The organism is Centipeda flueggei ATCC 43531, from assembly GCF_000160695.1.
GTDB classification, from domain to species: domain Bacteria; phylum Bacillota; class Negativicutes; order Selenomonadales; family Selenomonadaceae; genus Centipeda; species Centipeda flueggei.
In genome coordinates, this window is sequence record NZ_GG694006.1 from 976,336 (window position 1) to 1,034,006 (window position 57,671).

Genomic DNA, 57,671 nt, shown 5'->3' on the forward strand with positions numbered 1-57,671 from the left:
GCGCACCATGCTGCATACGTGGGAGGAGCCATGTCTTGTGGGAGCGCACGGCGCAGGGGCGGTGTTCTTCTCCCACTGCACACTCCGCTGTGTCTACTGCCAGAACCACGAGATCAGCCACGAGGGACACGGCAGAGAGGTGACGGAGGAGGAGCTTGCGGCGGCATTCCTCGCGCTGCAGGCGCAGGGCGCCGCCACCCTCGATCTCGTGACGCCGACACACTACACGCCGCAGATTCTCGCTGCACTCGCGCGTGCACGATCGAACGGGCTGGCCATTCCTGTCGTCTGGAATACGGGCGGCTATGAGACGGAGGAAAACATCGCACGCCTTGCGGGAGCGGTGGACATCTACCTGCCCGACCTCAAGTACAATACGGAGGAGAGCGGACGGCTCTACTCTGCTGCTCCCGATTACGCAGCAGCCGCATTTGCCGCGCTTCGTGCCATGGCTGCACAGATCGGTGCACTGCAGTTTGCCGAGGACGGTCGTCTCCTGCGCGGCGTCCTCGTCCGCCATCTCGTTCTGCCGGGACACCGCCGCGAGAGCATTGCCCTCGTCCAGCGTCTCTGGGAGGAGTTCGGTGACCGCATACAGCTCAGTCTTATGCGGCAATATACCCCGCTCTATCGTGCGGCGGAGTTCCCGCCTCTCCATCGTCGGCTCACGACCTTCGAGTACGAGTCCGTTGTCGATGCCGCACGCGATCTTGGCATGACGCAGGTCTATGTACAGGGTGCGGAGGCGGTCGGCACGGAGTATGTGCCGGATTTTAGATAATGGAACAATGCGGCCTTGTGCCCCCACACACAGTGCGTATCGCCCTTCACCGCAGGCCGCGTACCATCATCGCCTTGCGGAGGAGATCGACGGGGAGCATCGTTGCGGCGAGGAGGAAGGCGAGCACCCAGCCGCCTGCATGGATGGGCGTGCAGCTGAACATTGCACCGATCCACGCGCCGACCTCATGCGGGAGAAGCGGTGCATTGATGATGGCCGCCATGATGAGGACGACGCCGCCCCAAACCCGCAGAAATCCCGGATTTGCCCCGAGATCGAGGAAGATGCCGAAGCCGCCCGACCGCACATTGAACCCGTTCATCAGCGAGGCCAGCACGAACAGCAGGAAGTACGCCGTGTACTGCTCCGCCTGCCCTGCAAAGCATGCGGCAAAAATTGGCTGTGTGAGGAAGGCAAAGCTGAGCAGCACCAGCCACGTCCCCATCCAGAGAATCTGTGCCGCCATCGCGGGGCTGATGATGCTCGCGTCGCGGCGGCGCGGCTTCTCGTGCATATAGCTCTCATGGGCGGGCTCGTTGCCGAGCATGATCGCCCCGAGGCTGTCCATGACGAGGTTAATGAAGAGCAGATGCGTCACCCGCAGCGGCTCCATGATGCCGAAGAACGGCGCGAGTGCGCTGACGACAACGGCGGCAATGTTGATGACGAGCTGAAAGCGGCAGAACTTCAGGATGTTGTTGTAGATCGTGCGTCCATAGAGGATCGCGTCCTTGATTGAGCGGAAATTATCGTCGAGGATAACGATGTCGCCCGCATCCCGCGCCGCCTCTGTGCCGCTCCCCATTGCAAAGCCGACATCGGCGCGCCGCAGGGCAGGCGAGTCATTGACCCCGTCTCCCGTCATGCCGACGACGAGATTCATCTGCTGTGCGAGGCGCACGATGCGCGACTTGTCTGTCGGCAGGGCACGCGCAATCACGCGCAGCTGCGGCAGGACGCGCTGCACGGCAGCATCGTCCATCTGCGCGAGGTCGCTGCTCGTCAAAACGAGCTCCCCGTCCGCACGCAGGAGACCTGCATCACGTGCGATCGCGACCGCTGTCTCGCGGCGATCGCCCGTCACCATGACGACCTGGATGCCCGCCGCCTGCACCTCGGCGATCGCCGCACGCGCCTCGGGGCGTACATCGTCGCGAATCGCGGCAAAGCCGATGAGCACGGTGTCCGCATTCACCTCATTCGTGCAGAATGCCGATGCAGAATACCCGAACGCAAGGACGCGCATGGCGCGCGCGGCGTAGGCGTTGATCGTCTCCGTCAGGGCGCCGGCATCGTAGGGTACGACATTTCCCGCCGCATTGAGTGCATACTGTGCGCGGGCAAGGAGCACCTCGGGGGCGCCCTTATAGACGACAACGCCGCGCGCGGGCAGCTCTGCCTGGCTGAATTTATTCACCGAGTTGAACGTCTGCCGCTGCCCCGTACGCGCGTTTTCATCCGCCTGCAGAGCACGATAGTATTTCTCCCCCAGGGCATACATGACCGCCTGATCGGTCGGATTCCCGCCGACGACAGTCCCGCTCTCATCGTACATGGAGGCAGTGTTTCTGCCGATGGCAAGCCGCAGCTGCTCCGCGAGCGCCGTCTCTCCCGCGAGGAAATCTGTGCCGTACACCGCACCGTCCGCCGTAAAAAACTCGACCACCGAGAGCCGCCCGCCCGTGATCGTCCCCGTCTTGTCGCTGAAGAGGATGTTCAGCGCACCCGCCGTCTCGATGCCGACGGCACGGCGCACGAGCACGCCGCGCGAGAGCATGCGGCTCGTATTCTGCATCAGGACAATGGAGATCATGAGCGGCAGCCCCTCGGGCACGGCACAGACGATGATGAGGATGGCGAGCGAGACCGCCTCGATCACGTCCACGAGGATCTGTCCCCAGCCGAGGAGAATATACGACTCGATGCCGCCTGCGCGCAGGGCGAAGAACATCATGTAGAGCGCGACGATCACGATGCCCGAGATATAGCCGAATGCCGAGATCTGATCGGCGAGCTTGGCGAGCTTGACCTGCAGTGGGGACGTGGGCTCACGCCCCTGCATCTCCGATGCCATCTGCCCCATCACGGTTGCCGTGCCGACACGGCACACCTTCAGTACGCCCTCGCCGTCAAAGACGACGCTCCCGCGAAAGAGCGTCGTGCCATCGACAAAGGTATCCCCCGTCGTCTTCTCCGGAAATGCGGCAGCCGCATCGGCGCACTTATGACACTCTTCCGTTTCGCCGTTCAGCGCCGCGTTGCTCACGCGCAGATCACCGGCAATAAGTACTCCGTCGGCGGGGATCTTGTCGCCCCCCTGCAGGATGACGAGATCGCCCACCACGATCTCATCCACGGGCAGGACATGGAGTCCGCCGTCGCGGCGCAGTTTTGCCCTGTCCTTTGTCGTACGCGCGCGCAGCGCATGGTATTCGCCGTCGCTCGTCAGGCTCGTTCGCGCGGTCACCGTCGCCACGATGAGCACTGTGACAATCGTACCGACCGGTTCATAGATCTCCGCATAGCCGACGAAGTACATCGCGACCATGAGTGCGACCATCACGAGCAGGATGCGGATCATCGGATCGAGGAATGTCTCCAAAAACGCCTGCCCGAAGGTCAGCCGCGCCGGCTCCGGCAGTACATTCGCCCCATGGATGCGGCGCGACGCCTCCGCCTCCGCCGTTGTCAGTCCTCTATGCGTCAACGCTGTCCTCCTCCCCGATGCAGCGCCGCCTCACAGCGGCAAACGATCATCTGCGCACGGCGCGTACGAAATACACGATAAGGTACGCACTGAGTACAAGTGCCAGTCCCTCGCCTGCCCATCCGCCGTAAATCGGCGCGATGAAGATCACAAGGCTCACCAATGCGACGCGTGCGGGCTCCTCCCACGATGCATTGGAGCGTTTCTGCACGGCGATCTCAGCGGCCGCCGCGATGCACCTCTGCCAGCGCGTCAGCCAGAGCACAATGCCCGTGACAATCATCGCCGCCGTCATGAGGATCAGCAGCCCCCAGAAAATCTTTACGGCAAAGAGCTCATGATTGTGGATGTGAATGTTCAAAAAGAACGGCGCCGCCTTCATCCACGCCGGCACGGGGACAGTGAACGGCGTGCCGCCGCCCGCCGGAAGATAGACCTGCTCGCCCAGCACAAAGTCCGTCGCGCGCACAGGCGGATCGGCGGTCTGAAAGACGTAGAAGGGATATGACGCTGTCGGCAGCTGCATGGAGATCACATCCCGCGCGGGACTGCTCTCCTCTGCGAGTGCCAGTGCATCTGCGGGACGGAGCGTCTCCGCCTGCTGCTCCTGCGCGGCAAAATGCTCCATCGCCGCAATATGCGCCGTGCGGTGATAATCCCGCATCCCGACCGAGTAGAGGACGATCACAATCCCGCTCACGCACATGACCGTCGCCCATGTTCCCGCGAAGATCGACGTGATCTTGTGCCAGTCCGACCAAAACACGCGGCCGGTCCTGCGCCGGTGTGTACCGAACGCCATGCTCTTCATCATCGGCAGATAGAGATAGATGCCCGTCACAATGGAGGCGACCGAGAGGGCGCACATCAGAGCGAGAAAGTCACGCCCGCCCTCCTCCAGCCCCATGCGGACATGAAGGATGTGCATCGTGTGCATAAAGGTCTGTACACCCTCAGAGCGATAGATGCGTTCCTTGCGGTCAAATGTCGTATGCGTACGCACATCGTACATGATCTGCTCGCCGCCCATGCGCATGTGGGAACGCCCTGCCGCGCCGCCGCGCTCCACGACGCGGAAATAGAGCGTCCCATCCGTGTCGTCCGGCGTCACTGCCAGGATATCCTTCGTCGGATACGCCGCACGCACCGCAGCCTCTCCTTCGGGCAGTGCCTGCCAGAGCTTCGCCATCGGCATGGGCTCCCCGCTCTGCGGCATATTCACCGTGTTCCACGCATTGATCTCCCCGCGAAAGAGGAGCGGCAGCCCCGTCAGCGTCAGCAGCAGCAAAAAGAGCGCACAAATCAGACTTACCCACTGGTGAACGGCATAGATTCTTCGCATCGTTTCCTCCTATTCCAATGGCTGCATTATAGCACATCTGTCGAAAAGGGACAGCAAAAAGGACGACCGCAGCCGTCCTTTTCCTCAGAATCCGATCGCGCGATCAGCCCTCTTCGACCTCGATCAGCGCATACTTTCCATCGTGACGCCCGTAGACAATGTTGACCTCCTCCGACTCCGCGTTGCGGAACACGAAGAAATGATGGTTGAGGAGATTCATCTGCATGATCGCCTCCTGCACATCCATCGGCTGGAGCGTGAAACGCTTCGTCTTGACAACGGGGTAGAGCTCATCCTCCTCCGGAATCGGCTGGGCAAACGTCTCGACCGCCTCTGCCTTGAACCCGCCCTGACGGAAACGCCGCGCAAGCTTCGTTTTCTGTTTGCGAATCTGACGCTCAAGCTTCTCGATGACCAGATCAATGGAGCTGTACATATCCTCTGAATGCTCCTCGCCGCGCAGCAGGATACCACGTGCGACGGGGGCAGTCACTTCCACCTTGTGATGCTTCCCTTCTACAGAGAGCAGAACCGCAATCTCACCGACATTATCGAAGTACTTCGTGATCTTGCCGACGCGCTTTTCCACATAGTCGCGCAGGGCGGGGGTAACCTCGACATTCTTTCCTCGAATCGTGAATGCAGCCATGAAACACAGCCCCTTTCTATCTACGGGAGCAGGAACTCCCTCTTTTACCTGTTTAGTTCGACATAAAGGAGAAAATACCTGCAAAAAAATCGCGCTCACTTCGTTAAATTCAGATTTTTCCCAGGATTTTTCTCATCCATCGTCAAAGGAAAAAGCCCGCTGTGTAAGCCGGGCTTTTCAGATCTTTTGTCTTATTCCTTTTTGACCACATTGTCCGCCTGCGGACCGCGTGCTCCCTCAACAATGTCGAACTCCACTTCCTGCCCTTCGCTCAGCGTCTTATATCCCTCACCCTGAATCGAAGAAAAGTGGACGAACACATCATCGCCGTCCTCGCGGGAGATAAATCCATATCCCTTGTCCGCACTGAACCATTTTACTTTTCCCGTCATGTCGGCTCTCCTTTCCATGATAGAATCATCGTGCAAAAAAGGCAGAATCCTTCCCCATTTACACATAACCTGTCTTTATTATAAAAGCCGCCGAAACATCTGTCAATCATTATCCAAAGTCACAGCGAAGAGCAATTATTCATACTCTTTGACATGCCGCAGATGCATAATCAAAAAAGCTGCTGTCTTTCCCTGTGAAAAACAACAGCTTTTCTATCGTTATGTTACAGATGGGGAAAAAACTCCGCCACACGCCGCAGCCGCTCCCGTTCCAGCTCCTCCCTGCGGTCAAAGAGTTCCCGATAGACATTCATGTATTCATCAAGATGCCCTGCGAGAAGCCGATGCTCTGCCACATAGCGGTAAGCATTCTCCGCGAGCGTGCGCCTGAGATCAGCGCGGCGGATCAGGAGGTCGAGCTTCTGTGCGAACTCCTTTGGACTGCGGTAGATCAGCCCCGTCTCTCCGTCGCGCACCGTCGCCGCGTAGACCGTCGGCGCGGCAAGCACCGCCGCACCGTTTCCTGCCGCCTCGATGAACTTGAGGTCGGACTTGGCGCGGTTGAACTCCGTATCATTAAGCGGCAGGAGAGCGATATCTGAGGAGCGGAGCGCCGCCATATAACGGTCATACGACACAAAAACATAGCCGGACTGTATGCCGCTGATGAATTGTTTTTCCTCCGTCTGCAGGGCCTCATAGAATCCATAATCTGATACCACCATGAATCGGAGTCGTTCTCCATGTTTATGGATGGCCTCATTGATCAACGGCATCAAGGGCTCCCAGTCCGCGCGGCGGTTCAGCGCCCCGAAGAAAATCGTTGTCTGCGGGGCGTTCTCATCATAGCTGCGTACGGGCGGCAGCTCCGCCAATTGGTTCTCAAAGAGATAGATATACGGATTGAACTGCCGCAGCTGATCCACCAAATACTTCGTGGAGGTTTGTATCGCAGAGACAGCACGGAATGAGAAAAAGTTCCGTGCGGCAAGATCCCCGATTGCCGACGGATGATCATCAACTTCCTGGAGAAAAATATTATGGCGTTCCCCCAACTTCTTCATAATGGCGCAGACAGCCGCATCTGGCCTCACATCGCCGCGTTCCAACACGATAAGTGTATCCCGACAATCCGCAAAATCATAGAAATCAAGTGCCGCATCGCCCTCCCGCACGGCTCCGCTCAGAAAAATATCGCCGCGCCGCTCCAACGCGCCAAGCGGTGCATCGAGGCGAATGCTCGTACATGCCTCGACACGATTCATGATCATCATGGGCAGTGGATACACATCCTGCTCGTATGACTTCCGCAGTTTTGCAGATACCGAAGGAAGCAGGGGAGCAATGATACTTTGCTCCTCCGCCATCCGTGCAAGAACAATCCGATAATCCTGCTCCTGCGTAATAAAGATGCGCTTATGCCAATATTCTTCGACCAGGCGGCGCCACTCCACGCGGCTGCGCACGATAACCTCTGCCTGTGCACCCTCCTGCCCCTCATGGCGGCGGTAGAGACTGAGAGGGCGCGCAAAGATGACTGCATCGCCGCGCTCCATGAGCTCCAGCCACATGGCACAGTCCGAAATGGTCTGATAGCCGCGCGCCTGTGCCCGCCAATAGTGGTGCGTGAGATCACTGCGCCGAAAGAGTACAGCAGATGGCTCACCGAGGAAATTCGAGCGGTCCATCAGCGTCGCCCGGCCGACTGCTGCACCGCGATAGCACTCGTACATCCCGTGTACCGGCACGTTCCCCTGCCATAGTCCGAGATAATTTCCGCCGCCGTCGACAACGCCGCGCAGCGACGTGACCAGAGTAATGCCCGGCTCACGCAGGAAGGCATCCATCATGCGCGTGATCTTGTCGGGCAGGAGGATGTCATCGTCCATGCACCACTGCAGATACTCCCCCTGTGCCAGGCGCTCGAATGGCATAAAATTCTCTGCCTTTGTCCGCGCCGCGCGATTGCGCACATAGCGGATGCGTACATCGTCCCCATAGGCCTGCATCAGCTCCGCCGTCCGCTCGTCCGTGCTGTTGTCGCAGACGATGATCTCGATGTTCGGATAGGTCTGTGCGCGGGCAGATTCGAGTGTCTCACGAAAATAATCGGGACGATTATAGGTCGGAATCATGATGCTGACAAGCGGTGCGTGCAGAGCCGCACTGCGGCAGGTCGCACGCACGAGGGCAGGATCCCACGCCTCACCGATGCCGTCGAGCGCTCTCTGCCAGAGCATCTCCGGCACACCGACATCCAGTCCCCATTGCTCCAAGAGCAGTGGACGCATGGCGGTCAGCGTCAGATCCCAGAGCTCACACTTTCCCGCTGCACGGTGCGCGGCATAGGCAGGCACACGCAGGAGTGTATATCCTGCGCAGCGCAGGCGGAACGAGAGATCAATATCGGCGCCGCTGCCCCCCTCAAATGCTTCATCAAATTTTCCGTGCCGGAAAAACGCCGCACGCCGCACAAGAAGTGCAAAGCCTTCAAGGAACGCACTCACCGTGGTTTCCTTGTGATGCTCACGCACCCACGCTTCCGGATCTGCGCCCTCTGCGGCGATGCTTTCGGCGTTGATATACTGCCATGAAAAGGTCGTGTGACCGCTATAGGGACCAACTGCAGCAACGCGCTCATCAAAGAAGAATACGCGCTCCATCGTCCCCAGACTTTCGGCAGTAAAGATCACGCCCTCCTGCAGAAAGAGCAGAAGATCGCCCGCAGCTGTCTCTGCGCCGCGATTGTTCCATGCAGCAGGATGCTCCTCCGCCACAGGGAGAATACGGCAGGGCAGGTCATGGAGCTCCGCCCGCACGGCGTCCTCCGCTCCCTGCGGAACCGGGATGATCACTTCTGCCGCAACATTCGCCGCAGACGCTGCCGCAAGGGCGGACTCTGCTGTCTCTCGCAGATATTCCCCCGCCTCCGTCAGCGTAAGAACAATGCTGAGCGTGCTCATGCTTTCAGCGTGCGCAGGAGCATGAAGTCCGTCTGCCCCATCTTTGCCGCGACCTGAAGAGCCTTTTCCCGCTCGCCAATCTCATGCAGGAGGAGTGCCATATTGCGCAGTGTCATATCACAGCCGGGATCAAGCTCAAGTGCCGCCGTCAGAAGTTCCCGTGCGCCCGCATAGTCATCCTGCACGTATGCCGCACCGGCAAAGGCATTGAGTGCCGCCGTCTTCTCGGCTGGGCGGATGGGCTGCGCCATGATCTGCGCTGCCTGTGCCTTTGCATCACCGGAGGGCCGAGATGCCGGCGCAGCAGGAACGGAGCCCGGCAAGGCACTGTTCATCGGTGCCGTCGGCGCAGCGGCAGACGCTGTCGGAGCAGCGGCAAGTCCCAAGAGCGCCGCGAGATGCGGATACTCTGCACGCGTTCTATCCTGCGTGAGGCGCGCATCGAGTCCCGCACGCCGCTCGATCTCTGCGCGCTGTGCGTCCGTAAGCACTGCCTGATGCAGGGAAAGGATATTCTCGTAGAGCTTCAGCGCATCATCCGTCCGCTTCTCCCGCTGGCAGATCCGCGCGAGCAGAATGCGGACATCGACATCGTCCGCATTGATGGAGAGTGCATTCGAGATCCAGTCTGCCGCACGCTTGTAATCTCCCATCTCGAAGTAGGCATGTGCCACGTCTCCATAGCACTCCTTCGGCGGCTCTCCCTGAGCAAGGGCATCGGCAAAGGCATTGATCGCCTCTGCGTACTTCTCCTTCTTTACATACGCATGAATCTGCTCTGCCGTAATGATTTTCTTCTCTGCCATCGTCATCGTCCCTTTCATCTGCCGTTTCTCTTCCCGCCGCGCACGTTTTCGGCGTGCACGCTCTGCGCGGTTTCTCTTACGTTTTTTCATGAAGACACCGCTCCCATATCATCTCATACGCGTCCTCCATCGCGCGGACATAGCCCATGCCGTTCATCAGCGGAGAAGCGCGCATCATCCGCGGAATCGCCGTCTGCAGGGCACCGAGCAGCGTCCTGTCACGCGCCAGCAAAACGGCTCGTTCGATATACTCCTCCGTACTGCCCGCAATTAACTCGGAAAGCCCTGCATTGTGCAGGAGACTCACGCCGAACCGTGCGCCATGGCGCGTCCCTGCCCGCACAACGACAGGAAGCCCCATACAAAGAGCCTCACACGTCGTCCCGCCGCCCTGATACGGAAACGTGTCCAGAATCACATCTGCATCCAGATAGTCCGCAAGGTAGTCCTTTGACCCCGGCCGCAGCTCAAGCCGCGCCGGATCAATGCCCGCCTGCACGGCGCGCTTCTTCATCCGCGTCAGCGTTTCCTTCAGCGGATGCACATTCTTCAGCAGGAGCCGCGCCATGGGAACAGCGCGCAGGATCTCCCCCCATGCCGTCAGCATCGCATCCGTGATCTTTGCGAAGTTGTTGAAACTGGCAAAGACGACGTTCTCATGCGGGGTGCGCTGCAGGTGCTCATAGGGACGGAACCGCTCCGACGGGGTAAAGCACAGATGTGTCTGCGGTAGACGCAGAATCTGCTCTGTGAAATGCACTTCTTCCCCCGGAGGATCACAGAATGGATCACCCAGGAAGTAATCCATCGCAGAGAGGCCCGTCGTATTGAAGTACCCGATGCCTGAGAGCTGTACGGGGGCAGGCTTATGCGCCGCAATCATCAGCGTCTTCCCGCCTGCCGAATGTCCCGCGAGGTCAAAGAGGATGTCGATCTCATCCGCATGAATACGTGCCGCCGCCTCCTGCGGACAGCACTTGGAGAGATCTGTGTAACCATCCACCATGCCGGCGACCCAATCTGTCGTCTCACATTGGAGCGTTCCTATGTCGTAGAGACGAACCTCATATCGACTGCGGTTATAGGCAGAAAAAAGCTGTATCGCAAAGTTCAGAACAATATGGTCGGTCAGATTCGGTGAGAGATACCCAATTCTCAGTTTTCCGTGTTTGCGTACCGTGTGGGAAAACAGCGGCAGAGATCCGAGCATTTTCGCATAGGCGGCATGAGCATCACACATCATCTCATCCGTGACTCCATCCGCATAGTGGAGATACATGAGATAGTTGCTCAGTGCAGCAAGGCGATCGGCATAATGCTCGCGCGGCAGTTCCCACGCCAGCCGCAGATGCGGCAGAGCCGCAGGAAGATCCGCCAGCCAGTAGAGTGCCTGTCCCATGAGGTCATGCAGTTCCCACCGGCGTTCCGCCGGGAACAAACGCTCCTGCTCCATCTCTCGCAGGAGGTTCAGCCCCTTCCCTAGATGACCGGCACCTAACTCCCGTTTTACACGACGATATGCCTGCTGAAAGGCCTTTGTTTTCGCTCTCCCACTTTGCCCAGATGGCACGATAGCATTCCTCCATTTCACGGATATACCCCGCCTGATCCATGACGGGCGATGCCTTCATCCGATCGCGAAGCTCACGATGCAGGGCATCGAGGAGGTCGAGATTCCCCGCCAGAGCCACGGCTGTCTCGACATAGTCCGAGAGGCTGGTCGATGCGAGATCGGAGAGTCCAATGTTTGCCAGAATACTGTACGTGAAACGCGTACTGTGTCGCTCCGTATAATAGGATATGACAGGGACGCCCATGTAGAGCGCATCGCAGGTCGTCCCGCCGCCCGGCCACGGAAAGGTGTCGAGCGCAATATCCACATCGAGATAGCGATTCATATAATCCCGTGAGGCCTGCTCAAACTGCACACGGTTCATATCAAAGCCAAGCTGCTGCAGTCGCTCGTACGCCGACTGCACCACCCCCGGTCTCGAATAGGCATTGTTTTTGAGGAGAAGCCGCGCCTGCGGCACACGTTCCATAATCTCCTGCCACGCACGCAGCACGGGATCACGGAATTTTTGATACTGGTTGAAGGATGCAAACTGGATATAGCCGCGCCCCCGTGCCGGCGTCCCCGTCGATGCAGGGAGGTGCGTATACCCATTATAGCAGAACTGACTCGTCAGGCGCAGAAGTTTTTCCACATAGAACGCCTCGCTGCCGCTTCCCTCGGGGTCGCAGCAGTGATCCGTCACGAAGTAGTCCACCGTCCGGAGCCCCGTCGTTGCCATGTAGCCAAGCCCCGAGAGCTGGACAGGTGCCGGCTTCCAGGCGAGAGCAGCAAGCCCTGTGCCCGCCGTATGTCCCGCCAGATCGAATAGGATATCCACCTCATCCGCATGGATCTCCTGCGCAATCCGCTCCATATCCCGCTCATGCGCTGAAAGATCACGCCACCGCGTCACGAGTGTCTTAAAGAAGTCTGTATACTGATCCGACTTCCCAAGACTGTATACGTAAACGTCAAACGCACTTGCATCATATCCGGCAAGAAACGGCCATACAAAGTACTGCATGACATGCTGACGAAAGTCCCCGGAGATATAGCCGATGCGAATCTTATCCTTTTTTCGCCGTTCCTGATGCGTGCAGGGCCGCACATCAGCAAAGAGTGCACCATAGCCTAGGCTCTTCTCATAGACCTCCTGCGCACTGACATCGGCCGCATTGAGCTTCAGAAGTCCGGCACCATAGTAAACGCGTTGGAGAAACGGATCTGCCGCCTCACGCGCATAGGCAATCGCACACTGCGATGCCAGTTCCGCATCACTGTCCGCAGGCGCATGATCTGCATATGCCTTCAGCAGCGCTGCCCGAACCTCCGCTACAACGGAGAGGCCTTCTTCGATACGCTTAAGCCCATGCTGTACACGTTCAAACACGCCATTCTGTGTTCCCGGCACAATCCCCGAAACCGAGAGGTAGAGCCGCGCCCCCTCACGATCCGCGGGAAGCCCCTGTGCAGACATTGCCCACCGTGCCGCCAGCGGGGCAGCACCGCCGAAGTGATAGCCCCATGCAAGGCTCATGCACTGCTCCGCAGAGAGTGCATCATGCCCATCCAGTTGATGTGCAGCAGTGAGAACCGCATTCCAGTCTTGACGGGAGGCGGCACGGGCAAGTTCATCACTCAGCGCAGCGGAAGAGCGCCCGTCTCCCTGTGCAAGGACGCGCTCGTAGGCACGCTCAAGTACAAATTGAAGCATCCCCGCATCGCAAAAATCAATCAGCCGCCAGCGCAGCAGTCCATGACACGCTGACAATCGTTCACGGTCAGCGCACAGAGCCAGGCACGCAGCTGCCGCTTCTTGTACGTCGCATCGTGGGGGAAGCTCCAGTTGACAGAGCAGATGTTTCGCATAGCGGTCCCGCACTAGATGTTCGGCGGTAATCAAGGGAATTCCATGCTCTGCTGCATGGCAGACATCGATGAGATCGACCGACATGCCAAGCACGACATCCAGTGTATCGTATGAGAGATCATCCACGAAGTCAAGGGACGACCCCGCACTGCCGCGCGCAGCAATCTGCTCGATATCCTCTGCGCTCAGCCCCCCCGCAATGGATGCGGGCAAAACGAGATGTACATCGCCGATCGCGGGCAGCAGGCACGACAGGAGTTCCAAGAAATGGGAGGATTCGCCTGCCGTCATCCTGCCGCACATGCCGATGGCCGGAATGCCCGCATCGAGCAGCGGTGCACGATAGGTATATGCCGCATCCTGCTCGATCTGCGTATAGCAGTAGGGGAAGACCTCCTGCCCATCGACCATCGGAAGGCGCATGGCAAGCCCCTCGGGAACATGCTCTGCGAGCGACACGATATGCTCTGCCGGTCTCTGCCGCATCACCGCAGCATGATGCTCGCTGACCGCATCAAGCGAGAGATCGACGAGCAGGTCGAGATGATCACGGCGAATGAGCTCTGCTGCTCCTTCAGGCGTACACGTACCGACCTCACGTACCGTCGCCTTCTCAGCAAAACGTGACGAATCGCCGCCGATCTCTGTATGATAGGCATAAATTTCATAGCGAAAGGCATCATACGCCATAAAGAACATGGGCAGCAATTCGCGCAGGCGGCCTTGTCCGAGATCCGCAGAAAGATAGCCCAGCCGAATCTTCTGCACCTTGCGGCGTTTTGCCGCATGTGCCTTCTGCTTTTTCTTCTTTTTCATCATAGCCCCTGTCCGACATTTCTCAATGCCATGATATAAGCCTCTTCCAGCGCACGCATATAATCCGCCTGATCCATGAGCGGAGATGTCTCCATCTTCCTGCGCAGCGTGCAGTGTATCCCGTCCAAACGATCCAGATCCTCCGCCAGTGAGACGGCACAGGAGATGTATGCCGAGGCAGATGCGACCGCCAGCTCCTCCGCACCGACGAGGTGCAGCATCGCATAGGAAAAGCGCGTGCTGCGCCGCGTACCGTACATCGTTACCACGGGTACGCCCATATAGAGCGCATCGCAGGTCGTCCCGCCGCCCGTCCACGGATAGGTATCGAGCGCAATATCCACATCAAGATAGCGCTCCATATAGTCCGTCGTCGCAGGTTCCAGCAGGATGCGGTCAAGATCAAATCCCAGCCGTGCAAGGCGTTCCTCTGCCGCTCTCCGCATCGCAGCGGCAAAAAACACCTGCGACTTCAGCAGCAGTTTGGACTGCGGTACGCGTTCCAAAATCTCCCGCCATACACAGAGCATCTCGTCGGTCCACTTGCGGTACTGGTTGAACACCCCAAAGAGGATCGCTCCACGCTGACGCGCGGGCGTCCCCGTCGGCACGGGCAGCTCCGCGCGCGGCACATAGACGAATTGGCTCGGCAGGCGGATCAGCTGCTCTGTGAAATACCGTTCCCGCTCACCATCAAGGGGATCGCACAGCGCATCCGTGAGAAAGTAATCGACGGCAGAGAGCCCTGATGTCGCCATATAGCCGAGCCCCATCATCTGCACGGGGGCGGGGCGTCGTGCGAGCACGGGCAAGGCGCCGCCCGCCGCGTGTCCCGCCAGATCGACGAGAATATCCACCTCATCCGCATGGATCTGTTCAGCGATCTCCTCCGCCGTGCGTCCGCCCATCTCCCGCCACTGATCCGCATGAGGACGCAGCGCCGCCGTCACCTCATCCGGCTGCTCCGCCGTGCTGTATACATAGACCGCAAAGCGCGTGCGGTCATACATCGTCAGAAAGGGCTGTACGAAATGCTGCAGAACATTGCGGCGAAAATCCGGTGAAATATAGCCCACGCGAATCTTTTGATGTGCGTATGGGGTTCGGCAGTCATACTGCGGCACATGGGCGAAGAGATCACCGTAGGCACAATGCGCCCGAAAGAGTTCCTTCTCGTCCACATCCTGTGCATTCTGCGCCAAGAGGAAGGAACTATACAGAGAAGGATCCGACGGCTCCTCCTCGTAGGCGCAGCGATAGAACTCCGCCGCCCGCACATCCCCCATCCGATAGGCGACGGCAGCACGCAGCCGCATGAACTCATGGCGCAGTGCACTGCGCCCCGTGCTCAGATACTCCTCCGCAAGAGCCATCGCGCGCGGCAGATCTCCCTGCCGCTCCACAGCATAGGTATAGAGATAGCACAGCATATCGTCCTGCCCGCCCGCAGCAATGGCGCGTTCCGCGATCTCCTGTGCCGCAGCATACTGCTCCGCGCCGAGCAGAGCAAACATACGGCCGCGCAGGGCCTTACTGTCCTTATACATACTATCGTCATGATGGTCGATGGACTTTAGCTGCTCACTGTGCCGGCCATACGCCGCCCATACTTCTTCGTAAGCGGCTCCGACTGCCGCTCCATACCCTGCGGCATCCATCACAGGCGACTGCGCCAGCATCTGACGCAGCCCCGTGTGCAGTGCATCCAGCATCGATGCATCCCCTGCAAGAGAGACGGCCAAGGCGATGTACTCCTCTTCCGTATGAGCGATCAGTGCCTCTGCCCCGATGTTCGTGAGGAGCGATGCACCAAAGCGGCTGCCAAGTGTCTCTCCTGAAAGCGTCACGACGGGCACCCCCATATAGAGCGCATCACAGGTCGTCCCGCCGCCGGGATAGGGGAAGGGATCCAGTGCAATATCCATACGATTGTATGCGGCGAGATAGTCCGGAGAATTCCCCTCTGTATCCACGCGGCTGAGTGAGATGCCTGCCGCCGCAATCCGCGTCAGCATCTCTGCGCGTGCATCCTCTTCGGAAAAAACCGCCGCTTTGAGAAAGAGGCGGCTCTCCGGCACACGGCGCAGGATCTCTGCCCATACGCGCAGGACATGGTCATTGATCTTGGTAAAGTTATTAAAGCTGCCGAACACAATACTGCGCCCTGCCGTCGGAGCGTGGGCGGGGGCAGGGGCAGGTTGGAGCGGCTGCCAGCAGAAATGCGTCGCAGGGAGGACGAGCAGTTCCTCGGTAAAGCCCTGCTCCGCATCCCCTGCGGCAAGAATGGGATCGGCAAGGAAGTAATCCACGGTTCTGAGACCTGTGGAGGCGAAATAGCCGATGCCCGAAATCTGGACGGGCGCGGGACGATAGGCGAGAATCGGCAGGGTGCTGCCTGCCGTATGCCCTGCGAGATCCACGAGAATATCGATGCCGTCACGATAAATCGCGTATGCCGCCTCCTCAGGCGTGATGCGTGAGAGATTGCGGAACCCCTGCACCGAACGCTTGACCTGCTCCGTATAGTCATCCTCCGTGCCGAGCGCATAGGCCGTCACCGTAAAGCGCGCAGGGTCGAGCGCCGTCATCAGCGCATACGAAAACGAGAGCACCACATGCTCTCTGACATCGGGAGAGAGATAACCGATGCGGAGCCGCTGCCCTCGTCGGTGTGCACAGTGATCGAACGTCCGGATCTGCGCAAAGAGCGCCCCGTACTCCTCTGCCGCCCGCTTCTCCTCGGCAGGTGCCGCAGGAAGATAGTGGCGGTTAAAGAGCACATTGCTCGCATTGAGCGCACGCAGCGTGAGATCTGGCGCAGCATCGCGCGCACGCGCATAGAACTCCACCGCCTTTTCCGCAGCCCCAAGAAAGCGGGCACACTGCCCCGCGAGATTATAGACCTTCTCCGCGACCTCCGCAGACATGGGCGCGCCGAAAAGAGGGGTCAGGACACGCAGTGCCGCCCTGCGCTCTCCCATAAGGAGGTGGATGCGTGCACGCAGGAAGATCGTATAGGGATCATGCGGCGCACGCACCCTGCACTCCTGCCATGCCTTCAGGGCCCCCTTCGCATCCCTCTCCTCAATGCAGAGCGCCGTCAAGAGACTTGCCGCTTCCGCCGGCTCATAGCGACGCAGCTTCTCGATGCTGCGCCGCGCTTCTCTCACGGCTCCGCGCTCAAGCGCCGCAAAGATACGGTCACGCAGTGCCTCAAGCTTCTGCCCGTTCATTGCCGCACCTCCGCCAGCCGCGCAATTCTCCGCAGCATCTGCTGTGCTTCGGGTGCTGCGAGAACCTCGGTACAGGAACGCGGCAGGAGGACGGAAAGAGCCCCCTGCTGCTCTGCAGAAAATCCTGTTCCACAGGCTGCACCGACGGCAGCAGCACACTCCATTTCCTCGATGAGCGATGCCGCCGCCGCATTCGCATCCCCCGCGAGCAGAAAACGGCGGCGCGGCGGAAACTTCACGGCACTGCGCCGATCATAGTAAAGTGCCGCGAGGGGAAAATCTGCTCCGGCAAGTACCGAGGCAAGAAAGGCCGCGTCTGCCTCGCGGTCATACATGCCGTTCAAAATCTCAATCAGCGCAGCATCGTCTGCTCCGACCGCCGCCATGATCCGCAGAAACGCCGCAAGGAGCGGTGCATGGCGCGGATTCAGGCGAAGTGCATGCTCCGCCGATAGGATTGCCTCCTCCTTCGCATTACGCAGCAGTGCTGCCTCACCAAGGCGCATATACGCCGTTGGAAGAAGCACGGCGGAGAAGTCCCCTTCACGGTAGTATTCCTCATGCAGGCGGATCCCCTCCGCGTAGGCGGCACACGCCGTCATAATATACGACTGATCCCACGCATACGTCCCGTAGATCAGCGGATAGTCCGCTTTCTCCGGAAGTGCCGCGCGCGCCGCATCATACCCCTCTCGAATCTCCGCATCCGATGCCCCCATCAGAATAAGAGACTGCAGGAGAACCGCATGGGGGCGATTCTCCGAACCGACCGGCCGGTCTGCACTGTCCCGTGCGAGCCGTGCATAGTGTGCTGCCTGCGGATAGTCCTCAAGCGTATAATAGCAGTCCATCAGATGGTATTCGTCGAGTTTCGCGTACTCTCCGCGTGCACGGCGCGCAAGGAGGAGCTCCAGATCACGCTGCGACTTGCCCTTGATGATGCGCGGCGAGTAGCCCGTGTGATAAAGCGTCAGTCCGGGCGCGATCATCATCTGCCGCGCCGTATCGCCGCTGAGATTCTCTATGTGTTCATGAATGCTGCCCACAAAGCGGATGTGCGGTGCGCGGCGGAAGATGCGCTGCACCTCAGCACTTGTCCCGAGAAGCGCCCCCGTATCCACGTCGATATTGACGAGATGCACGATGAAGCCGTCAAGATACGGATGTGCGTCGTACTCCTCAAGCAGAGGGCGCACGCGCGGATTGCTCTCCTCCGTAAAGTACTCATCGGCATCGGGGAAGACGATCCAGTCGCCCGTCGCCGCATCGAGCGCAAAATTTTTCGCTGCGGAAAAATCGTTGATCCAGTCGAAATGGAGCACCCGTGCACCGCCTGCACGTGCGACCTCCACACTGCGATCCGTCGAGCCCGTATCGACGACAATCATCTCGTCGGCAAAACTGCGCATCGAGGTGAGCCAGCGCGGAAGGTTCTCCGCCTCATTCTTGACAATGACACACGCTGAGATTTTCATCCGATCCACTCCATCAATTCCCTCGCCTTGCGATGTGCAGGAGCCGTCGTCAGCGCCTGCATGAGATACTCACGTCCTGCGTCCGCATCGCCCATGCGCATGGCACAGAGCCCTGCCCCGTAGAGTGCCTCCGCGCCGCCCTGCTGCGCGCAGAGTTCCCATGCAGTACGCGCCTCCGCATCGCGTCCCGCCGTCATATAGGCATCGGCAGCGGCGTACAGCTCCTCGGCACCGTATGATGCCGCAGCGCGCAAAAAACGTTCGGCCTGATCCGTATCCGCATAGCGTACAAACGCCTCGCGCACGAGATGCAGCCCCTCCGTACTCTGCGGGCGCGGGACGGCATCCGGCTCATCATAATGCCGCCAGAACTCCTGTATCGCACGCGGCAGAAGGCTGCGCAGCCGTTCATAGAGGCGCAGACGCCCTGCGTGCGTGGATTGTTCGAGACGGAGCAATACCTCGGGCATCTCCCGTACGTCTCCCGCAAGCGCTCCAACAATATGCTGCCCCAGTTCCACGGGCGCATCCGAACGCATCCACTGATAGGGCAGAGGCTCTGGAAACTCCGTGCCCGTCTCCTGCTGATACGCATCACGTGCCGCCTCACCCAAATGCAGCCAGCCGTAACTGTCAGCAAAACGGATAAGATAAGAAAGGACTTCGCGATCCCTGCCGAGCCGCTCCCGCAGTGCTGTGAGCAGCGCGCCCGTATCCATACCGCGATGCAGTTCCATAAAGGCATCCAGGGTCTCCTCACGCGCCGTCCCAAGAGAGAATGCACGTGAAAGTTCTTCCGCTGCTGCCGCACGTTCCCCTGCGGCGGCAAGAAGACGCGCACGCGCTGCGGATACCGTCCCTGCCCATGCAGAAAATGCCGACGCCTCGCCTTCTGTCTCCTCGGGCTGGTCATAGAGCTCCATCGCACGCGTCAGTTCCGATAATGCCGCCTCTCCGGCAGCATCCAAAAGCAGTCCAAGCCGCCCATGAAAATCCGGCAGGTGCGGGAAGGCCTCACATGCTGTGCGTGCCGCTGCGATCTGCTCGGCAAGCGGCGTGTTTTCCTTCTCCATCACATCAAGCAGAAGGTGATGCAGATGACTCTGTGCACCAACCGATATGACATGATCTTCCCGTGCGGCACGTGCATAGAGCAGTGCCGCCGCATACTGTCCGAGGCCATAGTAAGTATCGGCAAGGTAACGATAATCCCCGGGGCGGATTCCCTCCTCGCTGATGCGCCGCTCCATCAAGGCAAGATTGCGCACGTGCTTCGCGTACATCCGCCCTGTCGAGTACCCCACATGACGGATGGAAAGGGCGGCGATTTCATGATAGATCTGTGGCTCACCGTTCTTCTTCCGCAGTGCCTCATGCACCCTTCCCTCGTAGAAAAGCCCACGGCCCATCCGCAGGAGGCGGATGTGCGGCGCACGCCCGATCTCATGGTCATCATCATCCTCATCCACATGCACAATCGGCAGAAGGACAGCATCTTTATGCGGCATCACGACATCCATCATGGCAAGATAGGACCGCAGTTCCGACGGATCGAAGAAACTCTCATCCGCATCGAGCACCGCGGCCCAGTCAGCATCCACGTGCGCAAGAGAAGCATTTCGTGCGGCGGCAAAATCGTCCTGCCACGTGAAATCATAAACTCTTGCCCCTGCACGTTCCGCCAGTGCCCGCATGCCGTCTGTCGACCCGGTATCAATCACGATGCATTCATCTGCATAGGCCGCGGCATTTTCAAGCCAGCGCTCCATATCCTGACGGTCATTGCGTGCAAAGACGCATGCTGCAATGCGGATCTCATGTGTGTGGGCATCGATACGCTGCCAGATCTCCGCACGGCGCTGCAGCTCCGCTCTCATCTCATCCGTAAAAAGGGACTGCTCCGTTCCCGTGGGGGACGCCAGCTCCAGTGCTGGTGCAGCTGCCTCAACTGCCGCGCCGTAACGATGAAATGCAGCAAGAGCCTCCGCATACTCCGCATGCATCTCGGGCAGCTCCGGGAATGCCTTCACTGCCTTCTCTGCAATATCGAGGTAGTTATCCCGCCGCATTGGCTGCATCCCATAGATACGCAGCAGAATACGCCAGCAGCGGCTCGCATAGACGACACTGCGCCGTCCGAGTGCCACATCTTTGCGTGCGTAGTACTCCGCATGATGAACATCACCCAGATTGTCATAAGTCTCCGCGAGATAGCCCCAAATCCGCTCCGGCTCCTTTGTCTCAGCGAGCTCTGCCAGCAGAATGCGCAGATTGCGTTCTCCTTTCTCACGTGTAAGCACGGCAGAGTACCCCGTGTGCACGAGAGTCAAAAGATTCGGAGCGACCGTATTTGCCTTCGGTGCTGCACCATCCGCATCACGCAGCTCTTCATGAATGTGCCCGATGTAGTGTCGCCCTGCACGGCGGCGGAAAATCCGCGGCGCATAAGAGTCAAGCAGTGTTTCACCCGTCATCTCATCAATATTGTGCCAGGGAACGAGAAGCACCTCACCGTCATCCGCGTCAGCCATCTCGATCGCCGTGCGAAGATTCCCCCGCGTCTCCGCGGAGAAATATTCATCTGCATCGATGAATATGACCCAATCGCCCGTCACGTGGGAAAGTGCCGCGTTGCGCGCCGCAGCAAAGTCATCTGTCCATGCTGCTTCGTACACAGCCGCTCCATAGGATTTCGCTGCAGCTACGGTATCATCGCGCGACCCCGTATCGACAACAATAAGCTCATCCACGGCAGCCTTCAGGCTCTCGATTGATTTTTTCAGATGTACGGCATCATCGCGCACAATATAGCAGGCACTGATGCGAATATCCTCTCCGATTTCATCAGAAGTTCCCTGCATATATGCCCTTTCTCTCTCCTGCCATGACTTTGCTTGTACTTCATCCCCCAGATGCATATAGATCTGAGCGAGACGCGCCGCCACTCGCGCGGCCACCATGGAGTTAAAGAAGCTCGAATCGTGAAGTTCTGAAAAACCATGATCAAATTTATCCAGTGCTGTCATCAGGCTCTCTGCTGCCTCAGGATATCGTGACAGTCCGCAGAGGATCATCCCGCGCTGCGCATAAAAATCGGGAAGATCCGGATACTTCGCAAGAGCCTCGTCGGCAAGAGCAAGCATTTGCAAATCAGAATAGTGCAGTGCACGCATCGACTCAAGCATCTGATGATAGATCTTGCTCCCTGCGCCAACAAGGATGACATCGCTTTCCAGCACCCTGTGCGACAGGGAAAGAACACGCGGATAATCCTGCAGTCCGAAATAGCAGTCCGCAAGATAAGCATCGTGCATCGTCGTATGCCCATGCCGCGCCGCATCCTCCTCCAGCATGGCAATATTGCGTTTTATCTTCTCCGGTCCGCGTTCTGAAAGATATCCCGTATGCCCAAGAGAAAGCTCCTCGTCTGCATAGACGAGAATTTGCTCCTCCCCGTCGTCACGCAGCGGCTGTTCATGAATCATTCCCTCGTAGTGCATCCCCGGCATTCGAAAAATACGCGGGGATCTCTCGTAATGTGCATCTTGTCCAGAAGCACTCCAATAACTGTATAGACCGACCATGGCGATATCCCACTGTGTATAACCATGAACAATCTCTGTGATCGCCGAACGTACATTACGCGGATGAAGAAAATATTCATCTGCGTCCAAAAAAATAACGATATTTCCCGTTACATGCTGCAGCGCCTCATTGCGGGCAAGCGAGAAATCGTTCTGCCATGCGAAGTCATGGACTTCGGCCGAAAACTCTGCGCACACATCCCGCACCACAGGACTCCCGGCTGTCGATACAACGATGATTTCATCTGCCGCAGCTCGTACAGAGGCAAGAGAGCGACGCAGTTCCTCCGCCTCGTCCTTGACAATATAGCACGCAGATACCCTCATGCAGCCCCCCCTCTCTTTGCTCTCATTATAAGCGATAGAAACGTTTTTGGCAAAAAAAGAACCCCTCCCCGAGGGGAGGGATTCCTGAATTCCGTATAAATCGCCGCAGCGAATTAGCGGAGGAGCGAAAGGACAGCGGAGCTGTTCTGGTTCGCCTGTGCGAGCATCGACTGAGCAGCCTGAAGAAGAACATTGTTCTTCGTGTACTCCGTCATCTCCTTTGCCATATCCGCATCGCGAATCGTGGACTCGGAGTTCTGGACGTTCTCGGAAGCCGTCGTGAGGTTGGAGCTCGTGTAACGGAGACGTGTCTGAACAGCACCGATGTTGGCCTGCTCGTCGAGCGCCTTCTGGAGAGCAGAGTCGATCGAGTTGATCGCAGCGTTTGCCTTCTCCTGGGTCTGGACGCTGATGACGGAACCATCCGTGCCCTTCATGCCGAGTGCGAGCGAACGCATATCCGTCATGCTGACCTTGATCGCCTGGTTGGCTCTCACACCCGTCTGGAGAACGAGAGCGTTGTCCTCGGACTTGTTCTCTGCACGGATGCGCTCGTTGAACGCATCGAGTGCCGTGTTCGCCGTCTTGCGGAGAGCACCCGTGTTGTCCGTGATGCCGATCGTGAACGCCGAGATCTGGAACGTCGTACCAGCACCAGCAGCATTGACCGAGAGTGCCGTCTTGTTGTCCGCTGTGTAGACGCTGTTGCCGGCCTTGTCGAAACCGATCCACGCGCCCTGCGTCGAGCCGCCGACGAGATCCGAGCCTTTCACGGAATCCGAGCCGTTGAACGCCGTCTTGCCGATAATGTCCGAAAGAGTGTTCGTGCCTACGGAGAAGGTCGTCGTGTAGGTCTTGCCCTGACGGACATAGGAAACCGTGACGTTATCCGTCGACTGGATGTTGAGGCTTTCGTTCTGACGGCTCTGGAGTGCCGTCAGCGCAGAACCCCATGCCGCAGCCGTGCTCAGGGCGCTGTTCGACAGCGTCGTGCAGGTTGCCGTTCCGACGCTGTTGCGCGAACCATCAACGAGGTACTTGCCGTTGTACGTAGCAAGCGCATTGTCGTCGATCTGGTCAACCATCTGGTTGATCTCTTTCTGGATCGTGCGGCGATCCTCGTCCGTGTTCGTGTCGTTCGCGGCGTTGATTGCCTTTTCCTTCAGGGTCTTGAGGATCTCAACCGTGCTGGCGACAGCGCCCTCAGCGGTCTTCATCATGCTGTTGCCGTTCTGCGTGTTCTGGTTGTCCTGATCGAGCGAACGGATCTGGACGCGCATACGCTCGGAAATAGCATAGCCCGAAGCATCATCGCCGGCATCGTTGATCTTCATGCCCGAGGAGACCTTCTGAAGGCTCTTCGCAAGAGCCGACTGGTTCTTGTTCAGGATGTTGAGCGTGTTGACCGCCGACATGTTGTTCTTAACTACCATTGCCATGTGAAAATTCCTCCCTGGTGTGTTCCCGGCTATGCCGGAATCTTAACTTTTATGTGCGGACATCCATGCCCGCTGTATAATAAGCAAGTGACGCGTCTATCCTGGATGGCTGCTAGCTAGCCATCCATGGCAGCCGCACCGCTTGCATATTACCCTGTTACATATAATATATCGTCCAAACGGGGACGTTCTTAAGTGGTTTTCATAAAATAGTTTACTTTTTTTCTGCCGTCTTGTCAAGAGGCAGAAGAAAAGCATTTTATCTTAAGGAATCACGAATAAACGCAGCTCCATCATCTTGACGCATCTTCTTTGCCCGCACTTTGGCAGGAAATCCTCCGCAGAGCATCAGGCTGCGCCCGGTTCTTCCCCTTGTTCAGGCGAAACATCTGCGCCAATCCAAGAGACTTTTATTGGTGCCCCCTTAATGCCGTCGATTGAGATTCCCGCCCACAGGGCTGACATCTCCCATATCGTAACTGTGGACAGCAGCATTGCGGCGGCGCGAGCGGTTCAGCCAGGCGCGGGCCTTGTACTGGATCTGCATCTCGAGCGGACGAAGTTCCGCATCAAGTGCGGCAAAATCCGTACTGCCCCGATAGGGATCCGACGGGAGCGCCTGCAGCATCTCGACTACCTGCCCACGCTGATCGACGAGCGCGAGGAAGGTATCGACCTCCTCCTCATCGATGAACTTCATAAGCTCATGGGTCAGCATGCGGTACTTTTCCCAGAGGGAACGCGCCTCTTCGTAGACGTTATCCGGCATAGACGCCGCTCCCTTCTGTTCCCTGCCGGCCCTTTTCCTCCCGCGCCTTTTTCATCGCCTGTGCCCACGCATCGCGAAGCTCGGTGATGATGTCCGTTGCCTCCTTGATCGCGTCGAAATTGTTGTCGAGATTTCCCTCGACCAGACGGTCATAGGCATAGTTGTAGAGGGGCATAAGCTGGTGCGAGATCTCATAGTCCATATTCAGCGTAACGCGGAACTCGGAGATGATGTTCTGTGCCTTCTGGAGCGATATGTTCGCCGCCTCATAGTTCTTCTCTGCAAGTGCATCGCTGCCCTCCTTGATGAACTTCAGACAGCCATTGTAGAGCATAAGAGTCAGCGCCTCGGGCGTTGCCGTAAGGATCTGCTGCTTCTTATAGGCCTCCGCGGCACTGTTTACCATGTGAGAATCCCCCCTATAGCGTTACTGTCTGGAGAAGAAGCCAAACTGCGTGGAAAGGCGCGAGATTGCTTCCTCCATCGCGTTGTATTTTTTGTAAAGCTGGTTCTCAAAGGAGCTCATGAGCTTCTTGAAATCGCTCATCTGCTTCTCATATTCTTGGATGAGCTTACCGAGCTCACTGCGGTCGGACTTGTCCGCCGTCATGCCCGCGTGGCTCTTGAGCGACTCCATGCGCTTGCCGAGCCGCTCAGAAAGGCGGGTCGCAACACCATTGTCACTATAATTGTCATCCTCGTCCGTATGGGAAAAAATCTGTTTGACCGCATCCGGCTCTGCGGCAATCGCATTGCGCAGCTTCGTCTCGTCGAGCTTCAGATGCCCGCTCTGATCCTTTGAGGTAATGCCGATCGATGCGAGGTTGTTGTAGCGTCCCGGCGCCGAGCCGACGCGGTTCGTCACGGCATCACGCATGTCGCTGATGATTGAACGGACATAGTCGTTGCGGTAGAGCAGTCCGGCCTTGGCACGCTCGTTCCACTTGTCGACCTGTTCACGCGACATCCCGGCCTCCTGCTCCTTCGTCAGAACGCCGTAGTCCGGATACTTATTGTTGTTATAGCGTCCATGAAGATCATCGAGGAGCTTATTGTAATCCTCGACAAATTTCTTGACGTTCTCAACGAGTTTTTCCTGATCCTGTGCGATCGTAACCTGTGCCGGCGTCCCTACAGGCGTTGCTTTCTTAAAGGTGTAAGTGACGCCGTTGACCTGCAGCTTATTGTCCTGCAGATTCGTATACGTACGTCCATCGACCTTGACACTCGCATTCGTGCCCGCTGCCTCAAGCTTGGCCGTCGTGCCCGAAATCGTAAATGAAAGCGGTGCGCTGATGGTGCCGCCGCTGACCTGCCCGAGCTTCAAGTTGTTGAGCAGCGCTGTCGTGTACGTTGCCGAGGACGCCCCCGTATCCATGGAGAGACTGACCTTGTTGTTGGTGCCCGACTGCGTATTCACGATGGAAAATGCATCGGACACGGCATCGTAGCTCGCCGTTATGTTGAGCGCCGATTTCTTGCCGTCGCTGCCAATAAAGCGTGCATTGTTGATGCGCGTCGCAAGATCATTGAGCGTGAGATTCTTTGTGAATACCTCCTCCGCCGTAAACTTGATCTCCGTCGTGCCCGTCCCGTTTGAAAGTTTGAAGCTGAGCGCCGTATCGGTGCTCGTCATGCCTGCCGGCATCGTGCCGCCCGCAAAGGCAATATCCTTCAGTGCGACGCTCGTGGGAGCTGCCGTGTTTGTACGTGCCACCTTCTGCCCCGACGTCGTCATCAAATAGGCATTTGATGCTGCCTGTGTGACTTCAACGGTATGCGACATCACGCCGGCATTTGCATTTGCCGTTGCCGTCACAGCATCTGAGAGGGAACTTGTCGCCGTCATTGGCTTTGTCTTCGAGCTCAGGCGCATATCTGACATATTGCTGCGGAATGCATTCACCTCGCTGTATACGTCAGCAAACGCTTCCTTGCGCCACTCCGTCTCTACTTCCTTCTTATAGATGCGGTCATATTTCTTCTGCTCGGACATCATGCCGACCTTGACCAGCGACTCTACATCAATCCCCGAACCCGAAAGTCCGTAAATGCCTCTTGCTCCTGCCATAATTTCCTCCTTATCGCCTTATGCCATCTTGTCCAGGAATGCGCCGATCCAATCACGCGCCTTGATCATGTGATCAATCATGGACGCGGCAGGAATCTCGCGCAGCAGTTCCCCCGTCTTCTTGTCCAGCATACGCACCGACATGACGTTGACCTCTTTGTGGTACTGGAAATTGAGGTTCACATCAATACGGCGCATGATCTCGTTGAGCTGCTTCGTAATGTATGCCGCCTGAGCCTCGGAGACCGGCTTCTGCTTCTCTCGCGCGTCATCATTCTCCTGCCGTGCCTGCTGCACGGCGTCGGATGCAGAGGCCGGCAGAGACTCACCGCCCCTGCCGGCCGGCAATGGCTGGGGCACATCGCTTCCATCCTGCATGCTGTTGACGGCAAACGCCGCCACCATATAATCCTGAACACTTGCTACTGCCATAAGGCATCATCCCTCCATGTGTGTAGGGAGTGCATCCTGCGCTCCCTTTATCCTTCCTTGAAATTGGTTGGTTATGCCGACAAGTCCATCCGTATTATTTTTGTACGGATTGTATTGGCTCGGCAATGCCTGTATTTATGATAAATGCTTGGGCAATGCACTGAGGTCAATCGACTGCGGCGCTGCCGCACGCTGGTTCTCCTCCTGTATTGCCCGGTAGATTTCACCGCGATATATCTTGACGCTGCGCGGCGCATCGATGGCAATGCGCACATTGTCGCCCTGAACCTCCACAATGTTGACAACGATGTTGTCGCCGATCATGATCTGTTGTCTTGGTTTCCGTGTGAGTACGAGCATTACTTTTCCTCCGGATCTGCAGGAAACAGGCGATGCTTCGTCGTATACGGGCTGCGGTCGAGCACAATCTGCTTTCCCTTGCGGGTTTTGGCATTGATGACGATCGGTGCGATGAGGTTCGCCGTCAAATCGCGAATCTCTTTGCCCGAGAGGGTCAGTACCGTATAGATCAGCACATCGTCAGGCGAGGTGAGCTCGAGCTCCCGCTCCACATCGTCATCAATGGTGAACTCGTAGTCCGGAAAAAACGTGAGCGGCATCGTCATCAAGAAGGCGAGATCCGGCGTCTTCACCGACTGGAGAAAGACATAGGTTCCATCCTCGCCATACGGAATGATGAGGAACTCATGCTCCTCCTCAAATGCGGGAATCCCCGCCGAAAAATGGATGACCGCATCATCCTCCACATCGATCTCACCGAAGCGGCTGGTCATAATTTTCTTCATCAGAGACTCCTGTTACGCAAGTATATCATATTTTCCTTCGCTGACCCACGCGCGGATCTCACCCTTCCGCTGCAAGTAGGTTTCGATGCTGCCGCGGTGGTACTCGATGCGTGCCCGGCTTGTCACATTCCAATGCGGCGTCGTGTGCCCGATGGTCGGCTCACCGCCTGCCTCACCAACGTCAAAGTGAACCTCCGGATCGGGAATGGCCTGCGCGACGAACTGTCGGTTCTGATCGGCAATGCTCATCATCTCGCTGTAAATCTGTTCGATGGCTACCTGACGTCCCGGTTTTGGCCCATCCTCGGCAAGCGACCACGCCATCTGCGTGTGCTTCGAGGTCCCCTCCTGAACCCCTTCAAAGCCCCGCTCCATATTCTCGCGGGCAAAATCCGAATCGCTGGTGCAGCCATAGCTATGCCGGCTCGGATAGCTGTCAATGAAAAGCTTCGGCTGGGTCGAGCCACGATTGGAGCGTGCCGTCTGCGTCTCCTGATCGTACTGCGGCTGCTGAATGCCGGAGTCCAGTGTATTCTTCTGCGACTGTATCCCGATCATCGGGAGTGTATGACGCACATTGAGGTAGAGCATCAAGGGCATCCTTTCCCATCACTGCTTCGGTTCAGCGGCTCTTACCGCAGGTAATCCACAAGCGAAAGCGGCAAAATACGCGCACCCATCGAGAGCGACATGCTCATGATCGTCTGCTGCTGCATCATCTTCATCGCAAGTTCGGCCACATCCGCCGAGGAGACGTTTGTGATGTCACGCGTGATGTTTTCCTTATGATCCGTGAGGACCTCCGTCATGTTCTTGTAGAGCTGTGTGCGTGCCCCCGTCTCCGTATGCGCCTGCAGGGTCACCTGATTTGCCGTGTCCGCCAGCGTGATGCCGTCCGAGCTGAGCCAATGGGGATCGGCGGCATTGGTCTTGGCATAGACCGTCAGCATATTGTTGAGCATTGCCGTCCCCGACGGCTCGTTGCCCGAGTTCTTATCATCAAAGAGGTCGCGGCCAAAGACATCCAGCCCCGTCTTGTTGACGGTATCTGCCGTCGGCTCGGTCGAGCCGTTCTGCTTGACCATCGAGATGTAGCGGAAATCGCCGTTGTAGGAAGCGATCTGCTGGCGTACCGTCGAGAACTTCAGCGTCACGCCTGCGACTGCCGTCGTATCTGACCAGTTTGCACCAAGACCGGGGGCAGCGGCAGGATCGTCGATGATCTCCCCCGTATTCTTAAAGTTATTCTTAATGAAGTTCGTGCCTGTGGTGATATTTCCGACACGATCCGCTGCTGACACTGTCGAGCGCCCCTGCGTGATGACGTCCTTGTATCCTTCCTGCACAAACTGTTTCGTGTAGATATCCCCCGTCAGCGTATTGAGGTAGTAAGTCTTGCCGTCACTGCCGTCAAGCGAGAGCATCTGATGCAGGAAATCTGCACTGTTTCCGTTGCTCACATCATTGAAGAAAGCCGCCTGGCGGTCGTCCAGTGTCTTGGCGAGGCCGCGGCTGAGCGGCTTTTTCTCGTCAGACAGGGAGAACGGCTGACGAAGATCTGCCTGTCCGGAGAATACATAACGGTCACCGAGCTGTGTATTGCCGAGCGAGACAATCTGTTGAATCTGTGCTTTCATCTCACGGGCAATCGCGGGCCAGTCGCCGCTGTGCTCGTCCTTATCGTCGTTCGCTCCCTGAATGGTCTTTGCCTTGAACGTCTTCTGAATGTCTTCCATCGAACTGAGTGCTGTCTGGGTTGTGTTCATCCATGAGATGCCCGCCTTGACACTCTCCTGATAGCGGTCGTTCTCACCCTCAGAGACGTTGTAGCGCAGATAGCGGGAGTAGTCCACGGAGTTGTCCGAGGGGCGGTGGAGCTTTTTCCCGTCGCCCTGCTCCATGAGCTTTGCTTTCGTGTAGTCCAGCTCATTCAGGTCTTTCTGATAGCGCTGCACACTGTAATTACTGCTGATGCGAATCATCGTCTATCCTCCCTTACCTTCCCACAACGCCCGTGCTGTTGATGAGGCGGTCCAGGATCTCATCCATCGACGTGAGGACACGTGAGCATGCTCCATACCCCGTCTGGAACTTGAGCATATTCGAAAGCTCTTCGTTCCAGTCAACCCCTGCCGTGGACTGACGCCACTGGGTGATCTGCACCATGAGGTCATCCTGCTGCTTCATCTTCTTGTTGAGGTTCTCGGCATCTGCGCCGAGCTTATTCATAACGCCGTTATAGTACTGGTTGATGGAGACGGTTCCGACGGCGCGCTCGCACTCATTCGCCGGCAGGCCGATAAGCTTTGCCACATTGATCGTATTTCCCTGATCCATGTTGAAGAACTTGCTCAGCTCAACGGCCATCGTCCCATCTGCCGTGCCGTTCATATTGGCGAATGTATAGGTGTACGTAATGGTGCCGGGAGAGACCGTCGGCAGCACCTTGCCGATGGGGTTCGTCGGTGAGATCGGGGCCGGGTTCTGAATCTGGCGTGCGGCGACAAGGTTCTGTCCCCCCTGCGCCGTCAGCTCATCGCTGACCTTGAGCGCTTTGATGATCTGCATGGAGCGCATCTCATGGATGTCGGCGGCGTTGCTCGTATCGACTGCCGTCACTGTCGCCCCTGTGGCAGTCGCCGTGCGCGTCACGCCCTGTGCCGTCGCCGTCATCCAGCGGTCACCCGTCGTCGGATCGACGTGCCACACATAACGCTCACCCGTATAGTTGTTCCCCGTTGCATCGCTGTGGAATGCATTGCGTCCGAAGAAATTCGTCCATGTCGTCGCATCGTTATCGATGCCTGCACCGAGCTTATGCACATCATTGAATGTCGTCATGAGTGTCGCCGAGATGTCGGCAAGATTGTCGATGTACTTCTTGTCCTGAACGATCGTATCCTGCAGAGCCTTCAGTACGCCGCCCTGCGGAACATACCCCATGCCGCCCGCCTCCTTGATGCGGAGCGTGTAGTCATTGATGCCGTAACGCTCGTTGTTGATCGGCGGACTCATCTCAATGGTAAGATTGCTGTCGCGCTGCACGAGCGTCATGCCGTTCGAGACGACGGTGTACTGTCCGGTTGCATCCTCATAGACGTTGACATTCGTGATCTCCGAGAGCTTGTCTACGAGAAGATCGCGCTGGTCGCGCAGGTCGTTTGCCTTGCCGCCGTTCGTTTCCGCAAGCATGATGTTTTTGTTGAGGACGGCAATCTTCTCCGTGATGCTGTTTGCCTTATTCACCTGAATCCGCATCTCGTCGTACTGTGCGTTGATCTGATCCTGCAGCTGGCGTGCCCCCGTCTTGATGCGGTCCACGAGGTTGTTGCCCTTCTGCACGACCGCCGTACGGGACGCGGCATCACTCGCATAGTCGGAGAGGTTGACCCATGCGCTGTAGAACTGCTTCATCGCGTCGAGGACGCCGGTCTCCTTGGCATCGTTGAAGACTGCCTCTGCCTTGTCGTAGTTCGTCTTGTAGGTCTTGTAGAGGGTCTGTGTCGAGCTCTCCGACCAGAACTGCTTGTCTGCGTAAATATTGCGTGCACGATTGAGCGCCACAACATCGACGCCGCCGCCGACATAAACGCCGCCATAGAGAGACGGGCGTTCCTGATAGTTGGTCGCCGCCGAGTCAACACGCTGACGCGAGTACCCCTCCGTCGAAGCATTCGTAATGTTGTGTCCGGTCGTATCGAGCGAAAGCTGATTGTTCTGGATGCCCCGCACCATGGTATTAAGACCGGCAAATGTTGACCGCATATTCCCTCACTCTTTCCCTGACACTGTCCTGTGATCCATTTATACATCTGCATCAAACATCGCAATCTCGCGCCGCACGCCGGCACCGGGTCCCGCCACAGGCTGAGAATGCCCGTATGTATCGTCCGCCGCCGTACCGGAGATCACGTTGAGCTGATAGCTGATAAAGTCCGCGCTCTGCCGAAGCAGCCGATCCGCCGAACGCACCCGCTCACGCAGTGCTTCGTGACGCGTCCGAACGGCGTGCAGCGCACGTACAGCAGCAAAACGTTCCCGTGGATTCGGCTCACGTGCAATGACGGCAGAGAGATCCTCCGCCCGCACCGTTTTCAAGTATTCCGTCTGCCGCCGTGCAAGTGCACGTACGGCGGAGAGGCTTTTCTCCGCAGCCGCCGTCGGCGCTCCGATCCCCGCGCCGAAAGCGCTGTGCTGCAGCGCAGCGACAAGGGCATCGAAGGAGGCAAGTGCCTCCTCGGCAGCAGCCATCTCTTCCTTTAAAAGCACGAGTGCTGCGCGGGTCTCATTCGTCATTGCCGTTCACGCCTTATAGTCCAGATTCTTGCGCAGGTGCCTCACCTGCTCCGTGCCGCCGCTTCCGTACACAGGGTCGACCACTGCGCCGCCGATACGCCCAAGCTGTCGATTCACTGCCATAAGGGCCGCCTCGATGAGAAGGGCATTGCCGTCACGGAGTTCCTCCGTCTCCTTGACAATCTTGCTCAGCCGACGGCTCGCTGCAAGCACGCTGCGATGTACAGAATCGCTCGGTGCGAGAAGCGCAAGTTCTTCCATATTTGTCTTGGCACTCACGCCCGGCGTTGCTTCTGCGATGCTGGCCAGATGGGCGAGGCGGTCTGTCTCAAGACGCTCCACCGCACGTGCGAGGAAATCCTCCTCCGCCGTCACCTTTTCAAGGGCCTCCAGATCGAGCGCAGCGAGAATTCCGCGCTTCTTTTTCTGCAGCGTACAGATCTTCTCATATTGGTGCGAGAGCTCCTCAAGCGTCGCTGTGAATGCATCCCACATAGTCTGCTCCAATCAGTACCGCATCGCGAGCATCTTTGCCGCAATATCCGACGCAGCAGGCGCATACGCATCATTCTGCACGCACGCAGAAAGAGTCTCTACGCGGGCCTTGCGCACATCATCCATGCCGCGCAGCTGCTGCAAAATATCGCCAAAGCTCTGCACCTCACCCGAAAGTTCGAGTGCGTCCGGTGCCTGCACGGCACCCGCCGCATCCACGCGGCGCGTTCCCGTCACCTGAGCGCCGGCGTAGAGTCTGCTCACTGCTGAAATTGCCTGATTCCTAATCAACATATCTTTCACCACCTGTGTATGTGAAAACACCGCCGCAGCCCTGCGGCGCACCCGTGTCTCATCTATTCGCGATTTCTGTTCGAAATCCTTTCACCTTCTTTATCGAAAAAAAAAGAGACGCACTTAAGATTTTTTTCTTGCGTGCGTCTCCGTTATGTGCTTCCTTTATTTGCCGCCAAGCGTCACATAGCCGCGGCGGCCGCTGCCGTCCTTGGCAGTGCGCATTCCCGAGGCGCTCTGTTTGCCAATCGCAGCCTGCAGCTCTTCGCGCATCTCCTTCTGACACTTGTCGCAGTACTGGCCCTTCTGGATGGGCGAGCCGCATTTTTCACACGGGTAAAAGAGCTCCACATTGCTCGAAAGAAACCGCCCTTCCCGGATCATGCGGCGGATGATAGGCTCCTGTACGCCTGTTGCCTCGACGATCTCCGGGATCTGGCTCTTCGGATGCTCGCGCACATACTCGATGATCTCTTTCTCCCACTGCTCTTCCTTCTCGCGGCAGTCCGGGCAGACGCGGGAATTGTTGATCGCGATGAACACCTTGCCGCAGCTTGAGCAGTTCTTCATCTTTCCAGCCATGGACAAAACTCTCCTCTCAAAATAGCGGATCGGTATTCATGGATCCGTCTTGTTTTCCATGTACATACCCATATTTTACAACAGGATAATGGAAAAATCAACCGATCGTCATGTGCCGTTCTACTTTGTCATCTTCCGTGCAAACATACCGCCCTCGGGCGTCAGAATGCGGCAGCTGTTCAGCACCACCGCGAGCGTCGCTGTATTATGGATCGCGGCCGCCGCGAGCGGGCTGATCGCGCCGAGTGCGCCGAGCAGCATCGCCGACGAGTTGACGAGCAGCGTCGCCTTGAAATTCTGATGCACGAGATGCATCGTCCGCCGTCCGAGGCGCAGCGCCTCCACGAGGCGGATTGGATCCTCCCCGTGAATTGTCACCGCCGAGGACTCGGCCGCAATATCCGTCTGGCGTCCGCCGAGGGAAACGCCGACATCGGCGAAGGCGAGTGCGGGCGCATCGTTGATGCCGTCGCCGACCATCATCACTGTCCCGCGCTGCTTCAGCTCGTTCACATAGCGCGACTTGTCCTCGGGCAGAATCTCCGCATGATAGGAGTCCACATCCATATCGCGCGCCACCTCTGCCGCGACCGCCTTAGAGTCGCCCGTCAGCATGACGATCTCATCCACACCGCAGCGGCGCAGCTGATTCAGCGTCTTCTTCATCTTTGGACGGATGGGATCCTCAATCCCGATCACACCGATGAGGCGCGTGTCGCGCGCAACAAAGAGCACATTTTTGCCGGATGTCGACGCGGCGAGATCCTCCGGATCCGTCACGCCGTTCTCCTGCAGAAAACGGCGGCTGCCGACGCGGATCGTTCCGCCCGTAAAGCCCTCAAAATCCGGCACCTCAGCGAGCATTCCGCGCGCCACGATGGTCTTAGAGGAGCGGTGCTGCGGTGCCTGCCACGCCTTTTCCTCCACATACTTCTGGATTGCCACGGCGAGCGGATGCACGGAGTGCTCCTCAGCGGATGCCGCGAGCAGAATCATCTCCTTCTCCGTCACCCCTGATGCCGTACGGATGAACGTGATCTCTGGGATGCCGACCGTCAGTGTGCCCGTCTTGTCGAGCACGACCGTATCCGTGCGTGCCAGCGCCTCGATGTAGTTGCCGCCCTTCACGAGAATCCCGCGCTTGGCCGCCGCTGCAATCGCCGCCGACATCGCCGTCGCCGTTGAGAGCTTCAGCCCGCAGGAAAAGTCGATGAAGAGCAGATTCAGCACACGTCCCCAATCGCGCGTCGCCCCGTAGACAATCGCCGCCCCGAGGAAGGACACGGGCACGAGATAGTTCGCCATCTGATCGGCAAAATTCTGCACGGGTGCGCGGCGCGTCTGCGCCTCCTCGACGAGGTGTACGATGTGTGCGAGCGACGTATCGCTGCCCACCTTCTCCACGGCGATCACAAGCTCGCCTGCCTCGACCACGCTGCCCGCGTAGACCGGAGTGCCCTCCTTCTTCATCGCAGGGGCAGACTCGCCCGTCACGGACGCCTGCGTCACCGCCGCATTGCCGCGCAGAACGCGGCCGTCGATGACGATTTTCTCTCCCGCGTGCACAGCGATCGTATCGCCGGGACGCACCTCCTCCACGGGAACCTTGCGCTCCACCTCGCCCTTCGGTGTCTTTTCGACCAGCCAGACATCACGCTGCCCAAGGGACAGCAGCCCCGAGATGTGCGTACGCGCCTTCTCTGCCGCATAGCTGGTCAGCATCTCCGCACCATTGCTGAGTGCAAGGAGCATGAGGCTCGACTCTGGTTTCCCCGCGAGCACTGAGGCAATCACCGCCGTCGTCGTGAGCGTATCCGCATTCGGCTGACGCTCCTCGATCAGACCGCCGATGCCCGTTTTGATAAAGTTGCGCGAAATGGCCAGGACGAGCAGTGAGCGCAGCACCTTCACCGAAGCAAAGAGTTCGGGGGCACCGCGCCGCAGGAGCTCCATCGCGGCAAAACTGGCAAGGGAGATCACTGCATCGCGGCGGAACTCCGCCAGTCGCTCCGTCGGCGTCACTGTCTTCTCTGCCGCCGACCGCACGGCACGCTCTGCCGCCATGAGAACGCGCGCCGTCGGGATCGTCCCCACATGCCAAAGATCTACCCATTTCTCATTGGCGGATACCGCCATCACCGCGGGAAAGCGGCGCAGGCGCGCTGCGAGCCGCAGCGCATCCTCGCGCGGCAGGGCCGCACGAAGGCGGATCCGCTTGTGCAGCAGCTTTGTCATACCTTCCATCCCCTCATCAGCGACAGCGCCCACCAGAGCATCTGCGAGCCCGAGGGCGTATTATTGGAAATCACCAGCTGACGTATGCCGCGCATAATGAAAATCCCGGCAACCAACGAGCTGAGATCCAGTGCCCCGCCCGTATTGCGCTGAATCCATCCACTAAGCGTCTCCACTGAACGGCGCACACTCTTGGCAAACGTCGCGGGCGGCTGAACCTTGCCCTCGGCAAAGATGGCACTCAGCCCCTCCGCCAGGACGAGTACATGCGCCTCATCCTCCGGCGCATAGATAAGCAGAATGCTGCCCGAAGCCACATTGGTACGAACCGCACGGATGAACGGCAGACGAAGGAGACGTTCCTCCAGCACAGCGGCAAATGACTCCGTCAAATACGGCGTACGGTAGCGGCGGCGTCCCGGTGATGCATGAACACAGGAAAAAACAGCCGTCGGCACCGCACAGGAAACCGGCGCAGCGGGCTGCTCGGCCGTATGCGCCAAGGCATGTGAACTCTTCCCGCGCGGGCGCTCCGGTGCAGCAAACAGGCCGCTGCCCAGTCCGTGCAGCATACGGCCCTCAGCAGAATGTCCTCCCGTCCCGAGAATCATCTGGCGGGCCATATTTGCCAATGAAGCGCCGAGCATCAGCCCCGACAGGTACGTCATGATGCCCGCCTCCTCGCATGTTTACGCATATAGTCCTCCACACGCCGCAGCTCCGCATTCGCACGCAGACGCTCCGGCTCATACGTGATGAGGATCGATCCTGTTGCAATATTCGTATCCACGCACTCGATCTCAGCGAGTGCGTTCAGCCGCTCATGCACCTGCTGTTCGAGTGAAGCATTGTTCACGAGCTGCTTGCTGTAGAGACGCACGCGTCCCGGCATATAGGAAGCGACATCCGTCGAGCGGATGAACAGATCCAGCGCTGAGTGCGGAATCGCATTTTTTATCGCAGCGAAAATACTCATTGAAACCCCTTTCTTTTTTATATCTGTTGAAAAAGGGCTGCGCGCAGAGATGCGCAGCAGCCCCCGTGTTGTGGTTTTCTCACTTCTCCGATGCAGCCTGTGCCGCGATCAGATCCTCGAGCTCCTCCTTCTGGCGCTGGAGCTCAGCGAGCGAGAGATCCGCCGAGCCGGCCTCAAGCGCCGCCAGCTGCTGTGTGCGCTCCTGCATGAAACGATAGCCGAAAATACCGGCGACCGCGCCAACCGCAAGGCCAATCCAAAAATCTGTCTTCGAGAACATACTGTTTCCTCCTTCACTATATCGCTTTCCCGCGCATGCCGATTCTCCCTCCGCAGCCCGGTGAAAGCCCCCTTTATCCTTGGCGCTTTGCCGCATCATAGAGCGACCGATCCCCTGTACAGAAACACCTATGACAAAGAAAAGCTGCCCAATGGCAGCCTTGATGGATCGCTCCATGAGACGATGACAATTCCTGCGCCGTGAGGTGCGGCAATGCCGCCATCCTCTCTGGAATCATCTCGTTGTTCTCAGTATATGTGAGAATGACTCATCTGTCAATAGCTCTTACATAATCAAGAATAACTATTGAAATCACCTTTACTTCATGCGATAATATATAGAAATCATGTGATTATTCACAGGAGTTTATCGTTGATCAAAAGGAGTTCACCATGAAACATCGCCCCCGCCGCTTGCCGCATCTCCTCATTGCAGTCCTCTCCGTCATCCTCTTCTGCGCTGTCCTCACGCATCTGCCCGCAGGTGAAGAAGATGACCCGCCGACCTACAAGGCGGAAATTCTCCACGTGGAGAACGCAGCGGGCGGCATCACCTCCTTTGCGCCGGACAGCGCCGCATACACGGTTCGCATTCATCTCAACTCCGGCCCTGCGGAGGGAACAGAGGAGACAATTCTCCACCATACCTTCAATAACCCTGCCTTTGACATTCATCCGGAGGAGGGCGAACACATCCTCGTCCGTCCTGCGGGCGAAAGCTATGCTATTGTCGACTACGACCGCCTTCCCGCCATGCTCCTCCTGCTCGCCATCTTTGCCGCACTCCTCATCTTCTTCGGCGGCATAACGGGCGCGAAGGCCCTCCTGGTTCTCCTCTTTGCCGTCATTCTCATCGCAAAGGGACTCATTTCCTTTATCCTCTACGCGCCCTCGCACATCATCTTCGCAACGCTTTGCATCGGCAGCATCATCGCTCTCGCCACCCAGCTCATCGTGAGCGGGCGCAGCGTCAAGGCGGCGGGTGCCATCATCGGCACCATCGGCGGCATCCTTATCGCGGGACTCCTCGCCGTCATTGCTATCCACGGCACCTACCTCACGGGCATCGCTGAGGAACAGGCGGGCATGCTTAAGGCACTCTATCTGCAGGAGGTGGACTTCCGTGAACTGCTCTTTGCCGGCATCGTTCTCGGTGCGCTCGGTGCCGTCATGGACGTCGCCGTCTCCATCGCTTCCGCGCAGTACGAAATGAAGCAGCTCGCCCCCAAGACGAAGTTCGAGGCACTCGTCTCCTCGGGCATGAGCGTCGGCCGCGACGTCATGGGCACCATGGCGAACACCCTTGTCCTCGCCTACATCGGCGGTGCACTCCCGCTCATCCTCCTCATCTCCGCCCAGCCCGACCTCCCGCTCCGCCACGTCCTGAATCTCAACATGATTGCCACGGAGATCGTCCGCTCCCTCGTCGGCAGCATCGGTCTCCTCTGTGCCATTCCCATCACCGCTTACGTCACCGCTCTCCTCATCACCATCCGTCCACGCCGTAAAAAAAGAGCGGAAGCATAACTTCCGCCCACCGGCTTCATGCCTGTACTACCGCGCCGCGTGCACGGCATCCCGTACGACCTGTGCCATATAATCGATCTTCGCATCCGTCAGCCCGGGGTAGACACCGAGCCAGAACGTGTCGTTCATAATGCGGTCGGTCGACGCGAGCGTCCCCGCCACACGGTAGCCCTCGCCCGAGGCGCGCATGGCATCAAAACAGGGGTGCTTCGTCAGATTCCCCGCGAAGAGCATGCGCGTCTGGATGCCCCGCCCCTCGATGTACGGCACAATCTTTGCACGATCCACGCCGTCACGACAGGTCAGCAAAAAGCCGAACCAGCTGGGATTCGCGTGCTCCGTTGCCTCCGGCAGGACAAATGCATCGCCCAGATCGGCGAGTGCCGCGCGGAGCCGCGCAAAGTTATGCCGGCGACGCGCGACAAAGGACGGCAGTTTTTTCAGCTGAGCGACACCGACGGCCGCCTGCATATCCGTCGCCTTGAGGTTGTAGCCGAAATGCGAGTAGACGTATTTGTGATCGTACCCGTGCGGCAGTGCACCGTACTGCCCGTCGAAGCGATGTCCGCAGCGGTTGTCCTGCCCCGACGCGCAGACGCAGTCGCGTCCCCAGTCGCGCAGGGAGCGCACGATGCGGTGGAGGAGCCCATCATTCGTATAGACCGCGCCGCCCTCGCCCATCGTCATGTGGTGCGGCGGATAGAAGCTCGACGTGCCGATATCACCGATCGTTCCCGTACAGCGCGTCTCTCCGTCGATCGTATACTGCGCGCCGAGCGCGTCGCAGTTGTCCTCAACGAGCCAGAGGCTGTGCTTTTGGCAGAACGTCTTGACCGCCGCCAGATCGAACGGATTGCCGAGCGTATGCGCAATCATGACTGCCTTCGTCCGTGCGGAGAGAGCCCCCTCGAGAAGTGACACATCCACATTGTACGTCGGCAGGCTCACATCGACGAATACGGGCACTGCACCGTACTGGATGATCGGTGCAACCGTCGTCGGAAAGCCCGCCGCCACCGTGATGACCTCATCGCCGCGCCCGACGGCACGCGCCCCGAGGAGCGGCGACGTGAGCGCCATAAAGGCGAGCAGATTCGCCGACGAGCCCGAGTTCACGAGCGAGCAGTGCTTGACCCCAAGATAGGCCGCCAGCCCGCGCTCGAACTCCTCCGTGTAGTGCCCCGCCGTCAGCCAGAACTCAAGCGCACTCGCGACGAGATTCTCCATCTCCTCATGATCGTAGACGCGCGCCGCGTACGGCAGACGATCGCCCGGGGAGAAATCCTCCTTTGGTGCATGATACTTCTCACAGTACGCCCGTACAAGCGCGAGTATCTCCCCGCGCATCTCCTGCTCACTCATCCGATTTCTCTCCCTGCTCTATGATCCCCCGCGAAAAACACCTCGATCTGTTCCTCGGTCAGCGCACGCATATCCGCACCTTCCTCCCATGCCTTTGCCCATTCCACCGTTTTCTCCACGGCCTCGGCGATATGCCAGTGCGGCCTCCACCCGAGCGCCGACTTAACCTTCGAGCAGTCGAGCTTCAAAAAATGCGCCTCGTGCGGACCGCCGTCCGCGTGCGTCTCCCACCGTGTACCCGCACCCCACGCCTGGCAGAAGAGATCGGCAAGCTCTCCCGTCGTCACGCAGTCCGCATCGTCGGGGCCGACGTTCCATGCCCCGACCAGCGCGGCATGCTCCGCCTGCCGCGCCGCGAGCATCAGATACACAGAGAGCGGCTCCAGCACATGCTGATAGGGGCGCGTTGAATACGGATTGCGGATGTCGATCACCCGCCCGCGCACGGCGGCACGAATACAGTCGGGAATGATGCGGTCAGGGGCAAAGTCACCGCCCCCGATCACGTTGCCCGCACGCGCCGTCGAAAGCCGCACGCCGCCGTCCGCGAAAAAACTCTGCCGATAGCTGTATACCGCGATCTCCGCACAGCTCTTGCTCGCCGCATACGGATCATAGCCCAAGAGCGGCTCATTCTCGCGATAGCCCCACGGCCACTCCTTATTCTCATAGACCTTGTCTGTCGTCACAATGAGGGCAGAGCGCACCGTATCCGACGTGCGAATGCATTCGAGGACGTTGACTGTCCCCATCACATTCACCGCGAACGTCTCCACGGGCTGACGGTAGCTTGTGCGCACAATTGGCTGTGCCGCGAGGTGAAAGACAACCTCAGGGCGCGCCGCAGCGAACGCACGCCCGAGAGCGTCTGCATCACGCACATCCCCGCGCAGATCGCAAAGTTCCTTTAGAATCCCGAGACGATCCAGCGCCGCCCGTCCCCCCTCCGTCGGCGCATCGAGCGCGAACCCCGTTACCTCTGCTCCCGCCCTGAGAAGCAGAAGAGCAAGCCACATCCCCTTAAAGCCTGTATGCCCTGTAAGGAGCACACGCTTTCCCCGATAGAAGTTCAAGCCATCCTTCATAATCTCTCCCTCGTCCTATGTCTTTCGTTTCGGCCAATGTGATGCAGACGGTTCGTTCCGCGCAAACACGTTGGCAGGGTATGCGGTTCGACTTCCCTAGTGAATCGCTTTCTTCTTGAATCGCCCGCCCACGATGTCGTGCACGGCATTGATTGTGACGAAGGCACGCTCGTCCTTGTCAAGGACGATCTCCTTCAGCTTGTCCAGTTCGAGGCGTGTGACGACACAGTAAAGGATTTCCTTTGCATCGCCCGTGTAGCCGCCCGCGCCGTGGAGCAGTGTCACGCCGCGTCCGAGCCGCTCGTTGAGGGCGGCGGTGACCTCCTCGTGCTCGTTCGTGACGATCATGACGGCATACGACTCATCGAGCCCTTTCAGCACGACGTCAATCATCTTTGCGATGACGAAGTAGGCAAAAAGCGAGTACATCGCCTTGTCCCAGCCGTAGAGCAGGCCCGCCGAGGAGAGGATAAAGAGGTTGATGAACATAACCACCTCGCCGACGGAGAACTGCGTCCGCGCATCCATGATGATCGCGACGATCTCTGTCCCGTCGAAGCAGCCGCCCGTACGCATGACGATACCGACGCCGAGCCCCGTCACCACGCCGCCGAAGATCGCAGCGAGGAACGGGTCATTCGTCACCTGCGGTACGTCGTGAAGCACACTCGACCAGATCGAGAGCATGATGATGGCAAAGACCGTCGAGAGCGCGAAACTCTTGCCGATCTGTTTGTACCCCATAAAGACAAAGGGAATATTATAGAGCACGAGAAACACACCGAGACTCATGCCCGTGATGGTCTGCGACATGATCGACAGACCCACAACACCACCGTCGATGACATTGTTCGGGATGAGGAAAAGATCGAGTCCTACGGCAGTGATGAAGGCACCGATAATGAGCCGCAGGCATTTTTTGATGTAGAAAAATGCCCCCTTCGGAGCTGCCTTCTTGGGGCGCGGCGTCGGTGCTGGCTTTTCCTGTGCCTCCACAATAATCTGCTCGGTACTGCTGTCTACGATTTCGTTCATACGTCCTCCCATTCCCCAAAAACGCTGTACCTTTCTTTTTTATTATAGAGGAAAGAAAATCCGCTGACAAGTCCACCGCTATGAGAACGACTTTCTTGACTTTACTGTGCCTGCATTATATGATGGCAATATTGGAAAGAGATTCATCTGTAATGGGACAGGAGGGATGTATATGATCTACACGGTCACCTTCAATCCGTCGATTGACTACATCGTCCGATTGGAGCAGTTCACCCCGGGCGAGATCAACCGCGTGAACTATGAGCAGATCCTGCCGGGAGGCAAGGGCATCAATGTCGCCATCGTACTGAAAAATCTCGGGCATGATGCAACGGCACTCGGCTTCCTCGCGGGATTCACAGGTACAGCGATGCAGCAGCAGCTCCGCTCATTCAATGTGACGGAGGACTTCGTACATCTCGACGAAGGGTTCTCACGCATCAACGTCAAGATCAAGGCGGAGCGTGAGACGGAGATCAACGGGCAGGGGCCGAAGATTCCGCCCGAAGCGCAGCGCGCCCTCTTTGAAAAGCTCGATCGTCTCTCACATGGTGACACCCTCGTCCTCGCAGGGTCGATTCCGAATACCCTGCCCGACGATATCTATGAGCGCATCATGGAACACCTCGACGGGCGCGGCATCCGCATTGTCGTGGATGCGACGAAGAACCTTCTGCGGCGTGTGCTGAAATATCACCCGTTCCTCATCAAGCCGAACAATCACGAGCTTGGCGAGATGTTCGGCGTAACATTGAACACAGACGACGAGATCATCGAGCATGCGAAACGCCTGCAGGACGAGGGCGCGACAAACGTCCTCATCTCCATGGCGGGCGACGGTGCGATCCTCCTCACCGAGGAGGGCGTATTCTATCGCTCTGCCGCGCCGAAGGGCACACTCGTCAACTCTGTCGGCGCAGGCGACTCAATGGTCGCAGGCTTCCTCGCAGGCTATATGGAGTCGGACGGCGACTACGAGCGCGCCTTCTACATGGGCGTTGCGACCGGCTCCGCCTCGGCATTCTCCGAGAACCTTGCCACGCGCGAGGAGGCTCTCGCGCTGCTGAAAACAATCGCGTGATGTAAGAGCGGCGTGCGTCCTGCGTGTATGAACGTAAACCTATCGCAGCTGTGCAATCCCATGTGGCGTGTGTCCTGCGTGTATGAACGTAAACCTATCGCAGCTGTGCAATCCCATGTGGCGTGTGTCCTGCGCAGAACCCTCGTTACGCAAGCGGTCGTGTGTTCGTCCGCCAAAATACCTGCGGATTCCAAACGCGCTGCGCTTGAACGATTAAAATCCGCAGGGGGCGGGCCGCACACTCTGTGCCGCTTGCTCCACTAGGGTTTGCTAAAGGACTGCACGCCACGCCAAACAATGCGGATATTTTCAAGGAATATTGCACAGCAGATACAACACAATGAAAAAGGAGGGTTTTCCCTTTGCATATCAACGACCTTCTTAACCCCAAGAGCATTGCCCTCGGCGTCTCCGCCCCCGCCTCCAAGGAGGCAGCCATCCGCCTGCTCGCGGACTGCATGGAAAAGGGCGGAAACCTCAGTGACAAGGAACAGTACGTCAAAGACGTACTCGCACGTGAGGCGAGCGGCACGACGGGCCTCGGCGACGGCATTGCAACCCCGCACGCCAAGAGCGACGGCGTAAAGGCAGCAGGGCTCGCCGCCATGACCATCCCCGACGGCATGGACTTTGCCGCGATGGACGGCAATCCGAGCCGCCTCTTCTTCATGATTGCCGCACCGAACGGCGCAAACGACGAGCACCTCACCATTCTCTCCAGCCTTGCGACCATGATTATGGATCCCGACTTCAAGGAAGCACTCATCGCCGCCAAGACCGTCGAGGAATTCCGCGGCCTCATCGATGCGAAGGAAAACGGCACCTTCACCGCGCCGAGCGCCGCGGAGGAGAGCACGGAGAGCGCACCTGCCGCCGACCACATCCAGCTCCTCGCCGTCACCGCCTGCCCCACGGGCATCGCGCACACCTTTATGGCGGCAGAGAGCCTGGAACAGCACGCGAAGAAACGCGGCATCTCCATCAAGGTGGAGACGAACGGATCGGCGGGCGTGAAGAACATCCTCACACCGGAGGAGATCGCCGCTGCCGACGGCATCATCGTTGCGGCGGACAAGAACGTCGCCATGTCGCGCTTTGACGGACACCGCGTCGTCATCACGAAGGTTGCGGACGGCATCAACAAGGCAGATGAGCTCATCGACCGTGCTCTCGCGGGCTCTGCCCCCGTCTATCACGCGAGCGGTGCGGATACGGCAGAGGGGGCGGATGCATCCGAGGAGGAAAGTCTCGGGCGCCAGATCTACAAGCACCTTATGAACGGCGTCTCGCACATGCTCCCGTTCGTCGTCGGCGGCGGCATCCTCATCGCCCTTGCCTTTCTCTTTGATGACTACAGCATCGATCCGTCGAAATTCGGCTCGAACACCCCGCTCGCAAAGTTCTTCATGGACGTCGGCGGCGCATCGTTCGGCTTTATGCTTCCCGTTCTTGCGGGCTTCATCGCAATGTCCATCGCCGACCGCCCCGGTCTCGCCGTTGGCTTCGTTGGCGGCGCGCTCGCGGGTGCACACGGCACGGGCTTCCTCGGTGCACTCCTCGCAGGATTTATCGGCGGCTATTCCGTCAACTTGCTGAAGAAGGGCTTTGCGGGACTGCCCGCCGCACTCGACGGAATCAAGCCCGTCCTGCTCTATCCGTTCTTCGGCATCCTCATCATCGGCTTTATCACCCTTTTCATCATCACGCCGCCCGTCGCCGCCATCAACACATGGATGGTCGCAACACTCGGCAGCATGGATCCCTCAGCGCGCGTCCTTATGGGCATTGTCGTCGGCGGCATGATGGCAATCGACATGGGCGGCCCAATCAACAAGGCGGCCTACGTCACGGGCACGGGACTTCTCGCCTCGGGCGAGTATCATGTCATGGCAGCAGTTATGGCGGGCGGCATGGTACCGCCGCTCGCGATCGCCCTCGCGACCACTCTCTTTAAGAACCGCTTCACTGAGAGCCAGCGCAAGGCGGGCATCACGAACTACGTCATGGGACTCTCCTTCATTACGGAGGGTGCCATTCCCTTCGCGGCGGCAGACCCTGTGCGCGTCATCCCCTCGATGGTCGTCGGCTCCGCCCTCGCGGGCGCACTCACCATGGTCTTTGACTGCACGCTGCGTGCGCCCCACGGCGGCATCTTCGTCGTCCCGACCATCGGCAATCCGCTCATGTATCTCGTGAGCATCATCATCGGCGCCATCGTCGGCGCCGTCATCCTGTCGATGCTCAAAAAACCGATCAAAGAATAACGGCATAGAAAAATACCGCCGCACCGAGATCCTCGGCACGGCGGTATTTTGCGTTTTAGAACAACTCTCCCTCGGCGATGCGCCCCATGAGCTCCTTCGACGGGATGAAGAAGAGCTGTCCCTTCAGTGCCGTCGAGTACTCGAGCAGGCGATCGTCCTGCGTAAACATATTGATGACCATCTTGTGCGTCACATCCCAGTGGCGTGCATAGCCGATAAAGTAGGTGCCGCGCACGCCCTCGCCCGGATTCGCATAGACGACGTTCATGCGCACGATCTTGTGTTCCTCGTCGTCGCGGTTATCCTGCGAGATGATGTTGTGTGCGCGCGGGTCCTTCTCGTCATCGTCGAGCTCCAGATCGCTGTACTTCCGACGGCCGATGTACTTTTCCTGCACCTCGGTCGGCAGGGCGCGCCACGCATCGAGATCGTGAACATACTTCTGTGCGAAGGCATAGGAGCCATTGATGAAGTCGGGATCCTCCGCGCCAATGATCGCCCACTCCTTCGCCTCCTCACCGACGGGATTCTCCGTCCCGTCGATAAAGTCGATGATGGCGCGTCCCTCGCGATAGTGGAAGCCGTGCGTCTCATCCACAACATCCACGATGGGGCGCAGGAAGCCCATGATCTGATCGACGACGAGATAGGTCGTCGATGCCTCATCTGCACGTACGTGCAGGAAGAGATCGGCAGGCGTTGTCGGGGCCTGATGGTTCTTCCCATTGACGCCCTTGAAATCCTCTAATTCCTTCGGTTTCGCGGCATGCGGGAAAAGATACTCCCATGCGCGGTTGCTGAAGCCGAAGGTGAGCTTCACCGTCTCCGGTGCAACGCGGATGTTCATCGAACGCTGAATTGCTTCGATGCGATCCGCCATATCGGCGATGATCTCACATTCCTTGTCTCTGTCCTCACGTTTCAGTGACAGCATGAGGAAAATGACGCTCTCCCCTGCGTCCTTAAACACGTCCTGTGCCAGATTTGCATTGACCTCCATGGGACTCTCCTTTCTTGTCATACACAGCGATACACTACTATTTAGAAAGCACTGATAAATCCAGCACCGCCGTCTTCGTACATCTTTTTTGCCCGCACTTCAGCGGCAGACGCTCATATATGTGTTTATACCTTGAATCGCCCAACAAGCTCATCCAAATTGGCGGCAAGCCCCTTGAGATGCTCCGCCGTGGCGGCAAAGGCATCGAGGGAGGCGGTCTCCTGCTCGATGGCAGCTGCCGAGTCCTCCGTGAGACCCGTAATTTTTTTCGACGCTGCGGCGACATCCTGCGCTGCCGCCGCAGCGACCTGCGCACAAGCACGCACCGCCTCGACGGAGGAGAGAAGCCCGGCGCGATCCGCACTCTCCGCAGGTATGAGCTTATGAATTTCCTGCATCTGTGCACAGATACCGCTGATGCTCGATGTGAGCATCTGAATCTCGTCATTCTGCTCGTTCGCACTCGCGGCAACATTGGTAATGGCAACAGCGTTGTATTCAACTGCCCGGCTGTTCTCGACACTCGCCTGCCAGAGGTTGTCAGAGAGTCCCGAGACTTCCGCAGCACACGCCTGCGCCCGCTGCATAAGTTGGCGCAGATCACTGACAAAGCTGTTGAAGGAGCACACGATGCGTCCGATCTCATCATAACGCTCCGCCTCAAGCTGCTGCGTGAGATCTCCCTCCTTGCCGGCGACCTCACGAAAGGAGACGGTCAGAGCGGCAAGCGGGTGCAGAATATGTCGGATCATAACATAGGAGGAGCCAATAAAGATAAGCACGGACAGAACGATAACCACAAGTTCAATTCGCTTGGAGACGGCTATCTTTGCCTGACTGGCTTGGTCATACGCCGTAACGAGCTTGTCCACCTCAGCCACATAGGCGGTCACACTGTCGGAAAGTGCCCTGTTTGCTGCATATTGATCCGCCGCAGTTTCCGCTCCCAAAACAGAAAGCACCTGACTTCGGTAGTTCTCCCACAGAGACCGAACCGTCTGGAGCTGTGCTGCAACGGCGGGATCAGCGGCAGGACGAATGCCCGCATCCGCACTCCCCTCGGCAAGCCCCGCAAGGATGTGATCATATTCCTCGATCTGCGCACGCATCGTCTGCCGAATGAGCATCTCCTCCTCCCCTTCTGCCGGCACAAGGCGCGCCGAGAGCCATGAAAGCTGATACGCACGCATGCGGAGAGAGCCGGAGGCATTGACGGCAGGAGAATCCCCCTCAATCTGGGCAAAAGTGAAAAAGTTCAGTCCGACAAGCCCGATAATGAAGACGAAAAGGGCGACGAGTGTGATTCGCAGTTTATTATGAATGGACATAGTTCCCCTCTCGTTTCAACAGAAAAGTCCTCTCCGCTGGTATATCGCAGGAAGAACGCGGCGCAATCCCCCATCTGATACATCCGCATAAGAAATCGCTGAGGAAATAACCGCCGGTCGGTCGGTGCAGATTTTCCCTTCCAAGGAAAAAGTCCGACGCCCAGCAAAGGCTGTGCGGAAGATTGTTGACACAGGCCGGACGAAAAAAGATGCGCCAAGGAGCACACACGAATTTTATCCGCCCCCATAAACATGGCATAACGGCGTCTCACTGGAGTCAGGTCTTGAACTTTCCGACGAGGCCGTCCAGCTTCGCCGACAGGCCGGACAAGTGCTCTGCGGCAGTGACGACCTGCTCCATGGTCGCGCTCTGCTCCTCGATGGCAGCTGCCGAGTCCTCGGTGAGCCCCGCAATCTGTTTTGCCGCTGACGCGACATTCCCAGACGTATGCGCGACGTTCTGTGCGCCTGCCGATGCCGTCTGATTCAGCTGCACGATTTCAGCCGCCGCGCGGCGGCTCTCCTCGGAACTTGCGGCGATGGCATTCAGTGAGGCACGCACCGCAGCGACCGCCTCCGTGATCTTCTCGAGATCACCGACCAGCTCTTGATTTGCACTGTGCGTCTCATGCACCTGCTGACGAATGCCGGTCATCTTCTCCGTGACATCGTCCGCCGCAAGGCTCGAGCTCTCAGCGAGCTTGCGCACCTCCTCCGCGACGACAGCAAAACCACGTCCGCTCTCCCCTGCACGTGCAGCTTCGATCGCGGCGTTGAGCGCGAGCAGATTCGTCTGCTCCGAGATGCCCTTAATGAGCTCGATGATCTGATTGATGTCCTCCGCGTACTGTGTGAGCGTCTGCACATTCCGATCCATCGCCATGACAATATCGCGCAGGCCATCGGTCTGTGATGCGACACGTACCGCACCATCCCGGCCATCCGCTGCCTTTTCCTCAGAATCCGCCGAGAGTGCGGCAGAGCGTTTGGCAGCTGCGAGCATCTGCGCCATGTGCTCCGCGATCTGTGCCACATGGTCCGCGAGGGCCTGCATATCCGTATTCTGTTCATTCGCCCGCCCTGCGACATCGGTGACGGAGCCGGCGACCACTTCGACGGCCTTACTGCTCTCACCGCTTGCCTGCGAAAGTGCACCGGAGAGCTGTGCGACCTCCGCTGCGCTCTCCTGTGCACCGCGTATGATCGTACGCAGTTTCCCGATGAAGGTGTTGAAGTAGAGGACGATCCGTCCGATTTCATCATCGCGCTCTGCGTGAAGCTGCTGCGTCAGATCCCCCTCGCCCTCGGAAATGCCGTGAAACGAGTCCGTCAGCGCCGCCAGCGGACGCAGAATCTGTGTAAGAATCAGCCAGAGTGCACCGCCCACCACGAGAACAGCAAGCAGGATCACGCCGAGCTGGATGTCCTTGGACCTCTCGATCTTCGCCTGTCCGGCGGCATCGTAGGCAGCGACCAGCTTGTTGACCTCCGCCACAAAGGGCGCAACCTCTTTTGCAGCCTTTGCCTCTGCGGCGCGGCGCGCCTCCTCGTCCGTTTCCTCGGCAGCGGCACGGATATCAGCACGATACGCCTCCCACAGCGGCTTCACAACGCCGAGCTGCCGCTGCACCGCCTCATCCGCGGGTGCCGTCAGCCCCATCGCCGCATCGCCCTGCTCCAGTCCCTTCAGAATACGATCGTAGTCCTCCAGATTCTTCTGCATCGCCGCACGCAGCGTCTGTGCGTCGCCCTCATCTGCCGACACGAGCCGTGCTGCCCCCCACGAGAGCTGATAGGCGCGCATCCGCAGCGAGCCGGAAGCGTTGACCGCGGGCGCGTCCCCCTTGAGTTCATTGAACGTAAAGAAGTTCAGCCCGACCAATCCGACAATGAAGACAAACAGCAAAACCAGAATCGACTGCAGTTTCGTGCGTATGCTCATCCCCGTCTCCCCCTTGCTGTGCAGCGCAAAGCTCCGTCGCGCGCTGCAAGCCTCTGAAAGTGTATTTGATACTATGAATTATAGCATAAGACATTCGGGAGAGCCATGAAAATTATCCATTATTTAAAAAAGGTCTGCTGCACGAAGTTTTCGCTTCATGCAGCAGACACATTCACAATTTGACAAGTTCACGCAGGCGGGCGAGATCAATGTAGGTCTTTGCCTCCGGATGCCGCTGCAGATAGCCCTGATGCTTCTCCTCTGCCGGCTGGAAAGAGGTCAGCCGCTCCATCGTTGCGTGCATAACGCGCCGTGCTGCCGCACTGCTGTTTGGGTCATTGAGTGTCAGGTGCTCCCCCGTCGCGGGGCAACGTCCCTTGCCTGCGAGAAAGGTGAGGTAGAGCGCGATCTGCGGCTCGTCCTCTGCGCTCTCGTAGAAGATGCCCGCGCGGTACATAGGGCCGCGCACATAGCCCTGCCCGTCGATGCTGTACGGCGTAACGACAGAAAAATGCAGGTCGAGAAGCTGTGAGATGTCCGTCTTTTTGGGATCGTAAACGATCTCAACGCCCACACGACCGCCCGACGCGCCTGTCAGCGCATCCTCGTGCGCGGTCTGCGGCGCAGCGTTGATGTAGCCCGTGCGGACGGAGACGATGCCGCGCCGTCCGCGAAACACCTCCTCGAGCTCGTACATATCCGCACCCGAAAGGCAGATGCGTTTCGTCATGGGTACACCTCCTCAATTCGTAAAGAGGTCGACCTGCCGTCCCGCCGCACGGTGCACATCGAATACACTGAGCAGCTCCGCAACTGCCTGGGTCGGTGAGATGCCGCCCGAGAGGACCGCATCCTTTACCTCGGGCATACGCCCGCGCACAACGGCATCGTCGAAGAACAGGTTGTGCAGATGCTCGTCGATCATGCTGTTCATCCAGTCGAGCAGCTGCCCGTCGCGCCGCTTCTTCCACACGCCGCTCTTCGTGGTCTTCTCGCGAAAGATGCGGATGATCTCCCACAGCTCGGCAAGTCCTGTCTTCTCGATCGCGGAGGCAAGGTAAGCGTGCGTCTCCCAGCCCGGTGTCGCGGGGCGGATAAACTCGATCATGCGCTCGTACTGCCCGCGTGCGACCTTCGCCTTGATGAGGTTGTCCCCGTCCGCCTTGTTGATGACGATCGCATCCGCAAGCTCCATGATGCCCTTCTTGATGCCTTGGAGTTCATCGCCCGCGCCCGTCAGCACGACGAGCAGGAAAAAGTCAACCATGGAGCGCACCGTCGTCTCGGACTGCCCGACGCCGACGGTCTCGATGATGATAACGTCGTAGCCGGCCGCCTCGCAGAGCAGCATGGTCTCACGGCTCTTGCGCGCAACGCCGCCGAGTGTGCCGCCCGCAGGAGAGGGGCGGATGAATGCCTCGGGACGGCGCGAGAGGGTTCCCATACGTGTCTTGTCGCCGAGGATCGAGCCCTTCGTGACAGAACTTGTGGGATCAACGGTGAGCACAGCGACACGGTGTCCCGCATCGCAGAGCATATTGCCGAACGCCTCGATCATCGTGGACTTGCCTGCCCCCGGCACGCCTGTGATGCCGATGCGCAGAGCATTGCCCGTCTTCGGCAGCAGGCGCTGAAGCACGCGCTGGGCACGCTTGAAGTGCTTGCTGCTGTTGCTCTCGATGAGCGTGATCGCACGAGAAAGCGTCATGCGGTCGCCGCGGGCCACGCCCTCAACATAGTCATCTTCACTGAGGACAAGTTTGCGGTGGGACATCCCTGTCCCGTTCAGCAATTTCGGATTGATGTTTCCGACGGTCAGATCCTTGATGCCCTCGATGCCGCCCATGACGCTCGTCGTAAACTTCGCATCGGCGTCCTCGGGTACCCAGTCGGGCCGTTCTGTGGTATATTTTTCGCTCATAAAGCCTCCTTTCGTATGGCAAAACGCCGCCCTCTTGTTTGAGGGCGGCGCCATTGTATACCTTAACCTGCGGCCTCTTCCTTCGCGCGTGCGATGAGAAGGGTCAGGAGCTTGATGCCCGCCTCGGGGATGTTCGTACCCGGTGCGAAGATCGCAACCGCGCCGTGCTCGTAGAGGTTGTCATAGTCCTGCACGGGGATGACGCCGCCGATGCAGACCATGATGTCATCGCGGCCGAGCTTCTTCAGTTCATCGACGAGCTGCGGCAGGAGCGTGTTGTGTCCCGCTGCGAGGGAGCTGAACCCGACCATGTGCACGTCGTTGTCGACCGCGTCCTGCGCCGTCTCGGCGGGCGTCTGGAACAGGGGCCCCACGTCGACGTCCCAGCCCATGTCGGCGAAGGAGGATGCGATGACTTTCTGCCCGCGGTCGTGTCCGTCCTGTCCCATCTTCGCGACGAAGATACGCGGACGGCGGCCCGTGAGTTCCTCGAACTCGTCCGCCATCTCACGGGCGCGGTCAAGCTCGGTCTTGTCCGTAAACTCGGAGGAGTAAACGCCAGAAATCGTATGAATGACCGCCTGGAAGCGTCCCGAGACCTTCTCCACCGCATCGGAGATCTCGCCGAGCGAGGCGCGTGCGCGTGCCGCATCGACGGCCGCCTCGAGGAGGTTGCCGTTGTCGCGGCTCTCTGCCGCCTTCGTGATGCCCTCAAGGCAGCGGCGCACGTCGTCTGCGTTGCGCTCTGCGCGCAGTTTTTCGAGACGTTCCACCTGTGCCTGGCGCACCGCTGTATTGTCGATCGCGAGGATCTGCAGGGGATCTTCCTTTTCGAGGCGATACTTGTTCACGCCGACAATGCTCTCCAGCCCAGAGTCAATCTGCGCCTGACGGCGTGCCGCCGCCTCCTCGATGCGCATCTTCGGCAGTCCCGTCGAGATCGCCTTTGCCATGCCGCCGAGGGACTCGACCTCCTGGATGTGTGCCCAAGCACGGCGAATGATCTCGTTTGTGAGTGACTCGACGTAGTAGGAGCCGCCCCACGGGTCGATGATCTTGCAGACGCTCGTCTCGTCCTGAATGTAAAGCTGCGTGTTGCGTGCGATGCGTGCCGAGAAGTCCGTCGGCAGGGCGATCGCCTCATCGAGCGCATTCGTATGGAGCGACTGTGTGTGCCCGAGTGCCGCTCCCATCGCCTCCATCGCCGTGCGCGCGATATTGTTGAACGGATCCTGCGCTGTGAGTGACCAGCCCGAGGTCTGGCTGTGCGTGCGGAGCGCCATCGATTTGTCGTTCTTCGCGCCGAAGGACTTGACAATCTTCGCCCAGAGAACGCGCGCCGCACGCATCTTGGCAACCTCCATAAAGTAGTTCTTGCCGATCGCCCAGAAGAATGAGAGACGCTTCGCGAAGTCGTCAACGGCAAGTCCCGCCTTGATGCCCGTGCGGATGTACTCAAGACCGTCCGCGAGCGTGTAGCCCAGCTCGATGTCCGCCGGCGCACCGGCCTCCTGCATGTGGTAGCCGGAGATGGAGATGCTGTTGAACTTCGGCATATACTTCGTCGTGTACTCGAAGATGTCGCCGATGATGCGCATGGACATCTCCGGCGGGTAGATGTAGGTATTGCGCACCATGAACTCTTTCAGAATATCGTTCTGAATCGTGCCCGCCATGATCTTCTTATCGACGCCCTGTTCTTCGCCCGAAACGATGAAGAACGCGAGGATCGGCAGCACTGCGCCGTTCATCGTCATGGAAACGGACATCTGGTCGAGCGGAATGCCCGAGAACAGGATGTTCATGTCCAGCATGGAGCAGACCGAGACGCCTGCCTTGCCCACGTCGCCGACCACGCGCGGATTGTCCGCATCATAGCCGCGGTGCGTCGGGAGGTCAAATGCGATCGAGAGGCCCTTCTGCCCGGCGGCGAGGTTGCGCCGATAGAAGGCGTTCGACTCCTCGGCCGTCGAGAACCCCGCGTACTGGCGCACCGTCCACGGACGGAACACGTACATCGTGGAGTAGGGTCCGCGCAGGCAGGGCGGAATCCCGCTCGCAAAGTCGAGGTGGTTCATGTGCGCATAGACATCGTGATCGTAGAACGGTTTCACGGGGATGCGCTCCATCGTCTTGTGTGTGAGTGCCTCAAACGTCCGTCCCGTACCGCCTTCGAAAAGGGCGCGCCATTCCTTGGAGTCTGCGGACGGGCTTTCGCCGAGGCTCATGCCCGTGAAATCCGGGTTCGTAAAGCCTGCCATTACGCAATCATCCCTTTCTGTTTCTGGAGACCCTCGAGGATCTCATAGCAGTTCGCGCGGACGGAGATATATTCGTCAATGCCCGCTTCCTTGTATGTCTCAAGCAGATCCTTCGGAGCGGCGCCTGCGAGAAAAACACGTGCCTGCGGCAGCACCTTGTGGAGCTTTGGTGCGAGGGCAGGGACGATCTCGGGATAGGTCGCATCCGTGGAGCAGATGACGACGGCATCCGCACCGCTTGCACGTGCCGCCTCCGCTGCCTCATCGACGGTCTTAAAGCCGTCGTTGCCGAGTACCTCGAATGCACCGACCTGCAGGAAGCCTGTGGTAAAATCCGCGCGCGCCTTGTGCTGCGGGATGGGGCCCATGTTCGCGAGGAAGATCTTCACATTGTCGTCCTTCGCCGCCTTATAGTCCTCTGTGCGCCGGCGCAGCGCCTCAAAGCGTTCGCTCCAGCGATGCGGGGCAATCGCCGCGACCATCTCCGCACCTTTCCCCGCTGTGAGCGCCGCCATCAGCTCGGCAATCGTCGCCCCCGCAAGCGCCGCCTCAACAGCATTCTGAACGGAACCATCTGCCTTGAACGCCGCAAGTGTCTCGTCGCGGTGCTTTGTGTCGATGTCGGAGAGATATGCTTCGATATCTTTCGTGCGCTGTGCCTTGAGTGCCGCCGTATCCTCGGCGCGTGTCTCGAGCAGCGTCTCCGTCATGTTCGGATACATGTTGTTGCCGACAATGCGGTCGCGGCGCAGATCGGCATTCTTAAAGCGGTCGGCGAGCACCTTCGCGATGCCCTCCTGAACCGTGCCTGCACGCAGTGCCGCAACGATGCCGCCCTCTTTCTCGATGCCTTGGAACGCCGCCCAGATTTTTTCCTTCATCTGGCGCGTCAGCGTCTCAACCGCCCACGAGCCGCCGGCGGGGTCGATCGGCTGCAGGAGACCGAATTCCTCCTGGAGCATGATCTGGACGTTGCGCGCAATGCGGCGCGAAAACTCATCGCCCTTGCGGATGGGTTCATCAAACGGCGCACTCTCGAAGGAGTCGATGCCGCCGACAACGCCCGAGAAGATCTCCGTTGTGTTGCGGAGCATATTGACGTAGGGATCGTAGATGGTCTTGAAGAAGAGTGCGGGGCGCGCATGGATGCGCATCTTCTGCGCCTCGGCATTCCCGCCGAAGGCCTTCACGATCTGTGCCCAGAGCGGGCGCACAGCGCGCAGCTTAGCGATCTGCAGGAAGAAGTTTGCCCCCATTGATAACGCAAAGGCAATCTGCGATGCCGCCGCATCGATCGTGAGGCCCCGCTCACAGAGGGCACGCAGATACGCCGTCGCCGCGGCGAGAACTGCCGCAACCTCCTGTACATCGTTCGCCCCGCCGCTGCTGTAGACGTCGCTGCGCACGAATACCGTACGCAGATGCGGTGCGTTCACCGTCGCCCAGCGCGCCGCCGCCGCGAGACTGTCATAGTATGAGTCAAGGGACGCAGGCAGTTTTCCGTCTGTCACAAGAGCGCCGATGGGATCTGCACCGACAATGCCACGCACATTCTTCATATCCTCGCCTGCTGCACGGCGTGCCGCCGCGACGAGCGCGAGCAGGGGCACGGCATTTGCGCCCGTGTAGACGTAGAGGGGGAACTTCGCGAGGTCAAGTCCCGTGAGGAGGACGTGCATGTCCTCGACCGTCGTCACACTCGTCCCCGTGTCGCCGACCTTCTCCGCCTGACGCGCATCCACACCGGCGCGCGACGCCGTATCGAGCACAATGTGGTAGATCGTTGCGCCCTTGTCGTTCTCATGGCGCAGGAGTTCGTTGTTCTCCGCCGGGAGCGTCTCGTCACACGCCTGCGCGATGCCCCACGGCTTGCCGATGTAGCCCGCCGCATCCACGCCGCGCAGATAGTCCCCCATGCCGGGCATAACTCCCTTCGGCAGGATGTCCTCCGTATGCTTCCGCGTGTACATGGGGTCAAAGGTGATCCCCTCATAGGTCTTCGTGAACATCTTCTTTTCGAACGGCGCGCCCTTCAGGAGTGCCTCACAGGCGGCTTTCCACTCCTCATCCGTGGGCGGCGTGAATTCATCGAGCGGAACATCGGGGAAATCCTCGACATCCGCCGATTTCTTCAGAAGCTTCTGAAGTTCCTCGTCGCTCGACCGCTCTTTTTCTTCCGGCATAGTACGTCCTCCTTTAATTTATTCCGGGAAGGCTCTGTCAGTTCAATGGATGAACTGACGTAGAAAAAAGCAATTCTGTGCGGGTTAGGGAAGCACTGATAAATTCAGCACCGCCATCTTAGCGCATTCTTTTCGCCCTGCCTGTGTCAACAAACCTCCACAGAGTACCACTCTGCGTCCGGTTTGTTTCCTTGGCAGGACAAAAATTCTGCACCAATCTGACGGACTTCATTTTATCAGCGATTCCCTGAATTTTTGCCGCTGTCAATGAGATGTGCCGAACGCGTAGAAGGAACTACGTGGAGGCGCAGCGAAGCAGAGAGCGGCAAAAAGATAAACGCGCGGAATTGCATTCCTTGAAAAAAAATCGCCCTGAGCTTCCACCCTCAGAGCGTTCCCTCATCACGAGGGAAAAACGAGAACTGAAAAGATGAGCAATGTTTCCCCAAGGAGCAATGCTCCTTCATCCCGGGGAAATCTCTGCGCATGTTCCCATACGTGCGCACAGATCTCCGCAGGATCGCGCAGGGAATCGAGCCTTGCATAGAAAAAGCCCATCCCGCAGCAGCAGAATGGGTCTTTTTCGGTATCGTCACTCAGTTCTCGTGTCGTTTGGTCGCAGCTGCGCCAAACTTTATATCAAGCGAACGAATCCGCAAAATCTCCATCCCCATCACTCGCAGGTCAATCGGTGATTGTTAATCAAGCAGGTCTCCTGGCTCCAGTTCATCGCTCCTTCGCATCTTCCCGGGGGCTTCCCCAGTGACTGCCGGCTCGCGCTGGCGTGCGAATTTGCTCACTGTTACAGTGGCGTGACCGCTCCGGCTTATGAGATCATACTCTCCCTACCGGATTCCCTATGAAGCATTAAGGCTTTGCACAGCAAAACCTCTGCACTTGATCCAATTTCTATATGTAATTTTTATGGTACGATAGAATAGTACCACTGAAAGCACTTCTTGTCAATAAAAAAGAATCACTGTGTGAATAATTCCACAGTGATTCTCTCTTTTGTTACTCGAGGACGTAGACCTCAACCGAGCGCCGGCCGAACTGGATTGCCTCGTCATAGCTCTCCATGCAGAGGTCAATCGTGTTGCCGACGATCGCCCCGCCCGTATCCGCAGCGATTGCCTCGCCGTAGCCCGGGATATAGAGCCGCGAGCCGAGCGGAATGACGTTCGGATCGACGGCGACAACACCGCGGCGCGCCGCCATGCCGGTCGCCGTAATGCCGCTGCCGCCCCCGTCACTCGGGAGATAGGCGGATGCGTGCATTGTATAGGCTGCACGATAGCGGGGAATCCCCCGACTTACGCGTTCGGCCTCGCGCTCACGCGCGCGCCGCTGCTCCGCCGCCTGCTCATTCTCTGTGAGCTGTATTGCAAGGTTTGCGGTGACTGGTGTATCAACACCGGGGTTCACATCAACCTCGTTCATATTGTAGCCATACTCTGCCACAACGTCGCCGACGGTATGTCCGCTCGTCATAACCTGCTGCGTATCGT

44 protein-coding genes and 1 riboswitch (1 of these 45 running past the window's edge) are annotated in these 57,671 nt (G+C 58.6%); of the genes, 4 read left to right on the top strand and 40 right to left on the bottom strand.

All coding sequences use genetic code 11. The features are described from left to right. A partial coding sequence (locus HMPREF0908_RS04680) for a radical SAM protein (protein WP_006690296.1) occupies positions 1 to 781 on the top strand: 781 nt, incomplete at its 5' end. A 46-nt stretch (positions 782 to 827) separates the two neighbouring features. On the opposite strand, the gene HMPREF0908_RS04685 is transcribed toward HMPREF0908_RS04680, so the two are convergent. From HMPREF0908_RS04685 to HMPREF0908_RS04825, 29 genes are all read right to left on the bottom strand, one after another. Next, on the bottom strand, positions 828 to 3,488 hold the full coding sequence (locus HMPREF0908_RS04685; protein ID WP_006690297.1) for a cation-translocating P-type ATPase: 2,661 nt from the start codon (positions 3,486 to 3,488) through the stop codon (positions 828 to 830). A gap of 46 nt (positions 3,489 to 3,534) precedes the next feature. Beyond that, complete coding sequence (locus HMPREF0908_RS04690; protein ID WP_006690298.1) at positions 3,535 to 4,830, bottom strand: PepSY-associated TM helix domain-containing protein; 1,296 nt, start codon at positions 4,828 to 4,830, stop codon at positions 3,535 to 3,537. 103 nt (positions 4,831 to 4,933) lie between these two features. Then, a complete protein-coding gene (gene hpf / locus HMPREF0908_RS04695; protein WP_006690299.1) occupies positions 4,934 to 5,479 on the bottom strand; it encodes a ribosome hibernation-promoting factor, HPF/YfiA family in 546 nt (181 codons plus the stop codon). Positions 5,480 to 5,670: 191 nt separating this feature from the next. Beyond that, positions 5,671 to 5,871, bottom strand: coding sequence for a cold shock domain-containing protein (locus HMPREF0908_RS04700; RefSeq protein ID WP_006304954.1), 201 nt, complete (start codon positions 5,869 to 5,871; stop codon positions 5,671 to 5,673). Positions 5,872 to 6,095: 224 nt separating this feature from the next. Then, positions 6,096 to 8,834 carry a glycosyltransferase gene (locus HMPREF0908_RS04705; RefSeq protein WP_006690301.1) on the bottom strand — a complete coding sequence of 913 codons (2,739 nt, stop codon included), beginning with the start codon at positions 8,832 to 8,834 and terminating at the stop codon, positions 6,096 to 6,098. Next, positions 8,831 to 9,730: a tetratricopeptide repeat protein gene (locus HMPREF0908_RS04710; protein ID WP_040572421.1), complete on the bottom strand. Its 900-nt coding sequence runs from the start codon at positions 9,728 to 9,730 to the stop codon at positions 8,831 to 8,833. Before HMPREF0908_RS04710 ends, HMPREF0908_RS04705 begins: the two co-directional genes overlap by 4 nt. Further along, positions 9,717 to 11,093 (bottom strand): O-linked N-acetylglucosamine transferase, SPINDLY family protein, encoded by a 1,377-nt coding sequence (locus HMPREF0908_RS04715; RefSeq protein WP_006690303.1) that lies wholly within the window; start codon positions 11,091 to 11,093, stop codon positions 9,717 to 9,719. Before HMPREF0908_RS04715 ends, HMPREF0908_RS04710 begins: the two co-directional genes overlap by 14 nt. Beyond that, entirely contained in the window at positions 11,044 to 13,884 is a 2,841-nt protein-coding gene (locus HMPREF0908_RS04720; RefSeq protein ID WP_006690304.1) for an O-linked N-acetylglucosamine transferase, SPINDLY family protein, read from the bottom strand. The genes HMPREF0908_RS04715 and HMPREF0908_RS04720 overlap by 50 nt, the downstream gene beginning before the upstream one ends. Beyond that, complete coding sequence (locus HMPREF0908_RS04725; protein WP_006690305.1) at positions 13,881 to 17,114, bottom strand: O-linked N-acetylglucosamine transferase, SPINDLY family protein; 3,234 nt, start codon at positions 17,112 to 17,114, stop codon at positions 13,881 to 13,883. Before HMPREF0908_RS04725 ends, HMPREF0908_RS04720 begins: the two co-directional genes overlap by 4 nt. Further along, complete coding sequence (locus tag HMPREF0908_RS04730) at positions 17,111 to 18,589, bottom strand: glycosyltransferase family 2 protein (protein WP_006690306.1); 1,479 nt, start codon at positions 18,587 to 18,589, stop codon at positions 17,111 to 17,113. The genes HMPREF0908_RS04725 and HMPREF0908_RS04730 overlap by 4 nt, the downstream gene beginning before the upstream one ends. Continuing rightward, complete coding sequence (locus tag HMPREF0908_RS04735) at positions 18,586 to 22,500, bottom strand: glycosyltransferase (RefSeq protein WP_006690307.1); 3,915 nt, start codon at positions 22,498 to 22,500, stop codon at positions 18,586 to 18,588. The genes HMPREF0908_RS04730 and HMPREF0908_RS04735 overlap by 4 nt, the downstream gene beginning before the upstream one ends. Positions 22,501 to 22,613: 113 nt before the next feature. Beyond that, positions 22,614 to 23,939 (bottom strand): flagellin N-terminal helical domain-containing protein, encoded by a 1,326-nt coding sequence (locus HMPREF0908_RS04740; protein WP_006690308.1) that lies wholly within the window; start codon positions 23,937 to 23,939, stop codon positions 22,614 to 22,616. 424 nt (positions 23,940 to 24,363) lie between these two features. Continuing rightward, positions 24,364 to 24,708, bottom strand: a complete 345-nt coding sequence (locus HMPREF0908_RS04745; protein ID WP_006690310.1) for a hypothetical protein — start codon at positions 24,706 to 24,708, stop codon at positions 24,364 to 24,366. Next, the gene (fliS, locus tag HMPREF0908_RS04750; RefSeq protein WP_006690311.1) at positions 24,698 to 25,114 is read right to left on the bottom strand and encodes a flagellar export chaperone FliS; all 417 of its coding nucleotides are present in this window, start codon (positions 25,112 to 25,114) and stop codon (positions 24,698 to 24,700) included. Before fliS ends, HMPREF0908_RS04745 begins: the two co-directional genes overlap by 11 nt. 21 nt (positions 25,115 to 25,135) lie before the next feature. Then, positions 25,136 to 26,779, bottom strand: coding sequence for a flagellar filament capping protein FliD (gene fliD / locus HMPREF0908_RS04755; RefSeq protein WP_006690312.1), 1,644 nt, complete (start codon positions 26,777 to 26,779; stop codon positions 25,136 to 25,138). 18 nt (positions 26,780 to 26,797) lie between these two features. Continuing rightward, positions 26,798 to 27,211: a flagellar protein FlaG gene (locus tag HMPREF0908_RS04760; protein ID WP_006690313.1), complete on the bottom strand. Its 414-nt coding sequence runs from the start codon at positions 27,209 to 27,211 to the stop codon at positions 26,798 to 26,800. A 135-nt stretch (positions 27,212 to 27,346) separates the two neighbouring features. Beyond that, positions 27,347 to 27,571, bottom strand: coding sequence for a carbon storage regulator CsrA (csrA, locus tag HMPREF0908_RS04765; protein ID WP_006690315.1), 225 nt, complete (start codon positions 27,569 to 27,571; stop codon positions 27,347 to 27,349). Then, the gene (gene fliW / locus HMPREF0908_RS04770; RefSeq protein WP_006690316.1) at positions 27,571 to 28,017 is read right to left on the bottom strand and encodes a flagellar assembly protein FliW; all 447 of its coding nucleotides are present in this window, start codon (positions 28,015 to 28,017) and stop codon (positions 27,571 to 27,573) included. Before fliW ends, csrA begins: the two co-directional genes overlap by 1 nt. A gap of 12 nt (positions 28,018 to 28,029) precedes the next feature. Then, positions 28,030 to 28,617 (bottom strand): DUF6470 family protein, encoded by a 588-nt coding sequence (locus tag HMPREF0908_RS04775; protein ID WP_006690317.1) that lies wholly within the window; start codon positions 28,615 to 28,617, stop codon positions 28,030 to 28,032. Between the two features lie 32 nt (positions 28,618 to 28,649). Then, complete coding sequence (gene flgL, locus HMPREF0908_RS04780; protein ID WP_006690318.1) at positions 28,650 to 29,999, bottom strand: flagellar hook-associated protein FlgL; 1,350 nt, start codon at positions 29,997 to 29,999, stop codon at positions 28,650 to 28,652. A gap of 13 nt (positions 30,000 to 30,012) precedes the next feature. Next, complete coding sequence (flgK, locus tag HMPREF0908_RS04785; protein ID WP_040572422.1) at positions 30,013 to 31,782, bottom strand: flagellar hook-associated protein FlgK; 1,770 nt, start codon at positions 31,780 to 31,782, stop codon at positions 30,013 to 30,015. Positions 31,783 to 31,821: 39 nt separating this feature from the next. Then, positions 31,822 to 32,313 carry a hypothetical protein gene (locus HMPREF0908_RS04790; RefSeq protein ID WP_006690320.1) on the bottom strand — a complete coding sequence of 164 codons (492 nt, stop codon included), beginning with the start codon at positions 32,311 to 32,313 and terminating at the stop codon, positions 31,822 to 31,824. Between the two features lie 6 nt (positions 32,314 to 32,319). After that, on the bottom strand, positions 32,320 to 32,808 hold the full coding sequence (locus HMPREF0908_RS04795; RefSeq protein WP_040572423.1) for a flagellar protein FlgN: 489 nt from the start codon (positions 32,806 to 32,808) through the stop codon (positions 32,320 to 32,322). Positions 32,809 to 32,820: 12 nt separating this feature from the next. Beyond that, entirely contained in the window at positions 32,821 to 33,102 is a 282-nt protein-coding gene (locus HMPREF0908_RS04800; protein ID WP_006690322.1) for a flagellar biosynthesis anti-sigma factor FlgM, read from the bottom strand. A gap of 165 nt (positions 33,103 to 33,267) precedes the next feature. After that, positions 33,268 to 33,684 (bottom strand): hypothetical protein, encoded by a 417-nt coding sequence (locus tag HMPREF0908_RS04805; protein WP_006690323.1) that lies wholly within the window; start codon positions 33,682 to 33,684, stop codon positions 33,268 to 33,270. Between the two features lie 120 nt (positions 33,685 to 33,804). Continuing rightward, complete coding sequence (locus HMPREF0908_RS04810) at positions 33,805 to 35,928, bottom strand: heavy metal translocating P-type ATPase (RefSeq protein WP_006690324.1); 2,124 nt, start codon at positions 35,926 to 35,928, stop codon at positions 33,805 to 33,807. Next, a complete protein-coding gene (locus tag HMPREF0908_RS04815) occupies positions 35,916 to 36,587 on the bottom strand; it encodes an HMA2 domain-containing protein (RefSeq protein ID WP_006690325.1) in 672 nt (223 codons plus the stop codon). Before HMPREF0908_RS04815 ends, HMPREF0908_RS04810 begins: the two co-directional genes overlap by 13 nt. Further along, positions 36,584 to 36,895 (bottom strand): HMA2 domain-containing protein, encoded by a 312-nt coding sequence (locus tag HMPREF0908_RS04820; protein WP_006690326.1) that lies wholly within the window; start codon positions 36,893 to 36,895, stop codon positions 36,584 to 36,586. Before HMPREF0908_RS04820 ends, HMPREF0908_RS04815 begins: the two co-directional genes overlap by 4 nt. A gap of 79 nt (positions 36,896 to 36,974) precedes the next feature. Beyond that, complete coding sequence (locus HMPREF0908_RS04825) at positions 36,975 to 37,175, bottom strand: 50S ribosomal protein L9 (protein WP_039981310.1); 201 nt, start codon at positions 37,173 to 37,175, stop codon at positions 36,975 to 36,977. A 392-nt stretch (positions 37,176 to 37,567) separates the two neighbouring features. On the opposite strand from HMPREF0908_RS04825, the gene HMPREF0908_RS04830 reads away from it, so the two are divergent. After that, positions 37,568 to 38,701 carry a YibE/F family protein gene (locus HMPREF0908_RS04830; protein ID WP_040572424.1) on the top strand — a complete coding sequence of 378 codons (1,134 nt, stop codon included), beginning with the start codon at positions 37,568 to 37,570 and terminating at the stop codon, positions 38,699 to 38,701. Between the two features lie 27 nt (positions 38,702 to 38,728). Here the strand turns inward: HMPREF0908_RS04830 and rfbH are convergent, their stop codons facing one another. The 3 genes from rfbH to HMPREF0908_RS04845 all read right to left on the bottom strand — a co-directional run bounded on the left by rfbH (position 38,729) and on the right by HMPREF0908_RS04845 (position 42,183). Continuing rightward, on the bottom strand, positions 38,729 to 40,063 hold the full coding sequence (rfbH, locus tag HMPREF0908_RS04835; RefSeq protein ID WP_006690330.1) for a lipopolysaccharide biosynthesis protein RfbH: 1,335 nt from the start codon (positions 40,061 to 40,063) through the stop codon (positions 38,729 to 38,731). Beyond that, entirely contained in the window at positions 40,060 to 41,148 is a 1,089-nt protein-coding gene (gene rfbG, locus HMPREF0908_RS04840) for a CDP-glucose 4,6-dehydratase (protein ID WP_006690331.1), read from the bottom strand. Before rfbG ends, rfbH begins: the two co-directional genes overlap by 4 nt. A gap of 96 nt (positions 41,149 to 41,244) precedes the next feature. After that, complete coding sequence (locus tag HMPREF0908_RS04845) at positions 41,245 to 42,183, bottom strand: YitT family protein (RefSeq protein ID WP_006690332.1); 939 nt, start codon at positions 42,181 to 42,183, stop codon at positions 41,245 to 41,247. Positions 42,184 to 42,355: 172 nt separating this feature from the next. Here HMPREF0908_RS04845 and pfkB point away from each other — a divergent pair, with 172 nt between their 5' ends. Further along, entirely contained in the window at positions 42,356 to 43,264 is a 909-nt protein-coding gene (gene pfkB / locus HMPREF0908_RS04850) for a 1-phosphofructokinase (RefSeq protein WP_040572425.1), read from the top strand. A 362-nt stretch (positions 43,265 to 43,626) separates the two neighbouring features. After that, positions 43,627 to 45,528, top strand: coding sequence for a PTS fructose transporter subunit IIABC (locus tag HMPREF0908_RS04855; protein ID WP_006690335.1), 1,902 nt, complete (start codon positions 43,627 to 43,629; stop codon positions 45,526 to 45,528). A gap of 55 nt (positions 45,529 to 45,583) precedes the next feature. Here HMPREF0908_RS04855 and HMPREF0908_RS04860 read toward each other — a convergent pair whose 3' ends face one another. The 8 genes from HMPREF0908_RS04860 to HMPREF0908_RS04895 form a co-directional block, all read right to left on the bottom strand. Then, on the bottom strand, positions 45,584 to 46,528 hold the full coding sequence (locus tag HMPREF0908_RS04860; RefSeq protein ID WP_040572426.1) for a Dyp-type peroxidase: 945 nt from the start codon (positions 46,526 to 46,528) through the stop codon (positions 45,584 to 45,586). A 125-nt stretch (positions 46,529 to 46,653) separates the two neighbouring features. Beyond that, a complete protein-coding gene (locus HMPREF0908_RS04865; RefSeq protein ID WP_006690337.1) occupies positions 46,654 to 47,856 on the bottom strand; it encodes a type IV pili methyl-accepting chemotaxis transducer N-terminal domain-containing protein in 1,203 nt (400 codons plus the stop codon). 277 nt (positions 47,857 to 48,133) lie between these two features. Next, positions 48,134 to 49,798 (bottom strand): methyl-accepting chemotaxis protein, encoded by a 1,665-nt coding sequence (locus HMPREF0908_RS04870; protein ID WP_006690338.1) that lies wholly within the window; start codon positions 49,796 to 49,798, stop codon positions 48,134 to 48,136. A 172-nt stretch (positions 49,799 to 49,970) separates the two neighbouring features. Then, positions 49,971 to 50,528 (bottom strand): peptide-methionine (S)-S-oxide reductase, encoded by a 558-nt coding sequence (locus tag HMPREF0908_RS04875; protein WP_006690339.1) that lies wholly within the window; start codon positions 50,526 to 50,528, stop codon positions 49,971 to 49,973. Between the two features lie 12 nt (positions 50,529 to 50,540). Continuing rightward, on the bottom strand, positions 50,541 to 51,719 hold the full coding sequence (meaB, locus tag HMPREF0908_RS04880) for a methylmalonyl Co-A mutase-associated GTPase MeaB (RefSeq protein ID WP_009753794.1): 1,179 nt from the start codon (positions 51,717 to 51,719) through the stop codon (positions 50,541 to 50,543). Between the two features lie 62 nt (positions 51,720 to 51,781). Continuing rightward, positions 51,782 to 53,980 (bottom strand): methylmalonyl-CoA mutase, encoded by a 2,199-nt coding sequence (gene scpA / locus HMPREF0908_RS04885; protein WP_006690341.1) that lies wholly within the window; start codon positions 53,978 to 53,980, stop codon positions 51,782 to 51,784. Continuing rightward, a complete protein-coding gene (locus HMPREF0908_RS04890; protein ID WP_006690342.1) occupies positions 53,980 to 56,163 on the bottom strand; it encodes a methylmalonyl-CoA mutase family protein in 2,184 nt (727 codons plus the stop codon). Before HMPREF0908_RS04890 ends, scpA begins: the two co-directional genes overlap by 1 nt. 688 nt (positions 56,164 to 56,851) lie before the next feature. Next, positions 56,852 to 57,079, bottom strand: a riboswitch (cobalamin riboswitch). Positions 57,080 to 57,177: 98 nt separating this feature from the next. Beyond that, a protein-coding gene (locus tag HMPREF0908_RS04895; RefSeq protein WP_006690344.1) for a G5 and 3D domain-containing protein crosses the window boundary here: on the bottom strand, positions 57,178 to 57,671 show its 3' portion. Its footprint extends 316 nt past the window's final position; the window shows 494 of its 810 coding nt (coding positions 317-810); its start codon lies off the right edge, out of view; the stop codon is at positions 57,178 to 57,180.

Coding starts and splice junctions, on each gene's coding strand:
- HMPREF0908_RS04860 (WP_040572426.1), bottom strand. CDS start 46,528: ATGGAGGTCAATGCAAATCTGGCACAGGACGTGTTTAAGGACGCAGGG.
- rfbH (WP_006690330.1), bottom strand. CDS start 40,063: ATGAGTGAGCAGGAGATGCGCGGGGAGATACTCGCGCTTGTACGGGCG.
- HMPREF0908_RS04725 (WP_006690305.1), bottom strand. CDS start 17,114: ATGAACGGGCAGAAGCTTGAGGCACTGCGTGACCGTATCTTTGCGGCG.
- HMPREF0908_RS04740 (WP_006690308.1), bottom strand. CDS start 23,939: ATGGCAATGGTAGTTAAGAACAACATGTCGGCGGTCAACACGCTCAAC.
- HMPREF0908_RS04705 (WP_006690301.1), bottom strand. CDS start 8,834: ATGAGCACGCTCAGCATTGTTCTTACGCTGACGGAGGCGGGGGAATAT.
- rfbG (WP_006690331.1), bottom strand. CDS start 41,148: ATGAAGGATGGCTTGAACTTCTATCGGGGAAAGCGTGTGCTCCTTACA.
- HMPREF0908_RS04870 (WP_006690338.1), bottom strand. CDS start 49,798: ATGAGCATACGCACGAAACTGCAGTCGATTCTGGTTTTGCTGTTTGTC.
- HMPREF0908_RS04720 (WP_006690304.1), bottom strand. CDS start 13,884: ATGATGAAAAAGAAGAAAAAGCAGAAGGCACATGCGGCAAAACGCCGC.
- HMPREF0908_RS04810 (WP_006690324.1), bottom strand. CDS start 35,928: ATGGAAGGTATGACAAAGCTGCTGCACAAGCGGATCCGCCTTCGTGCG.
- csrA (WP_006690315.1), bottom strand. CDS start 27,571: ATGCTCGTACTCACACGGAAACCAAGACAACAGATCATGATCGGCGAC.
- HMPREF0908_RS04730 (WP_006690306.1), bottom strand. CDS start 18,589: ATGAAAATCTCAGCGTGTGTCATTGTCAAGAATGAGGCGGAGAACCTT.
- HMPREF0908_RS04760 (WP_006690313.1), bottom strand. CDS start 27,211: ATGGCAGTAGCAAGTGTTCAGGATTATATGGTGGCGGCGTTTGCCGTC.
- HMPREF0908_RS04820 (WP_006690326.1), bottom strand. CDS start 36,895: ATGAGTATTTTCGCTGCGATAAAAAATGCGATTCCGCACTCAGCGCTG.
- HMPREF0908_RS04795 (WP_040572423.1), bottom strand. CDS start 32,808: ATGTGGGATGCATTCACAGCGACGCTTGAGGAGCTCTCGCACCAATAT.
- HMPREF0908_RS04845 (WP_006690332.1), bottom strand. CDS start 42,183: ATGAACGAAATCGTAGACAGCAGTACCGAGCAGATTATTGTGGAGGCA.
- meaB (WP_009753794.1), bottom strand. CDS start 51,719: ATGAGCGAAAAATATACCACAGAACGGCCCGACTGGGTACCCGAGGAC.
- HMPREF0908_RS04805 (WP_006690323.1), bottom strand. CDS start 33,684: ATGGCTGGAAAGATGAAGAACTGCTCAAGCTGCGGCAAGGTGTTCATC.
- fliS (WP_006690311.1), bottom strand. CDS start 25,114: ATGGTAAACAGTGCCGCGGAGGCCTATAAGAAGCAGCAGATCCTTACG.
- HMPREF0908_RS04700 (WP_006304954.1), bottom strand. CDS start 5,871: ATGACGGGAAAAGTAAAATGGTTCAGTGCGGACAAGGGATATGGATTT.
- HMPREF0908_RS04775 (WP_006690317.1), bottom strand. CDS start 28,617: ATGCCCTTGATGCTCTACCTCAATGTGCGTCATACACTCCCGATGATC.
- HMPREF0908_RS04715 (WP_006690303.1), bottom strand. CDS start 11,093: ATGGAGCAGGAGCGTTTGTTCCCGGCGGAACGCCGGTGGGAACTGCAT.
- HMPREF0908_RS04690 (WP_006690298.1), bottom strand. CDS start 4,830: ATGCGAAGAATCTATGCCGTTCACCAGTGGGTAAGTCTGATTTGTGCG.
- HMPREF0908_RS04830 (WP_040572424.1), top strand. CDS start 37,568: ATGAAACATCGCCCCCGCCGCTTGCCGCATCTCCTCATTGCAGTCCTC.
- fliD (WP_006690312.1), bottom strand. CDS start 26,779: ATGGCAGGAGCAAGAGGCATTTACGGACTTTCGGGTTCGGGGATTGAT.
- HMPREF0908_RS04710 (WP_040572421.1), bottom strand. CDS start 9,730: ATGAAAAAACGTAAGAGAAACCGCGCAGAGCGTGCACGCCGAAAACGT.
- HMPREF0908_RS04800 (WP_006690322.1), bottom strand. CDS start 33,102: ATGTTGATTAGGAATCAGGCAATTTCAGCAGTGAGCAGACTCTACGCC.
- pfkB (WP_040572425.1), top strand. CDS start 42,356: ATGATCTACACGGTCACCTTCAATCCGTCGATTGACTACATCGTCCGA.
- HMPREF0908_RS04790 (WP_006690320.1), bottom strand. CDS start 32,313: ATGACGAATGAGACCCGCGCAGCACTCGTGCTTTTAAAGGAAGAGATG.
- scpA (WP_006690341.1), bottom strand. CDS start 53,980: ATGGCAGGCTTTACGAACCCGGATTTCACGGGCATGAGCCTCGGCGAA.
- HMPREF0908_RS04865 (WP_006690337.1), bottom strand. CDS start 47,856: ATGTCCATTCATAATAAACTGCGAATCACACTCGTCGCCCTTTTCGTC.
- fliW (WP_006690316.1), bottom strand. CDS start 28,017: ATGAAGAAAATTATGACCAGCCGCTTCGGTGAGATCGATGTGGAGGAT.
- HMPREF0908_RS04735 (WP_006690307.1), bottom strand. CDS start 22,500: ATGAGGGTATCTGCGTGCTATATTGTCAAGGACGAGGCGGAGGAACTG.
- HMPREF0908_RS04875 (WP_006690339.1), bottom strand. CDS start 50,528: ATGACGAAACGCATCTGCCTTTCGGGTGCGGATATGTACGAGCTCGAG.
- flgK (WP_040572422.1), bottom strand. CDS start 31,782: ATGCGGTCAACATTTGCCGGTCTTAATACCATGGTGCGGGGCATCCAG.
- HMPREF0908_RS04815 (WP_006690325.1), bottom strand. CDS start 36,587: ATGACGTACCTGTCGGGGCTGATGCTCGGCGCTTCATTGGCAAATATG.
- flgL (WP_006690318.1), bottom strand. CDS start 29,999: ATGATTCGCATCAGCAGTAATTACAGTGTGCAGCGCTATCAGAAAGAC.
- HMPREF0908_RS04745 (WP_006690310.1), bottom strand. CDS start 24,708: ATGCCGGATAACGTCTACGAAGAGGCGCGTTCCCTCTGGGAAAAGTAC.
- HMPREF0908_RS04890 (WP_006690342.1), bottom strand. CDS start 56,163: ATGCCGGAAGAAAAAGAGCGGTCGAGCGACGAGGAACTTCAGAAGCTT.
- HMPREF0908_RS04825 (WP_039981310.1), bottom strand. CDS start 37,175: ATGTTCTCGAAGACAGATTTTTGGATTGGCCTTGCGGTTGGCGCGGTC.
- hpf (WP_006690299.1), bottom strand. CDS start 5,479: ATGGCTGCATTCACGATTCGAGGAAAGAATGTCGAGGTTACCCCCGCC.